The 54,585-nt window shown below is 71.8% G+C and carries 55 protein-coding genes, 5 tRNA genes and 1 other RNA gene (2 of these 61 running past the window's edge); 36 read left to right on the top strand and 25 right to left on the bottom strand.

Translation table 11 applies throughout. The features are described from left to right. Window positions 1–1,513, bottom strand: the 5' portion of a protein-coding gene (purF, locus tag ACIO9J_RS27995; protein ID WP_402005201.1) for an amidophosphoribosyltransferase. The gene continues 14 nt to the left of window position 1, outside the view; the window shows 1,513 of its 1,527 coding nt (coding positions 1–1,513); it begins with the start codon at window positions 1,511–1,513; the stop codon falls past the left edge of the window. Between the two features lie 196 nt (window positions 1,514–1,709). On the opposite strand from purF, the gene ACIO9J_RS27990 reads away from it, so the two are divergent. The 3 genes from ACIO9J_RS27990 (at window position 1,710) to ACIO9J_RS27980 (ending at window position 4,765) form a co-directional block, all read left to right on the top strand. Then, complete coding sequence (locus ACIO9J_RS27990) at window positions 1,710–1,808, top strand: putative leader peptide (protein ID WP_402005199.1); 99 nt, start codon at window positions 1,710–1,712, stop codon at window positions 1,806–1,808. A gap of 77 nt (window positions 1,809–1,885) precedes the next feature. Beyond that, complete coding sequence (locus tag ACIO9J_RS27985; RefSeq protein ID WP_402005196.1) at window positions 1,886–3,289, top strand: sulfatase; 1,404 nt, start codon at window positions 1,886–1,888, stop codon at window positions 3,287–3,289. A 132-nt stretch (window positions 3,290–3,421) separates the two neighbouring features. Then, complete coding sequence (locus tag ACIO9J_RS27980; RefSeq protein WP_402005193.1) at window positions 3,422–4,765, top strand: LPXTG cell wall anchor domain-containing protein; 1,344 nt, start codon at window positions 3,422–3,424, stop codon at window positions 4,763–4,765. On the opposite strand, the gene ACIO9J_RS27975 is transcribed toward ACIO9J_RS27980, so the two are convergent. The 8 genes from ACIO9J_RS27975 to purS all read right to left on the bottom strand — a co-directional run bounded on the left by ACIO9J_RS27975 (window position 4,692) and on the right by purS (window position 11,848). Next, on the bottom strand, window positions 4,692–5,576 hold the full coding sequence (locus ACIO9J_RS27975) for an META domain-containing protein (RefSeq protein ID WP_402005190.1): 885 nt from the start codon (window positions 5,574–5,576) through the stop codon (window positions 4,692–4,694). The genes ACIO9J_RS27980 and ACIO9J_RS27975 overlap by 74 nt on opposite strands. Before the next feature lie 58 nt (window positions 5,577–5,634). Beyond that, on the bottom strand, window positions 5,635–6,435 hold the full coding sequence (locus tag ACIO9J_RS27970; RefSeq protein ID WP_402005187.1) for a sterol carrier family protein: 801 nt from the start codon (window positions 6,433–6,435) through the stop codon (window positions 5,635–5,637). A 10-nt stretch (window positions 6,436–6,445) separates the two neighbouring features. Further along, window positions 6,446–7,087 (bottom strand): TetR/AcrR family transcriptional regulator, encoded by a 642-nt coding sequence (locus tag ACIO9J_RS27965; protein ID WP_402005185.1) that lies wholly within the window; start codon window positions 7,085–7,087, stop codon window positions 6,446–6,448. A gap of 35 nt (window positions 7,088–7,122) precedes the next feature. Then, window positions 7,123–7,968, bottom strand: a complete 846-nt coding sequence (locus ACIO9J_RS27960) for a M23 family metallopeptidase (RefSeq protein ID WP_402005182.1) — start codon at window positions 7,966–7,968, stop codon at window positions 7,123–7,125. Window positions 7,969–8,005: 37 nt separating this feature from the next. Further along, window positions 8,006–8,521 carry an ArsR/SmtB family transcription factor gene (locus tag ACIO9J_RS27955; RefSeq protein ID WP_402005179.1) on the bottom strand — a complete coding sequence of 172 codons (516 nt, stop codon included), beginning with the start codon at window positions 8,519–8,521 and terminating at the stop codon, window positions 8,006–8,008. A gap of 122 nt (window positions 8,522–8,643) precedes the next feature. Next, window positions 8,644–10,893 (bottom strand): phosphoribosylformylglycinamidine synthase subunit PurL, encoded by a 2,250-nt coding sequence (gene purL / locus ACIO9J_RS27950; protein WP_402005176.1) that lies wholly within the window; start codon window positions 10,891–10,893, stop codon window positions 8,644–8,646. Then, a complete protein-coding gene (gene purQ / locus ACIO9J_RS27945; RefSeq protein WP_402005173.1) occupies window positions 10,890–11,570 on the bottom strand; it encodes a phosphoribosylformylglycinamidine synthase subunit PurQ in 681 nt (226 codons plus the stop codon). The genes purL and purQ overlap by 4 nt, the downstream gene beginning before the upstream one ends. Beyond that, window positions 11,567–11,848: a phosphoribosylformylglycinamidine synthase subunit PurS gene (gene purS / locus ACIO9J_RS27940; RefSeq protein WP_402005170.1), complete on the bottom strand. Its 282-nt coding sequence runs from the start codon at window positions 11,846–11,848 to the stop codon at window positions 11,567–11,569. Before purS ends, purQ begins: the two co-directional genes overlap by 4 nt. 354 nt (window positions 11,849–12,202) lie before the next feature. On the opposite strand from purS, the gene ACIO9J_RS27935 reads away from it, so the two are divergent. The 8 genes from ACIO9J_RS27935 (at window position 12,203) to ACIO9J_RS27900 (ending at window position 16,745) form a co-directional block, all read left to right on the top strand. Next, window positions 12,203–12,520: an Lsr2 family protein gene (locus tag ACIO9J_RS27935; RefSeq protein WP_402005167.1), complete on the top strand. Its 318-nt coding sequence runs from the start codon at window positions 12,203–12,205 to the stop codon at window positions 12,518–12,520. 122 nt (window positions 12,521–12,642) lie between these two features. Further along, window positions 12,643–12,714 (top strand) — tRNA-Gly (locus tag ACIO9J_RS27930). A gap of 79 nt (window positions 12,715–12,793) precedes the next feature. After that, window positions 12,794–12,869 (top strand) — tRNA-Gly (locus tag ACIO9J_RS27925). Between the two features lie 124 nt (window positions 12,870–12,993). Further along, on the top strand, window positions 12,994–13,965 hold the full coding sequence (locus ACIO9J_RS27920) for an ABC transporter ATP-binding protein (RefSeq protein WP_402005164.1): 972 nt from the start codon (window positions 12,994–12,996) through the stop codon (window positions 13,963–13,965). Next, the gene (locus ACIO9J_RS27915) at window positions 13,962–14,744 is read left to right on the top strand and encodes an ABC transporter permease (protein ID WP_402005162.1); all 783 of its coding nucleotides are present in this window, start codon (window positions 13,962–13,964) and stop codon (window positions 14,742–14,744) included. The genes ACIO9J_RS27920 and ACIO9J_RS27915 overlap by 4 nt, the downstream gene beginning before the upstream one ends. 13 nt (window positions 14,745–14,757) lie before the next feature. Continuing rightward, on the top strand, window positions 14,758–16,041 hold the full coding sequence (locus ACIO9J_RS27910) for a sensor histidine kinase (RefSeq protein ID WP_402005159.1): 1,284 nt from the start codon (window positions 14,758–14,760) through the stop codon (window positions 16,039–16,041). After that, window positions 16,038–16,646 (top strand): response regulator, encoded by a 609-nt coding sequence (locus tag ACIO9J_RS27905; protein WP_402005156.1) that lies wholly within the window; start codon window positions 16,038–16,040, stop codon window positions 16,644–16,646. Before ACIO9J_RS27910 ends, ACIO9J_RS27905 begins: the two co-directional genes overlap by 4 nt. Before the next feature lie 23 nt (window positions 16,647–16,669). After that, window positions 16,670–16,745, top strand: a tRNA-Gly gene (locus ACIO9J_RS27900). Between the two features lie 48 nt (window positions 16,746–16,793). Here the strand turns inward: ACIO9J_RS27900 and ACIO9J_RS27895 are convergent. The 6 genes from ACIO9J_RS27895 to ffs all read right to left on the bottom strand — a co-directional run bounded on the left by ACIO9J_RS27895 (window position 16,794) and on the right by ffs (window position 25,922). Continuing rightward, on the bottom strand, window positions 16,794–17,690 hold the full coding sequence (locus tag ACIO9J_RS27895; protein ID WP_402005153.1) for a phosphoribosylaminoimidazolesuccinocarboxamide synthase: 897 nt from the start codon (window positions 17,688–17,690) through the stop codon (window positions 16,794–16,796). A gap of 131 nt (window positions 17,691–17,821) precedes the next feature. Then, entirely contained in the window at window positions 17,822–19,300 is a 1,479-nt protein-coding gene (locus ACIO9J_RS27890) for a N,N-dimethylformamidase beta subunit family domain-containing protein (protein WP_402005150.1), read from the bottom strand. A 418-nt stretch (window positions 19,301–19,718) separates the two neighbouring features. Next, window positions 19,719–21,566, bottom strand: coding sequence for a hypothetical protein (locus ACIO9J_RS27885; RefSeq protein WP_402005444.1), 1,848 nt, complete (start codon window positions 21,564–21,566; stop codon window positions 19,719–19,721). Between the two features lie 342 nt (window positions 21,567–21,908). Beyond that, window positions 21,909–23,165: a phosphoribosylamine--glycine ligase gene (gene purD, locus ACIO9J_RS27880; protein WP_402005146.1), complete on the bottom strand. Its 1,257-nt coding sequence runs from the start codon at window positions 23,163–23,165 to the stop codon at window positions 21,909–21,911. 357 nt (window positions 23,166–23,522) lie between these two features. Further along, window positions 23,523–25,778, bottom strand: coding sequence for a DNA polymerase III subunit gamma and tau (locus tag ACIO9J_RS27875; RefSeq protein WP_402005144.1), 2,256 nt, complete (start codon window positions 25,776–25,778; stop codon window positions 23,523–23,525). Between the two features lie 45 nt (window positions 25,779–25,823). Beyond that, window positions 25,824–25,922, bottom strand: an RNA gene (gene ffs / locus ACIO9J_RS27870) — signal recognition particle sRNA small type. A 131-nt stretch (window positions 25,923–26,053) separates the two neighbouring features. Here ffs and ACIO9J_RS27865 point away from each other — a divergent pair. The 5 genes from ACIO9J_RS27865 to ACIO9J_RS27845 all read left to right on the top strand — a co-directional run bounded on the left by ACIO9J_RS27865 (window position 26,054) and on the right by ACIO9J_RS27845 (window position 29,291). Further along, window positions 26,054–26,138, top strand: a tRNA-Ser gene (locus ACIO9J_RS27865). Window positions 26,139–26,240: 102 nt separating this feature from the next. Further along, on the top strand, window positions 26,241–27,086 hold the full coding sequence (locus ACIO9J_RS27860) for a hypothetical protein (RefSeq protein ID WP_402005141.1): 846 nt from the start codon (window positions 26,241–26,243) through the stop codon (window positions 27,084–27,086). Next, window positions 27,022–27,768 (top strand): ankyrin repeat domain-containing protein, encoded by a 747-nt coding sequence (locus ACIO9J_RS27855; RefSeq protein ID WP_402005138.1) that lies wholly within the window; start codon window positions 27,022–27,024, stop codon window positions 27,766–27,768. The genes ACIO9J_RS27860 and ACIO9J_RS27855 overlap by 65 nt, the downstream gene beginning before the upstream one ends. Further along, complete coding sequence (locus ACIO9J_RS27850; RefSeq protein ID WP_402005135.1) at window positions 27,765–28,433, top strand: GNAT family N-acetyltransferase; 669 nt, start codon at window positions 27,765–27,767, stop codon at window positions 28,431–28,433. The genes ACIO9J_RS27855 and ACIO9J_RS27850 overlap by 4 nt, the downstream gene beginning before the upstream one ends. 141 nt (window positions 28,434–28,574) lie before the next feature. Further along, window positions 28,575–29,291: a sensor domain-containing protein gene (locus ACIO9J_RS27845; RefSeq protein ID WP_402005132.1), complete on the top strand. Its 717-nt coding sequence runs from the start codon at window positions 28,575–28,577 to the stop codon at window positions 29,289–29,291. Window positions 29,292–29,318: 27 nt separating this feature from the next. Here ACIO9J_RS27845 and ACIO9J_RS27840 read toward each other — a convergent pair whose 3' ends face one another. Then, entirely contained in the window at window positions 29,319–30,260 is a 942-nt protein-coding gene (locus ACIO9J_RS27840) for a DMT family transporter (protein WP_402005442.1), read from the bottom strand. A 185-nt stretch (window positions 30,261–30,445) separates the two neighbouring features. On the opposite strand from ACIO9J_RS27840, the gene ACIO9J_RS27835 reads away from it, so the two are divergent. Further along, the gene (locus ACIO9J_RS27835; protein WP_402005129.1) at window positions 30,446–31,378 is read left to right on the top strand and encodes a LysR family transcriptional regulator; all 933 of its coding nucleotides are present in this window, start codon (window positions 30,446–30,448) and stop codon (window positions 31,376–31,378) included. Here the strand turns inward: ACIO9J_RS27835 and ACIO9J_RS27830 are convergent. Both ACIO9J_RS27830 and ACIO9J_RS27825 read right to left on the bottom strand, forming a co-directional pair. Beyond that, on the bottom strand, window positions 31,288–31,911 hold the full coding sequence (locus ACIO9J_RS27830) for a GNAT family N-acetyltransferase (protein WP_402005126.1): 624 nt from the start codon (window positions 31,909–31,911) through the stop codon (window positions 31,288–31,290). The genes ACIO9J_RS27835 and ACIO9J_RS27830 overlap by 91 nt on opposite strands. A gap of 384 nt (window positions 31,912–32,295) precedes the next feature. Next, window positions 32,296–32,940 carry a TetR/AcrR family transcriptional regulator gene (locus ACIO9J_RS27825; protein ID WP_402005123.1) on the bottom strand — a complete coding sequence of 215 codons (645 nt, stop codon included), beginning with the start codon at window positions 32,938–32,940 and terminating at the stop codon, window positions 32,296–32,298. Window positions 32,941–33,053: 113 nt separating this feature from the next. On the opposite strand from ACIO9J_RS27825, the gene ACIO9J_RS27820 reads away from it, so the two are divergent. From ACIO9J_RS27820 to ACIO9J_RS27810, 3 genes are read left to right on the top strand one after another with little or no spacing between them, the layout of a single operon-like run. Further along, the gene (locus ACIO9J_RS27820; protein ID WP_402005120.1) at window positions 33,054–33,473 is read left to right on the top strand and encodes a nuclear transport factor 2 family protein; all 420 of its coding nucleotides are present in this window, start codon (window positions 33,054–33,056) and stop codon (window positions 33,471–33,473) included. 40 nt (window positions 33,474–33,513) lie between these two features. Continuing rightward, entirely contained in the window at window positions 33,514–33,765 is a 252-nt protein-coding gene (locus ACIO9J_RS27815) for a hypothetical protein (RefSeq protein ID WP_402005117.1), read from the top strand. Window positions 33,766–33,780: 15 nt separating this feature from the next. Then, window positions 33,781–34,914 (top strand): flotillin family protein, encoded by a 1,134-nt coding sequence (locus ACIO9J_RS27810; protein ID WP_402005114.1) that lies wholly within the window; start codon window positions 33,781–33,783, stop codon window positions 34,912–34,914. Between the two features lie 217 nt (window positions 34,915–35,131). On the opposite strand, the gene ACIO9J_RS27805 is transcribed toward ACIO9J_RS27810, so the two are convergent. Then, complete coding sequence (locus tag ACIO9J_RS27805) at window positions 35,132–36,733, bottom strand: ABC-F family ATP-binding cassette domain-containing protein (protein ID WP_402005111.1); 1,602 nt, start codon at window positions 36,731–36,733, stop codon at window positions 35,132–35,134. A 187-nt stretch (window positions 36,734–36,920) separates the two neighbouring features. Beyond that, window positions 36,921–37,526, bottom strand: coding sequence for an HhH-GPD-type base excision DNA repair protein (locus ACIO9J_RS27800; RefSeq protein ID WP_402005108.1), 606 nt, complete (start codon window positions 37,524–37,526; stop codon window positions 36,921–36,923). A gap of 225 nt (window positions 37,527–37,751) precedes the next feature. Between ACIO9J_RS27800 and ACIO9J_RS27795 the strand changes: the two genes are divergently transcribed. Both ACIO9J_RS27795 and ACIO9J_RS27790 read left to right on the top strand, forming a co-directional pair. Then, window positions 37,752–38,090, top strand: a complete 339-nt coding sequence (locus tag ACIO9J_RS27795) for a hypothetical protein (RefSeq protein WP_402005105.1) — start codon at window positions 37,752–37,754, stop codon at window positions 38,088–38,090. A gap of 74 nt (window positions 38,091–38,164) precedes the next feature. After that, complete coding sequence (locus ACIO9J_RS27790) at window positions 38,165–38,356, top strand: hypothetical protein (RefSeq protein ID WP_402005102.1); 192 nt, start codon at window positions 38,165–38,167, stop codon at window positions 38,354–38,356. A 40-nt stretch (window positions 38,357–38,396) separates the two neighbouring features. Here the strand turns inward: ACIO9J_RS27790 and ACIO9J_RS27785 are convergent, their stop codons facing one another. Beyond that, the gene (locus ACIO9J_RS27785; protein WP_402005099.1) at window positions 38,397–39,935 is read right to left on the bottom strand and encodes a helicase HerA-like domain-containing protein; all 1,539 of its coding nucleotides are present in this window, start codon (window positions 39,933–39,935) and stop codon (window positions 38,397–38,399) included. A gap of 453 nt (window positions 39,936–40,388) precedes the next feature. Here ACIO9J_RS27785 and ACIO9J_RS27780 point away from each other — a divergent pair, with 453 nt between their 5' ends. Beyond that, complete coding sequence (locus ACIO9J_RS27780) at window positions 40,389–40,685, top strand: type II toxin-antitoxin system VapB family antitoxin (protein ID WP_003955420.1); 297 nt, start codon at window positions 40,389–40,391, stop codon at window positions 40,683–40,685. Window positions 40,686–40,804: 119 nt separating this feature from the next. Then, window positions 40,805–41,458: a LytR C-terminal domain-containing protein gene (locus ACIO9J_RS27775; RefSeq protein ID WP_402005096.1), complete on the top strand. Its 654-nt coding sequence runs from the start codon at window positions 40,805–40,807 to the stop codon at window positions 41,456–41,458. A 45-nt stretch (window positions 41,459–41,503) separates the two neighbouring features. On the opposite strand, the gene upp is transcribed toward ACIO9J_RS27775, so the two are convergent. Further along, window positions 41,504–42,139, bottom strand: coding sequence for a uracil phosphoribosyltransferase (gene upp, locus ACIO9J_RS27770; RefSeq protein WP_402005093.1), 636 nt, complete (start codon window positions 42,137–42,139; stop codon window positions 41,504–41,506). A 101-nt stretch (window positions 42,140–42,240) separates the two neighbouring features. Here upp and ACIO9J_RS27765 point away from each other — a divergent pair, with 101 nt between their 5' ends. The 9 genes from ACIO9J_RS27765 (at window position 42,241) to ACIO9J_RS27725 (ending at window position 47,899) form a co-directional block, all read left to right on the top strand. After that, window positions 42,241–42,411: a hypothetical protein gene (locus ACIO9J_RS27765; RefSeq protein ID WP_402005090.1), complete on the top strand. Its 171-nt coding sequence runs from the start codon at window positions 42,241–42,243 to the stop codon at window positions 42,409–42,411. A gap of 216 nt (window positions 42,412–42,627) precedes the next feature. Next, window positions 42,628–43,185, top strand: coding sequence for a hypothetical protein (locus ACIO9J_RS27760; protein ID WP_402005087.1), 558 nt, complete (start codon window positions 42,628–42,630; stop codon window positions 43,183–43,185). 78 nt (window positions 43,186–43,263) lie between these two features. Next, on the top strand, window positions 43,264–43,734 hold the full coding sequence (tadA, locus tag ACIO9J_RS27755) for a tRNA adenosine(34) deaminase TadA (RefSeq protein ID WP_402005439.1): 471 nt from the start codon (window positions 43,264–43,266) through the stop codon (window positions 43,732–43,734). A 31-nt stretch (window positions 43,735–43,765) separates the two neighbouring features. Then, window positions 43,766–43,850: transfer RNA gene (locus ACIO9J_RS27750), tRNA-Ser, on the top strand. A 475-nt stretch (window positions 43,851–44,325) separates the two neighbouring features. Continuing rightward, window positions 44,326–44,505: a hypothetical protein gene (locus tag ACIO9J_RS27745; protein ID WP_402005085.1), complete on the top strand. Its 180-nt coding sequence runs from the start codon at window positions 44,326–44,328 to the stop codon at window positions 44,503–44,505. Window positions 44,506–44,560: 55 nt separating this feature from the next. Beyond that, window positions 44,561–44,854, top strand: coding sequence for a Dabb family protein (locus ACIO9J_RS27740; protein WP_402005083.1), 294 nt, complete (start codon window positions 44,561–44,563; stop codon window positions 44,852–44,854). Window positions 44,855–45,043: 189 nt separating this feature from the next. Then, a complete protein-coding gene (locus ACIO9J_RS27735; protein ID WP_402005081.1) occupies window positions 45,044–45,880 on the top strand; it encodes an RNA polymerase sigma factor SigF in 837 nt (278 codons plus the stop codon). A 244-nt stretch (window positions 45,881–46,124) separates the two neighbouring features. Next, window positions 46,125–46,988: an RNA polymerase sigma factor SigF gene (locus ACIO9J_RS27730; RefSeq protein WP_402005078.1), complete on the top strand. Its 864-nt coding sequence runs from the start codon at window positions 46,125–46,127 to the stop codon at window positions 46,986–46,988. Window positions 46,989–47,101: 113 nt separating this feature from the next. Further along, window positions 47,102–47,899 (top strand): hypothetical protein, encoded by a 798-nt coding sequence (locus ACIO9J_RS27725; RefSeq protein ID WP_402005076.1) that lies wholly within the window; start codon window positions 47,102–47,104, stop codon window positions 47,897–47,899. A gap of 75 nt (window positions 47,900–47,974) precedes the next feature. Here ACIO9J_RS27725 and ACIO9J_RS27720 read toward each other — a convergent pair whose 3' ends face one another. Further along, window positions 47,975–48,178, bottom strand: a complete 204-nt coding sequence (locus ACIO9J_RS27720) for a hypothetical protein (protein ID WP_402005074.1) — start codon at window positions 48,176–48,178, stop codon at window positions 47,975–47,977. Window positions 48,179–48,357: 179 nt separating this feature from the next. Between ACIO9J_RS27720 and ACIO9J_RS27715 the strand changes: the two genes are divergently transcribed. From ACIO9J_RS27715 to ACIO9J_RS27705, 3 genes are all read left to right on the top strand, one after another. Further along, a complete protein-coding gene (locus ACIO9J_RS27715) occupies window positions 48,358–48,861 on the top strand; it encodes a MarR family winged helix-turn-helix transcriptional regulator (protein WP_402005071.1) in 504 nt (167 codons plus the stop codon). A 13-nt stretch (window positions 48,862–48,874) separates the two neighbouring features. Next, window positions 48,875–51,448 (top strand): MFS transporter, encoded by a 2,574-nt coding sequence (locus ACIO9J_RS27710; RefSeq protein WP_402005068.1) that lies wholly within the window; start codon window positions 48,875–48,877, stop codon window positions 51,446–51,448. 176 nt (window positions 51,449–51,624) lie between these two features. After that, window positions 51,625–52,443: a YceI family protein gene (locus ACIO9J_RS27705; RefSeq protein ID WP_402005065.1), complete on the top strand. Its 819-nt coding sequence runs from the start codon at window positions 51,625–51,627 to the stop codon at window positions 52,441–52,443. Window positions 52,444–53,008: 565 nt separating this feature from the next. Here the strand turns inward: ACIO9J_RS27705 and ACIO9J_RS27700 are convergent. Together ACIO9J_RS27700 and ACIO9J_RS27695 are read right to left on the bottom strand one after the other, a co-directional pair. Beyond that, window positions 53,009–53,794 carry a TetR/AcrR family transcriptional regulator gene (locus ACIO9J_RS27700; protein ID WP_402005062.1) on the bottom strand — a complete coding sequence of 262 codons (786 nt, stop codon included), beginning with the start codon at window positions 53,792–53,794 and terminating at the stop codon, window positions 53,009–53,011. 89 nt (window positions 53,795–53,883) lie between these two features. Next, window positions 53,884–54,585, bottom strand: partial view of an MFS transporter gene (locus ACIO9J_RS27695; protein ID WP_402005059.1) — the end only. The gene runs 801 nt beyond the window's last position; 702 of the gene's 1,503 nt are visible here — the last part of the coding sequence; the start codon falls outside the window, past its right edge; it ends in the stop codon at window positions 53,884–53,886.

The raw sequence follows: 54,585 nt of genomic DNA, 5'->3' as shown, positions 1-54,585 counted from the left end.
TCGCGTCGGCCGCTGCCGTGGATGCCGGGCCCGCTGCCAGCTCCGTCTCCAGGAGCTGCTTGCCGAGCAGCTCGGGGTCGGGCAGATCCATCGGGTACTCGCCGTCGAAGCAGGCGCGGCAGAGATTCGGCTTGTCGATGGTCGTGGCCTCGATCATGCCGTCGATGGAGATGTAGGAGAGCGAGTCGGCGCCCATGGAAGTGGCGATCTCGTCGATCGTCATGCCGTTGGCGATGAGCTCCGCGCGGGTCGCGAAGTCGATGCCGAAGAAGCAGGGCCACTTCACGGGCGGCGAGGAGATCCGGATGTGGATCTCGGCGGCACCGGCCTCGCGGAGCATCTTGACCAGGGCGCGCTGGGTGTTGCCGCGCACGATCGAGTCGTCGACGACGACCAGGCGCTTGCCCTTGATGACTTCCTTGAGGGGGTTCAGCTTGAGGCGGATGCCCAGCTGACGGATGGTCTGCGAGGGCTGGATGAAGGTCCGGCCCACGTACGCGTTCTTGACCAGTCCCGCGCCGAAGGGGATGCCGGACGCCTCCGCGTACCCGATCGCGGCGGGGGTGCCGGATTCGGGAGTCGCTATGACGAGGTCGGCGTCCACGGGGGCTTCCTTGGCCAGTTTCCGGCCCATCTCGACGCGCGAGAGGTAGACGTTCCGGCCGGCGATGTCCGTGTCGGGGCGCGCCAGGTAGACGTACTCGAAGACACAGCCCTTGGGCTTCGCTTCCGCGAATCGAGACGTTCGCAGTCCGTTCTCGTCGATCGCGACGAACTCGCCGGGCTCGATCTCGCGGACGAAGCTGGCGCCGCAGATGTCGAGCGCAGCGGACTCCGATGCGACGACCCAGCCGCGCTCCAGGCGGCCGAGGACCAGCGGGCGGATGCCCTGCGGATCACGGGCCGCGTACAGCGTGTGCTCGTCCATGAAGACGAGGGAGAAGGCGCCCTGCACGTCGGGCAGGACCTTGGCGGCCGCTTCCTCGATCGTCAGCGGCTTGCCGTCGTCGTCGGTCTGGCCCGCCAGGAGAGCCGTCACCAGGTCGGTGTCGTTGGTCGCGGCGACCTGCGTCGCGCGGCCGTTCTCCTTCGGCAGTGCGGCGACCAGCTCGGCGAGCTGGGCCGTGTTGACGAGGTTTCCGTTGTGCCCGAGCGCGATGGAGCCGTGCGCGGTGGCACGGAACGTCGGCTGGGCGTTCTCCCATACGGAGGCCCCGGTGGTCGAGTAGCGGGCGTGACCGACCGCGATATGACCCTGGAGCGAGCTGAGAGAGGTTTCGTCGAAGACCTGGGAAACGAGGCCCATGTCCTTGAAGACGAGGATCTGGGAGCCGTTGCTGACCGCGATTCCCGCGGATTCCTGGCCCCGATGCTGGAGGGCGTAGAGCCCGAAGTACGTGAGCTTTGCGACCTCTTCGCCCGGAGCCCAGACACCGAAGACGCCACAAGCGTCCTGGGGGCCTTTCTCGCCGGGGAGCAGATCGTGATTGAGTCGACCGTCACCACGTGGCACGGCACCGAGTGTAGGCGAGATCGACCACTGGTCCGAATTGGGGATACGGAACCTGTACGGACCGTGATCGCGGTGCGGCTCCTCCCGTGCGGCGCCCGGGGCCCCCGCCGTCCGGCGCCGCGGAGTACGAAGCCCTTGTGAACAGGCGGCCCCGTTCGTTGACAGGTACACGGGCGTCCGGCCAGGCTCCTGGGCCATGCAGCCCCTCCGTGACCCGCTGACGGTCACGCTCGTGGAGCGCCGCCACGTCGACCTGGTCCGTGTCGCGAGCGCCATCTGTCGCAGCGCTGCCTGAACCCACCCCCGTAGAACCCCTTCTTCCGACTCCGGGCCGCGCCGCCGTGCCGCGCCCCGTTCAGGAGCGCAGCAGCCATGTCCTCAGCCTCGTACGAAAAGTCCAGCTTGTCCCGGCGTGCCTTCGGCGGTGCCGTGGGCGCGGGTGCCGCCGCCGCGGTCGGGCTGCCCGCCGCGGCCGAGGCCCGGGAGCGGCCCTTCCGCGCGGCCCCGCGGCGCGGCGCCAAGCGGCCCAACATCCTCTTCATCCTCGGCGACGACCTCGGCTGGGCCGACCTCTCGTCCTACGGATCGCCGCACATCAAGACCCCGAACCTGGACCGCCTGGCCCGCGAAGGCGTGCGCTTCACCGACGCCTACTCCGGCTCCGCGACCTGCTCGCCCACCCGGTTCAGCCTCTACACGGGACGCCTTCCCGGGCGTACGAAGGGCGGGCTCGCGGAGCCGATCGCCGACAAGTCCGTGGGCCTCGACCCGACCCACCCCACGCTCGCCTCGCTGCTCCGCGACGCCGGGTACGCGACCGCGCTGATCGGCAAGTGGCACTGCGGCTACCTGCCGGACTACTCCCCCACCAGGTCCGGCTGGGACGAGTTCTTCGGGAACTTCGGCGGCGCCCTGGAGTACTACTCGAAGCTGGGCCTCGGCGGCGAGTACGACCTCTACGAAGGCGACGCCGAGTACAAGGACCTGCGGTACTACACGCGCATCCTCACCGAGCGCGCCAGCGCGTACGTGCGGCGCGACCACGGCGACCAGCCGTGGCTGCTCAACCTCAACTTCACCACCCCGCACTGGCCTTGGATAGCCGACGGGGACGAGGAGCGCAGCGCCGAGATCGTCCGGCGGATCAAGGCGGGCCAGCAGGGGGCGCTCTGGGACCAGGACGGCGGGTCCGTCGAGAAGTACACGGAGATGGTGCAGGACCTGGACCGGTCGATCGGTGACGTGCTGCGCGCGCTGCGCAGGTCCGGGCAGGAGCGGGACACGCTGGTGTTCTTCGCGTCGGACAACGGCGGCGAGCGCTTCTCGTACAACTGGCCGCTGTCCGGCAACAAGGGCTCGCTCAAGGAGGGCGGCATCCGGGTGCCGACCCTCGTGCGCTGGCCCGCGCGGATCGACGGCGGGCAGGTCAGCCACGAGCCCGTGTTCACCCCGGACTGGACGGCGACGCTCCTGGAGATCGGCGGCGCACGGCCCGCCCCCGGCCATCCGCTGGACGGCACCAGCCTCGCGCCGTACCTCCTCAAGGGCGAGGAGCTCGCCGAGCGGGAGCTGTTCTGGCGGGTGCGGGGCGAGCGGGCGCTGCGGCGCGGCGACTGGAAGTACTACCGGGGCAAGGGCGGCCCCGACCAGCTCTTCAACCTCGCGGACGACCGGCGCGAGCAGGCCGACCGCGCGGCCGACGAACCCCGGCTGCTCGCCGGGCTGAAGGCGGCGTGGGAGCGGACCGACCGGGGGCTGCTGCCCTATCCCGCCTGAACAGAGCCTTAAGCGCGGCCTAAGGGTCGCCTGGAGGGGGTTCGCGTGGACCGGAGTGATCGCTAGCGTGCGTCGCGCGCGGCCGGTCCCGCCCCGCGTACGCCGCGCGAACCCCACCCCGGAAGGCCCGACATGAAGCTGTACCCGCACGCCCGTCTGATACCGGCGGTCATCGCCGCCGCCACCGCCGTGGGTGTCTCCCCGGCCCCGGCGTCGGCCGCCGACCAGCCCGAGCGGCGCGTCCAAGTGGCCATGGTGAACTTCACGGACAGCTCCGTGCCGGACCCCGGCAAGCTCGAAAGCGCCCTGAAGAAGAGCTACTTCGGCGCCACCGGCTCACTCACCTCGTACTACAACGAGGTCACCGGCGGCGCGACCACGTTCGCGGCCGCCGAGGGTGACGGCGTCACCGGGCCCGTCGACATCGACCTCGCGGCCGCGGGCTGCGACACCGGAAAGATCAACGAACTGACGCGGAAGGCACTGGCCCAGCGGGGCATCGCGGAGAGCGACTACGACCACCTCTCCCTCGTCTACCCGGCGGAGAAGGCCGGCTGCGACTGGCTCGCGCTCGGCACGGTCGGCGGCGGCACCACCTGGATGCCGGTCGGGTCCGACGGCGAGATGTCGATGACCGCCCTGGTCCACGAGTTCGGGCACAACTTCGGCTACAGCCACCACATGCGCCTGCGCTGCCCCGAAGGCGATCTCGGCGCCGGGTGCGAGGAGGACGGCACCAGCCACAAGACCCCGATGGGCGGCGGCGGTTGGGAGGCCGGGCTCACCTCGCCGGAGCTGCTCCACAACAAGTGGCTGACCGGGGACGAGGTCGTCGAGGTCGCCAAGTCCGGTACGTACGACCTGCGTCCGCTGTACGGCTCCGGCGACGGCGCCCGCGCCCGCGCCCTGGACATTCCGCTCGGCGACGACCGGCTCGTCGTCGAACTGCGCCACGAGTCCGGGACGCTCGACGGCGAGATCCAGGGCGTCCACGCCTACCGCGTACCGAAGGGCGACTACGCCAAGTCGGCCCTCGTCGACCCGACGCCGGACGCCGACGAGTCGACGGGCGGGGACGCGGCGGCCGACGCGGACGCCCTGAAGACGGGCGCGAAGCTGACGGACTCGGCGCGGGACGTGGAGGTGAAGGTCGTGCGGGCGGGGGCGGGTTCGGCGCGGGTGGCGGTGAGTCTGGCGGGGGTCGCGGCGCCGGACGCCCGGCCCGCGAAGCCCGCCGGATCAAGCGCCCCGCGGAGCGCCAACGACGCCCGTCCCGAAGGCGGTTCCGCCGAACTGGCCGAGACCGGTGCCGACTCCGGCACCTCGGTCCCGGCCGCGCTCGGCGGCGGACTGCTGCTCGCGGTGGGGGCGGCGTTCCTGCTCAAGTCCCGCCGCCGTACCGCTACTTCTTCTGGTCGTCCTTCTTCTGGTCGTCCGTCTTCCGGTCGGCGTTCTTCTGGTCGGCGTTCGCGCTGATCACCGTGCCGTCGGAGGCGGTGAGCGTCAGCGCGTCCCGCTTCACCTCGTAGCGCGCCTTGCCGTCGAACAGCTTGAGCAGCGCGCGCTCCGTCTTCATCGCGTCACCCGGGCAGAGCTTCCGGGTGGTCGCGGGGGCGCCGAAGGTGATGCTGCCGTCCTTGGCCTCCGCCTTGGCCGTGACGTCGTTGCAGCCGAGGTTGCCGCGGACCTTGCCGTCGTCGCCGAAGGTGAGATGGACCTTGTCGGACAGCGCCTTCGGCAGGGCGGCGGCCGACTTGCCCTCGCCGATGGTGCGCACGGTCCACTTGGTGCCGGTGAGCGGGGCTTCGGGTTCGGCGGGTCCCGAGGTGAAGTCCACGTGGTCTCCCTTGGCGGTGGTGAGGGTCATCCGGTCGCCCTCGACCTTCGCGGTGAACTTCTCGTCGCCGAGGGCGCGCGTGAGGTGCTTCTCGAACGTCATGCGGTCCTCGTCCGCACAGGCCCGCTTCGTCAGCAGGGGCTCCCCGAAGTCCAGGGTGTCGCCCTTGACCGACACATCGGCCCCGGCGTGGTTGCAGCCGTAGCTGCCGCCCGCCCGGCCGTCCTTGCCGATCTTGAGATAGGCGTCGTCCGGCGCGTCGTACTTCTTGCCCCCCAGGGTGAGGCTCTCGACGTTCCATCGGACGCCGGTGACGGGCTGCCCGGCGTCCCCGGCACGGGCGCCGGAGCCGCCTTCTGAGCCGGCCCCGGACTCGGTGCCGCATGCGGAGAGCAGCAGCCCGGCGGAGGCCAGCGCGGTCAGGGTGAGGGTCAGACGCTGCGTGTGCATGGCAATGTGACGGGACAAGTGGGGGTGTCGGTTCCATCGGCCCCGCGCGGCCCGCGGCTCAGCCCATGATCGGCAGCAGCCCCGACAGATCGGCCCGCTCGCCGCTCGCGCTGACCTTCGCCTCGTCGAGCGCCGTCTCCCAGTCCGTACGCCCGGTCGCGAGGCGGATCCAGGTGAGCGGGTCGGTCTCGACGACGTTCGGCGGGGTGCCGCGCGTGTGCCGGGGGCCCTCCACGCACTGCACCACCGCGTACGGCGGCACGCGCACCTCGGTCGAGGCGCCGGGGGCCTTCACCGCGAGCGCGTCGGCGAGCAGCCGGGTGCAGGCGGCCACGCACTGACGGTCGTACGGCACGTCCAGGCCCGGCACCGCGTCGTTCAAGTCGTCGGTGTGGACGGTGAGTTCGACGGTGCGGGTGACCAGGAAGTCGCCGAGGGTCATCGCGCCGAAGCGGGACGGGACCAGGCGCTCGTCCGGTGCCGCCGCCAGCGACTCCTCGATGCCGGTGAACGTGCGCGTGAAGAGCTCGTCGAGCTCCGTGCCCGCCGTCTCGGCGATCTCCCGGGTGTCCGTGTCGACCTGCGCGGCCGCCGTGACCGTGGCGAACGGCCAGTCCATGAGCGGGACTTCGTGCTTCGCCGGTTCCGGCATGCCGAGGTAGCGGTCGACGGTGACGAGCACCATCGCGAGGTGGGCGGCGAGTTCGCGTACGGTCCAGTCTCCGAGCCGCGTCGGCCGGGCGAGCTGCTCCGGGGTGAGCGTGGCGACCGCTTCCCTTACGGCGCCGAACTGCGCGAGCACGGCGGTGCGGATCTTGGCGGAGTCGTACGAGCGCGTGCGCTTCTTGGCCGGTGGCATGGGGCCGAGCCTAAGCGTTCGCCGGATAGCCCTGCAGACCCTTTTCCACCAGGTCGAAGGCGCGTCCCGCGAGGGCCGCGCAGTCCTCGGCCATCTCCTCCGCCGAGTCGCCCGCGACCAGACGGCGGTGGTTCTCCAGGATCACCGCGTGCCGCGCCGCGACGAGCTGGTGGGCCGCTATGCCCGCCATCAGCCGGTCGCCGGTCTCCTCGGCGAGCACGTCGGCGAGCAGCTCGATGCCGCGCAGCTGGAAGAACATCGCGCGGCGCGCCAACGCGGGCGTGTCGCTGACGAGTTGGCGCAGCTGGAGCAGGCGCGGGTCGTCGGAGAGGCCGACCGAGGGGTCGCGCTCGGCGACCTTGGCCAGGAACTGGCGGCGGATCGCGTCGACCGCGGACTCGCCGGGCGCCCGGTGGCGCACGGCGTCGGCGGCGTCCCCGACGTGTTCCTCCATGGGGCCGAGGAGCACGTCCTCCTTGGTGCCGAAGTAGTTGAAGACGGTCATCTTGGAGACCTCGGCGGCCGCGGCGATCTCCGCGACGGATACCTTGTCGAAGCCGCGCGCCACGAAGAGGTCGAGCGCGGTCCGCCAGATCCGCGTCGCGGTCTGGAGCTTCTTGCGCTCGCGCAGCCCCATGGGTTCCTCAGCCATGGCCGCACTGTACCAGGATGAATTTTCATCCAGGTCTAAAGATTGACCGGCTCATCCTGGGCGGCCGTGAAGACCTCGCCGTTCGCGGGCACGCCGACGCCGCGCCAGATGAAGGGCACACCCCGCGCCGTGTCCAGGTCGGGGCCGTCCATCAGCTGGAAGTGGACGTGCGGCTCGGTGGAGTTGCCGGAGTTGCCACAGCCGCCGAGCTCCTGACCGGCGACGACCTTGTCCCCGGCGCGGACCTTCAGGGAGCCACGCCGGACGTGCGCGTACGCGGCGTACGTGCCCTCGCCGAGGTCGAGGATGACGTGGTTGCCGACGATGCGGCGGGCGCCGCCGAGCGACCTGCCGAAGCCCTCGACGACGAACAAGTACAGGAATCCGGCGAGGGAGTTGCGGCTGAGGTGATCGCGCTGGCCGTCCTCCGCGTGCACGACGGTCGCGTCGGCGACGGCCAGCAGCGGGGCCCCGAAGGCCGGGAAGTCCCGGTTGCCGCGCATCACGGGCCAGAGCCAGGCGAAGGCGGGCCTGCGGGGCTCCTCGTCCGGCTCGGCCACGACGTCGATCGCGTACGCCTGTCCGTAGCCGCGCGTGCCGTGGCTCGGCACCTTGTCGGCGGGGCTGTTCAGGGCGGACCAGCGGCCGGTGACCGGCGGCGCGACCTCGACGGGCGCCGGTGGCTCCGACGTCTTGGCCTCGCGGCGCGCGTCGGCACTGAGCAGATAGCTGATCAGGAACACCCCGACGGCGGCGGCGAAGCCGAGCCAGCCCGGATAGGACGGCGGGTCCACGGTGAAGACGACGGCCAGGTGGGCGGCGACGAACAGCAGCAGCAGGCGCTGGATCAGGACGGCGGTCTTGCGCAGACGTACGGACACAACTTCCCCCTCGTACGGAAACGTGCGTGGAAAACGGTCAGGTGACGGGCCGCGCGGCCGTGAGCACCACGAGCAGCGGCACCACCCGCCCGACGGGCACCTCGTACTGGCCGCGGCCCACGGTGTGCAGCCAGCCCGCGCCGGTCAGCTGGCGCAGGTGGTGGTAGATCTGGCCGGTCGTGCCGACGTCGTCGAGCGCGGCGAGTTCGGCCGCGGTGCGCAGGCCGCCGAGGATCTCCCGCAGCAGCCGGAGCCGCACGGGATTGCCGAGCGCGGCGAACGACTCGGCCGTCTCGGCCCAGTCGCCCTCGAACAGCGCCTCGGTCAGCTGCCCGTACTGCCACTCGTACCGGTGCCCGGTCGGCACCCGCACCGACCCGGTGAACAGGACGGCACCGTCCTTGTCCTCGGTCACCGGATGCCGCGCCTTCAGCGCGTCGAGGGCCCAGAAGTCACCCTCCCCGGCAGCGGGCGCGGGCGCGGGCGCCGCCTGCCCGCTCTCCAGCTCCGCCATGCGCCGTTCGAGCTCGGCGACGCGCTCCTCCAGATCCATGCCGTCGACATTACGTAATTACGTAACTTCAATCAAGTGGCATTCCCCGTGGAGTACCCCGTGGCAGACGACGAAGCCCCCGCCGGGACCAGGTCCTGGCGGGGGCTCTCGGAGCGGGACGATCAGGCGAAGAGGCCCGGGATCGTCTCCTCGTGCGCCGTGCGCAGCTCGCTCAGCGGCAGCGTGAACTCGCCCTGCACGTCGACGGCGTCACCGTCGACCACACCGATGCGCGTGGCGGGCAGACCGCGCGCCCCGCACATGTCGGTGAAGCGCAGCTCCTCGCTGCGCGGCACGGCGACGACCGCGCGCCCCGCCGACTCGCTGAACAGGAAGGTGAACGCGTCCAGGCCGTCCGGCACGACGAGCCGCGCACCGCGCCCGCCCCGCAGGCAGGACTCGGTGACGGCCTGCACGAGACCGCCGTCCGACAGGTCGTGCGCCGCGTCGATCATGCCGTCGCGCGAGGCCGAGATGAGGATCTCGGCGAGCAGCTTCTCGCGCCCGAGGTCGACCTTGGGCGGCAGTCCGCCGAGGTGCCCGTGGACCACCTGCGACCAGGCCGAGCCGCCGAACTCCTCGCGGGTGTCGCCGAGCAGGTAGAGGAGCTGGCCCTCTTCCTTGAAGGCGATCGGCGTACGGCGTGCCACGTCGTCGATCACACCGAGGACGGCGACGACCGGCGTCGGGTGGATCGCGGCCTCGCCCGTCTGGTTGTAGAGCGAGACGTTGCCGCCGGTGACCGGGGTGCCCAGCTCCAGGCAGCCGTCCGCGAGGCCGCGGATGGCCTCGGCGAACTGCCACATGACGTCCGGGTCCTCGGGCGAACCGAAGTTCAGGCAGTCCGAGATCGCGAGGGGCTTCGCGCCGGAGGCGGCGACGTTGCGGTACGACTCGGCGAGCGCGAGCTGCGCGCCCGTGTACGGGTCGAGCTTCGCGAACCGGCCGTTGCCGTCGGTGGCGATGGCGACGCCGAGCCCCGTCTCCTCGTTGACCCGGATCATCCCGGAGTCCTCGGGCTGCGCGAGCACGGTGTTGCCCTGCACGAAACGGTCGTACTGGTCGGTGACCCAGGACTTGGCGGCCTGGTTCGGCGCGCCGACCAGCTTGAGGACCTGCGCGCGCAGGTCGTCCGCGTTCGCCGGACGGGCCAGCTTGTTCGCGTCGTCCGCCTGGAGCGCGTCCTGCCAGGACGGCCGGGCGTACGGGCGCTCGTAGACCGGGCCGTCGTGCGCGACCGTGCGCGGGTCGACGTCGACGATCTTCTCGCCGTGCCAGAAGATCTCCAGGCGGTCGCCGTCCGTCACTTCACCGACGACGGTGGCGATGACGTCCCACTTCTCGCAGATCTCCAGGAAGCGGTCGACCTTCGAGGGCTCGACGACCGCGCACATGCGTTCCTGCGACTCACTCATGAGGATCTCCTCAGGGGTGAGCGTGGAGTCGCGCAGCGGCACGTCGTCCAGCTCGACGCGCATGCCGCCGGAGCCGTTGGACGCCAACTCGCTGGTCGCGCAGGAGAGCCCGGCCGCACCCAGGTCCTGGATGCCGACCACGAGCTTCTCGGCGAAGGCCTCCAGGGTGCACTCGATGAGGAGCTTCTCCTGGAAGGGGTCGCCGACCTGGACGGCGGGGCGCTTCGACGGCTTCGTGTCGTCGAAGGTCTCACTCGCCAGGATCGAGGCGCCGCCGATGCCGTCGCCGCCCGTGCGGGCGCCGTACAGGATGACCTTGTTGCCGGGCCCCGACGCCTTCGCCAGGTGGATGTCCTCGTGCCGCATCACGCCGATGGCACCGGCGTTGACCAGCGGGTTGCCCTGGTAGCAGGCGTCGAAGACGAGCTCGCCGCCGATGTTGGGCAGGCCCAGGCAGTTGCCGTAGCCACCGATGCCCGCGACGACTCCGGGGAGCACGCGCTTGGTGTCGGGGTGATCGGCGGCGCCCATCCGCAGCGGGTCCACGACCGCGACCGGGCGGGCGCCCATCGCGATGATGTCGCGGACGATGCCGCCGACACCGGTGGCCGCGCCCTGGTAGGGCTCGACGTAGGAGGGGTGGTTGTGCGACTCGACCTTGAAGGTGACCGCGTAGCCCTGGCCGACGTCGACCACACCCGCGTTCTCGCCGATGCCGACGAGCATCGCGTCGTTCTCGGGGACCTTCTCGCCGAACTGCTTCAGGTGGATCTTGCTGCTCTTGTACGAGCAGTGCTCGGACCACATGACGGAGTACATGGCGAGCTCGGCGCCGGTCGGGCGGCGGCCGAGGATCTCGCGGACGCGCTCGTACTCGTCTTCCTTCAGGCCCAGTTCGGCCCAGGGCAGCTTGACGTCGGGCGTCTCGGCCGCGTGCTTGACGGTGTCCAGAGTCATGCGTTGACCAGCTTCTTCAGGATCGAGGTGAAGAATCCGAGGCCGTCGGTGCGGCCGGTCCCGACCAGCGGCTCGACCGCGTGCTCGGGGTGCGGCATGAGGCCGACGACGTTGCCCGCCTCGTTGGTGACGCCGGCGATGTCACGGAGCGAGCCGTTGGGGTTCATGTCCAGGTAGCGGAAGGCGACGCGGCCCTCGGCCTCCAGCATGTCCAGGGTGCGCTCGTCGGCGACGTACCGTCCGTCGATGTTCTTGAGCGGGACGGAGATCTCCTGGCCGACGGAGTAGTCCGCGGTCCAGGCCGTCCGGTCCGACTCCACGCGCAGCTTCTGGTCGCGGCAGATGAAGTGCAGATGGTTGTTGCGCAGCATCGCGCCGGGCAGGAGGTGCGTCTCGGTGAGCACCTGGAAGCCGTTGCAGATGCCGAGGACCGGCATTCCGGCCTTCGCCTGCTCGACGACGGACTCCATCACCGGGGAGAAACGCGAGATGGCGCCGGCCCGCAGATAGTCGCCGTAGGAGAAACCACCGGGCAGCACCACGGCGTCGACCTGCTTGAGGTCCTTGTCCTTGTGCCAGAGCGGCACGGCTTCGGCGCCCGCCACGCGGACGGCACGCTGGGTGTCGCGGTCGTCGAGGGTTCCCGGGAAAGTGACGACTCCAATTCGAGCAGTCACTTCGCGACCCCCGCCACCTTCTCCGAGCCTTCGGTGTCTTCGACCTTTACGACGAAGTCCTCGATCACGGTGTTGGCGAGGAAGGTTTCCGCCAACTCGTGGATACGGGCGAGGGCGGCGTCGTCGACGGGCCCGTCCACCTCGAGTTCGAAGCGCTTTCCCTGACGTACGTCGGAGATGCCCTGGAAACCGAGGCGCGGCAGTGCCCGCTGCACCGCCTGGCCCTGGGGGTCGAGGATCTCCGGCTTGAGCATGACGTCGACTACGACGCGTGCCACTGGCACTCCCGGTGTGTGGTGCTGGCGTGTGCTGCTTGCATGGTGCTGAGCAGGTTCCTTCAGACTACCGGCACAAAATTTCTACTCGCGTAGATTCGTAGCAACCTACGTGATGACGGTCACGTTCGCACGCCCCGGCAGGTTTCGAACAGGACACCTTCACCAAGAATCCAGGAAAAGATCACGGATCGACATTGCCATCTGACACGCGGAGATATTCGGCCGGACTTCACAATGCATTGCCGGGCACTGTACAAAGGAAAAGGTAATAGTCGATACTTTGCCTCAAAACAGCCGGACAGTCGGCATCACCGCACGTCAACGCGGTCGAGCCGCGCGAAGGGACCGATATTCGTGGCGCAGCGTGTCGTAGTCACTGTCTTTGACGACATCGACGGCGGGGAAGCGGCGGAAACGGTCGCCTTCGGTCTTGACGGCAAGTCGTACGAGATCGACCTCAATCAAACCAATGCCAAGAAACTGCGCACGGCACTTGCCCCGTACCTGGAGGCGGCCCGCAAGCAGTCGAAGTCCGGGAAGGTGTTCCGGCACACAGCGGTGAGCCCCGACCCCTCCGCGGTCCGCGCCTGGGCCCGCTCGCACCAGATGGACGTGCCGCCCCGCGGCCGCATCCCGAAGAAGGTCTACGAGGCCTTCGAGGCCGCCAACTGACCTCCCGCTCCACGCGGTCCCCGGCCCCTCGCGGCAACCGACTTGCGCTGCACCCCTCCTGGTCAGCTAAAGTCTGGAGCACGCCGAGGGGCAAGGCCGAAAGGCCGGACCCACGGAGTCGTGCGGGTGTAGTTCAGTAGTAGAACATCCCCCTTCCAGGGGGAAGGCGCAGTGTGCAATCCCTGTCACCCGCTCTGCATCGCTTACGGACCAGTCCTCTGGTTGCGGTAGGCTGGTGCCCGCGCCGATCAGTGAGAGCTGGTCGGAGGCAATGCGAACGTAGCTCAGTTGGTAGAGCGCAACCTTGCCAAGGTTGAGGTCGCGAGTTCGAACCTCGTCGTTCGCTCCAGATGAGAGGCCCCGGTCCAGTGGACCGGGGCCTTCTCCGTTCCCTCACCCCTTCTGACATTTGTCATACGGGCCGATGACAGCGCGCACTGCTCGGGCCCACCGGGCCGGGGGACGCTGAAGTCATGACTGACCAAGTGATCGACGTGACCGATCTACGGCGCGTGTACGGGGGCGGTTTCGAGGCGGTACGAGGGATTTCCTTCTCCGTGGGACAGGGTGAGCTCTTCGCACTGCTCGGCACCAACGGCGCCGGGAAGACATCCACCGTCGAACTCCTCGAAGGGCTCGCGGCACCGGCCGCCGGGCGGGTGCGGGTGCTCGGACACGACCCCTACACCGAACGCGCCGCCGTACGCCCGCGCATCGGCGTCATGCTCCAGGAGGGCGGCTTCCCCGCCGAGTTGACGGTCGCCGAGACCGCGCGGATGTGGGCGGGCTGCACCAGCGGCGCCCGGCCCGTCACCGAGGCCCTGGAGATCGTCGGGATCGCCAAGCGCGCGGACGTCCGCGTGAAGCAGCTCTCCGGCGGCGAGAAGCGCCGGCTCGACCTCGCCATGGCGCTCCTGGGCCGGCCCGAGGTGCTCTTCCTCGACGAACCCACCACCGGACTCGACGCCGAAGGGCGCCGCGAGACCTGGGAGTTGGTCCGCCAGTTGCGCGACAACGGCACGACGGTCCTGCTCACCACCCACTACCTCGAAGAGGCCGAGGCGCTCGCCGAGCGGCTCGCGATCCTGCACGAGGGCCGCATCGCCGCCGAGGGCCGCGTCGCCGACGTGGTCGCCTCGCAGCCCTCGCACATCTCCTTCGAACTGCCCGACGGGTACTTCGTCGGCGACCTGCCGCCGCTCGCCGAACTCGGCGTGACCGGGCACGAGACGACCGGGCGCCGGATCAAGCTGCGCACGGACGAACTGCAACGGGCCGCCACGGGGCTGCTGTTGTGGGCCCGCGACGCACGGGTCGAACTGGGCTCCCTCGACGTACGGGCGGCCACGCTGGAGGAGGCGTTCCTGCGGATCGCCAAGAACGCGCAGAGCGGAACGGCCGAAGGCTCCCAGGGGCGCCTCGCCGAGAAGGAGATGGCGGTATGAGCGCGGTGGCCATGACCACGACGCCGGTGGGGCGGATGCGGGCGCTCGCCCGTGCGGAACTGACCCTGCTCGGGCGGAGCAAGGGAACCCTGTTCGCGGCGCTGTTCGTGCCGTTCATCATCCCGGTCAGCATGAAGCAGGCCGCCGAAGGCATGGACCTCAAGGGGACCGGGCTCTCCGTCGGCACCGTCGTGCTGCCGAGCGCCCTCGGCTTCTCCCTGCTCTTCGCCGTGTACTCCGCGCTGACCGCCGTCTACGTGGCCCGGCGCGAGGAGCTCGTACTCAAGCGGCTGCGCACCGGCGAACTGCGCGACCACGAGATCCTGGTGGGCGCCGCGCTGCCGTCCGTCGTCATCGGGCTCGTGCAGTCCGTGATCCTCATCGCGGGCTGCCTGGTCCTCCTGGACGCGGGGGCACCGAGCGCGCCGCACCTCGTCGTCCTCGGCATCGCGGCGGGCGTGGTGATGTTCGCCGCGCTGGCGGCCGTCACCGGAAGCTTCGCCAGGTCCATCGAGTCGGCGCAGGTCCTGAGCATGCCGATGATCTTCATCTCGATGCTCGGCTCCGGACTCTTCATCCCGTTCGAGGTCATGCCCGACAAGGTCGCGGCGGTCGCCGAGCTGCTCCCGCTCTCGTCCGTCATCGAGCTGATCCGCGGCGGCTGGGCCGGTCACCTGTCCAACGGCGACGTGCTGACCGCCGTGGCCACGACGGTGGCCTGGACCCTGCTCTCGGTGTTTGCTGTACGACGGTGGTTCCGCTGGGAACCCCGGCACTGAGGGAGGCGGCAGGGTGCTACTCGGCCGGATGCGGGGCTGGCAGCGCGGCTGGCACGACCGCACCAAGATCGAGAAGGTCGAACTCCAGAGCATGGCCATGTGGCACGCCATGCCGTGGATCTTCTTCTTCAGCTGGAACTCGGTGCCGCTCGCGCTGGGCCTGCGGGACGACACCGTCGCACACGTGCTCGGCTGGACGCTGATCGCGGCGGCCTTCGCGCAGTGCGTGCACGCCAACCGTTCGGTGCGGCGGTCGGTCGACCACTATCTGAACCGGGCCGGGATGCCCCGCCGCGACCTCACCGTGACGTGCGCCCTGCTGGCCGTCACGCTGGGGCTCGCGCTCGGCCTCCAGGCGGTCGACGGCGTCAAGGACGGCATGATGGGCCTCACCGTCCTGTTCCTGGTGATCCCCCTCGGCCAGTCGCTCGCCTTCGCCGTGCCCGTCAGGACCTTCCTCGCCCGCTTCGCGCTGCTCGACGCGGCGATCGTGGGCGCCTTCGCCGCCGTCGGAGCGCGCGGCGGTCAGCTCGTCGCGTTCGCCTCGCTCATCGGTCTGGCCGGCCTCATGACGCTGCTCTCCTCGCGGTGCAGCGCCTGGACGCTCTCCGTGATGTGGGAGGCCGACCGGGCCCGCGAGGTCGAGGCGCGGCTCGCGGTCGCCGAGGAGCGGCTGCGGTTCGGGCGCGACATGCACGACGTGATGGGCCGCAATCTCGCGGTCATCGCGCTCAAGAGCGAACTGGCGGTGCAGCTCGCGCGGCGCGGGCGGCCCGAGGCCGTCGATCAGATGGTCGAGGTCCAGCGGATCGCGCAGGAGTCGCAGCGGGAGGTACGGGAACTGGTGCGGGGCTACCGGGAGGTGGAACTCGGGGTGGAACTCCTCGGCGCGCAGGGCGTTCTGGAGGCGGCCGGGATCAGCTGCCGGGTGACGGGATCCGCGGCGGGACTGCCCGCCCCCGTGCAGTCGGCCCTCGGCTGGGTCGTGCGGGAGGCCGCGACGAACGTGCTGCGGCACGGCGACGCGGGCACCTGCGACATCACGCTCGCGGTGACGGGGGAGCGTACGACGTTGGTCGTCGAGAACGACGGGGTGCCGGAGGACGCGGCACCCGGCACGGGATCCGGTACGGGAACCCGCACGGGATCCGGGCTCGCCGGGCTCAGGGAGCGGCTCGCCGCGGTGGACGGGACCCTGGACTTCACGTCCGAGGGAGGGCGGTTCCGGCTCCGCGCCGAAGTACCGCTGCCCCGCGCCGACGCCGCGAGACCCGACAAGGAAGAGGTGCTGCTGTGAGCCTGCGCGTCCTGCTCGCCGACGACGAGCATCTGATCCGGGGCGCGCTCGCCGCCCTGCTCGCCCTGGAGGACGACCTCGTGGTCGTCGCGGAGGCGGCGACCGGGCCCGAGGCGCTCGCCATGGCACGGGCGCACCGGCCCGACGTCGCGGTGCTCGATCTGGAGATGCCGGGCGCCGACGGTGTGAGTGTCGCCACATCCCTGCGCGCCGAACTCCCCGAGTGCCGGACCATGATCGTGACGAGCCATGGCAGACCCGGACATCTCAAGCGGGCCCTCGCGGTGGGCGTGCGCGGCTTCGTGCCGAAGACCGTGAGCGCGCAGAAACTCGCCGAGATCATCCGTGCCGTACACGCGGGAAACCGTTACGTGGACCCGGAGTTGGCGGCCGACGCGATCTCCGCGGGGGACTCGCCGCTGACCGCCAGGGAGGCCGAGGTTCTCGAACTCGCCGCCGACGGCGCACCCGTCGCGGAGATCGCCGAACGGGCCGCGCTCTCGCAGGGAACCGTCCGCAACTACCTCTCGTCGGCGGCCACCAAGATCGGCGCCGAGAACCGTCATGCGGCAGTGCGTCTCGCACGCGAGCGAGGTTGGGTATAGTTGGGCTCGCGCTTCGGCGCACTGCGGACGTAGCTCAGTTGGTAGAGCGCAACCTTGCCAAGGTTGAGGTCGCCAGTTCGAACCTGGTCGTCCGCTCCAGTTGAAAGGCCCCGGTCCAGTGGACCGGGGCCTTCTTCGTGTGCGGCGTTACCAGGCGGTGCCGGTCAGGCGCTCGTACGCCTCGACGTACTTGGCGCGGGTGGCGTCCACCACGTCCTGCGGCAGCGCGGGCGGCGGCTGCTCGCTCTTGCGGTCCCAGCCCGAGGCGGGCGAGGTCAGCCAGTCGCGCACGAACTGCTTGTCGTAGGACGGCTGGGCGTGGCCCGGCTCCCACTGGTCCGCGGGCCAGAAGCGGGAGGAGTCCGGGGTCAGCACCTCGTCGGCGAGGATGAGGTCCTCGCCCTCGAAGCCGAACTCGAACTTCGTGTCCGCGAGGATCAGGCCCCGCTCGCGCGCGACGTCCAGCGCCCTGCCGTAGACCGCGAGGGTCGTCTGGCGCAGCTGGGCGGCGGTCTCCGCGCCGACCTCGCGGGCGACCTCCTCGTACGACACGTTCTCGTCGTGCTCGCCGACGGCGGCCTTCGCGGCGGGCGTGAAGATCGGCGCGGGCAGCTCGGAGCCGTCGACCAGGCCCTCGGGCAGGGCGAGGCCGCAGACGGTGCGCGACTCGTCGTACTCCAGGAGCCCCGACCCGGTGAGGTAGCCGCGGGCCACGCACTCGACGGGGACCATCTCCAAGGACTTGCAGACCAGGGTGCGGCCGGCCCAGTCGGCGGGGGCGCCCGCGGGCAGCTCCGTGGAGATCACATGGTTCGGGACGAGGTCCGCGAGCTGGTCGAACCACCACAGGGAGAGCTGGGTGAGGACGCGGCCCTTGTCGGGGATCTCCGAGGGCAGCACCCAGTCATAGGCGGACATGCGGTCGCTGGCGACCATGACGAGCTCGCCCGCCTCGTTCTGGTACAGCTCGCGCACCTTGCCGGTGTGGAGGTGGACCAGGCCCGGAACCTCAAGAGGCTCGGGCTTTTCTACGAATCCGGACACGGTTCCTCCCCGTGGTTCTGGCCAAGTGCTCTCGATTCTCCCGTATCGGGAACGCGGTCCTGGCCAGGGGTCGAGCGGAGCGGAGTGGGGCGGGCGCGGGGCAGCCGTGGGACGTGGCGCGGGCGGAAGGATCAGTCCCGCTTGCAGATGCGGTCGAGGAGGTTGGCCGTGGCCCGCTGGACGCGGGTGTCCACGTGGCCGGGGCGGTCCAGCGCCGGTGACCAGGCGAAGGTGCCCGAGGCGAAGACCAGGGCGCCGGACGGGGCGCGGTAGAGCGACGACTCCTGGTGGCGCGTCGCCCCCTCCGTGTCCGTGTACGGGGAGTGGGAGAGCAGCATGCGGCCCTGGTGCTCCGGGAGCGGCGTACGCGGGAAGTAGCGGTCGGCCTCGCCCGCGACCAGGCCCTCGATCTCGTCGCCCTCGTGCGCGCCGGTCGCCTCCCACAGCCAGTGGTCGGCGTTGCGGACGACGAGGGGCTGCGGCTCGGGGACGCGGCCCGCGTACTGGATGCCGAGCAGCTGCTGCTCCGCCCTGTCCTGCTCGCGCCAGAGGGCGGGCCTGCCGGGGCCCCGGCGCTTGCGGCAGGTCAGCAGGCGGTCCGCGACGCCGGACGGCGAGGGGCCCAACTCCACCTGCCAGTACATGGTGTTGGCGGAGAGGAAGACCAGGGACGTGCCGTGCTCGCGGGCCAGCTCCGTGGTGCGGCGCATGCTCGACGACCAGTACTCGTCGTGGCCGGGGAAGACCAGGCCGCGGTAGCGCGTGGGGTCGATGCGGCCCGCGTGCAGGTCGCGGGCGTCGGCGTACGCCAGGTCGTATCCGTACCGCTCGGCCCAGCGGATGAAGTCGTAGGCGTGGCCCACGTGCAGGGGCAGTCCCGCGCCCGCGTACGGCCGGTCGAAGGAGACCGTGACGGCCGCCTCGCTCTCGCCGAGGAGCCCGCCCCGCTCGTCCCACGCGTGGTAGAGGCTGGCGCCCGTGCGGCCGTCCTCGGGGTAGAGGTTGTACGCCTGCCAGGTCACGTCGGGCAGGAGCAGCAGGAGGTCGGCGGGGTGGCTGTCGCGGACCGTGAAGGGGACGTGCGAGCGGTACCCGTCGGCGGTCGTGAGCACGGCCACGTACGCCCCGATGCTCCAGTAGCTCGGGATCTGCAGGCGCCAGGAGAGCCACCAGTGGTGGCAGGAGACCGTGCGGTCCGCGGTGAGCGGGGCCGGCTGGACGATGCCGGAGAGCCGGGGGCTGGTGGTGATCTTGCTGGCGCCGTCCCCTCCGTAGTGCCCGATCCGGTAGATGTCGACGCTGAACTGCTGGGGCGGGTCCACGGTGACGTGGAAGTCGATCGCCTCACCGGGGGCGGCGGCGCCGGTGGAGGTGAAGCCCTTGATCTGGCAGTGCACGTCGTCCGCGTTGCGCGGGCCGCCGGTGCGGGGTGCCGGGATGTTCGCGCCCGGGGCCGGGGCGTGGTCGATGTACCAGGGGACGACCTTGCCCGTGTCGTCGAAGTAGTGCTCGGGTCCGCGCAGCCAGGGCAGCGGGCCCTGGCCGAAAGGGTCCGACACGGCATGCGCGAGTGCGCCCGATTCCCAGCGGCGGATCGGCTCCGACCCCATGCGTTGTCCCCTCCCTCGCTCCCCCGAGACGGTGCCGCCACTGCCGCGCACGGCCCGGCGACCGGTCCCAGCACATCACATTACGCACGCACCCCGTCACCGTTCGTCGCGAATTGACGTGAACGGAACATGGGCTTCCGGGTGGGGTGGCGCGAGGGGTGGCGTTCGCCTGCGGTTTCTTCCCCGGAGGGGGTGGGGGCGGCGCGAAATTGGGGTGGGGGCGGAGTGGGGTCCGGAGGAGCTCGGGGGCGGATCGGGGCGGATCGGGGCGACACCGGGCGGCTCGGCGAGAGGGGTTCGGGGGCGTGGCCGGATCGGTTCGGTCCAGGGACGGATCAAGGTCGAATTTCGGCTCGCCCGGGGGCGGGCCGGGTCCGCGCGGGGCGGCGGGGGCCGTGGGTGCGGGTGAGGGCAGGACTCAGACCAGCCGGACCGGCTTCTCCGGACGCACACCGAGACGCGCCAGCCAGTCCCGCAGGGGCACCGGGTCACCATCCTCGACGAGGCTCAGGACACGCGGCGCGAGATCCGCCGCACGCTCGCCGTCGACCAGCAGGGACGGGCCGTCCAGCCAGTCGAGGCCGGGCGCGGCGCCCGCGGTGTCGACCGCGGCGCAGCACACCATCGCCGTGACGTGGTCGGCCAGCAACTCACGTCCCGTACGCGGCGGTTGCAGCGGGAAGAGCGGGAGCGCGCCGTCGTCCCAGAGCGCCTCGTCGGGGCCCTGGCCCGCCGGGGCGGAGCGGGGCGGCGCCGCGGCCTCCTCGCGGGCGAGCTCGGCGGTGAGGCCGGCGGCCAGCATCCCGCCGCGGCTGTCCTCGTCGGCCTCGTCGTCCGACTCGGCGGGGAAGAACGATCCGGCGTGCTCGGGGGCCGTGCCGTACGGGACGGTCGACGGGTCCGGGGCGTGGGAGAGGTCCGGAGCGTCCACGGCGTCCGGGATGCCCAGGACGCCCGCGTCGGCCGTCGTCAGGTGGTCCAGGACCCGGCCGAGGGTCGGGCCGTCGGGGTCGGGGGCCGTCGGGTCGGCGGAGTGGCGGACGCCGAGGGAGTCCAGGACGCGGTGCAGCCGGGCGGCGTCCATGCGCCACTTGCGGTCCACGACCTCGTCCGGATACTCCTGCCAGGCCACCGGGGCCCAGTCCGGCCCGTTCTCCGCGGGGCCGCCGTGGAAGAGCCTGGCGGCGAGCAGCGAGGCGGCCTCGTCCACCGAACCCGGCTCCTCCAGGAGGTCGCAGGCGGGCCGCTCCCCCAGGCGCGAGGCGAAGCCCTCGGCGAGGCGGTCCCTGCGGGAGAGCTCGGTGAGCGCGGAGACCACGCCCGCGTCGAGCCGGGACGGCCAGCGGCCCATGCGCCAGGCGGGCAGCGCGACGCGGGTGAGCAGCCGGTCCCATCCCGCGTACGCCAGGCCGACCTGCTCCTGGGCGACGATCCGCACTCCGTAGTCCACGGTCTGGGCGCGCTCGGCGGCGGCCGCGGCGACGCCCCGCTCCATCTCGGCGGCGTGCCCGCGGCAGCTGCGCAGGAGCAGCCGGGCGACCCAGCCGATGCCGCCGAGCACCACGCGCGCGAGGGGCCCGCGGCCCGGTGCGGAGGTGACCGCGACGGCCGCGTCGAGGCCCCGCACGAAGCGCCTGGCCGCCGCTATGTCGGGGTGCGCGGAGGGTCCCGTGCCCGCCACGACGGGTGCGAGCACCGCGCGCAGCTCGCCGACCCGCATCCACCACAGGAACGGGGAGCCGATGACGAGCACGGGCGCGGCGGTGGCCCCGCGCTGCGGTGCGCGACCGCCCCGTACGCCGTCGGTGGGCTCGTCGGCGCCGGACGCGGGCGCGGCGGTGTCCCGGCCCGCGGGCGGGCCGTGCGCCGGGTGGGTGCGGTCCTCAAGCCAGCTGTCGCAGTCCGGGGTGAGCGCTATGGCCGAGGGCGCGGGCACGTCGAGGCGGTCGGCGAGGTCACGGACCAGGCGGTACAGATCGGGGGCCGACTCCTCGGCGATCGGGACCGTGGGGCTCAGGGCGGGTCTGGCCCTGGCCACGACCAGCGCGACGGCCGCCGCCGCGAGCAGCACGACGACCGCCACGGCCGACACGACCCAGCGCACGACGTCCCAACTCCCGCCGCCGACATGGCCCGTGACCCCACCCGCGATGAGCACGACGGCGACGGCCGCGGGCAGCAGGGCGACGGCCAGCGCCCTGCTGCGCAGACGCAGCACGGCGAGAGCCCGCGAGCGCGCGGCCTGCGCACCCACCTCCACACCCATACCTGACACGACCGATGGCACCCCCTGCTGCCTACTCCTCGGCCGCCGGCCGGGGCCGGCAGCGCACATCAATGGCGTTGGTGTTGCTCACTCCCCCACTGTGGCACCCGCCACCGACATCGCAATGCCGGTGGTCTGTTTGGCTCTGGGCGCCCTGAACCGCTTGCGCCGCACCCTAGTTGGGGTGCGGGGACCCGTCAGCCGGATGGGCCAGCGGTCACCCGATGGAATGGCTTTGGCTAAAGGTGGCTGCTGAAAAAGCCCCGGATCCAGTGTCAGATCCGGGGCTTCGCCGAGCGTGAGAATGGCCGGAAGTTACTCCCGGGTCACGTACGCGGCGGCCTACTCGGCCTCGGCGGCCGCCTTCGCGGCGATGTCGGTGCGGTGCTGCGAGCCGTCCAGGCGGATGCGGGAGAGCGCCGCGTAGGCGCGCTCACGGGCCTCGCCTAGCCCGGCGCCGACCGCCGTCACGGAGAGCACGCGGCCGCCCGCGCTGACGACCGCGTCGCCGTCGAGCTTCGTCCCGGCGTGCAGGACGTACGCGTCCGGTGCATCCTGCGCCGCGACGTCGCCGAGCCCCTCGATGGGATCGCCCGTGCGAGGCGTACCGGGGTAGTTGTGCGAGGCGACGACCACGGTCACCGCGGCGTCGTCGCTCCAGCGCAGCGGGGGCAGATCGGCGAGCGTGCCGTCCGCCGCCGCCAGCAGGACACCGGCGAGCGGGGTCCGCAGACGGGCGAGGACGACCTGGGTCTCGGGGTCGCCGAAGCGGGCGTTGAACTCGATGACCCGTACGCCGCGGCTCGTGATCGCCAGACCGGCGTAGAGCAACCCGGAGAACGGGGTGCCGCGCCGCCGCAGCTCGTCCACGGTGGGCTGCAGGACCGTCCGCTGCACCTCGTCGACCAGCTTCGGGTCGGCCCAGGGCAGCGGCGAGTACGCGCCCATGCCGCCGGTGTTGGGGCCCTCGTCGCCATCGAGCGCGCGCTTGAAGTCCTGGGCGGGCTGCAGCGGTACGACGGTCTCGCCGTCGGTGATCGCGAACAGGGAGACCTCGGGGCCGTCGAGGAACTCCTCGATGACCACGCGATCGCAGGCCAGCGCGTGCTTCCTGGCGGCCTCCACGTCGTCGGTGACGACGACGCCCTTGCCCGCGGCGAGCCCGTCGTCCTTGACGACGTACGGCGCTCCGAAGGCGTCGAGGGCCGCGTCGATCTCTTCCGGGGTCGTGCAGACGTAGGACCGGGCGGTCGGCACGCTCGCGCCGGCCATCACGTCCTTCGCGAACGCCTTGGAGCCCTCCAGCTGGGCGGCCTCCTCCGAGGGCCCGAAGCAGGGGATGCCCTCGGCGCGCACGGCGTCGGCGACGCCCGCGACGAGCGGGGCCTCCGGGCCCACGACGACGAGCCCGGCACCGATCTTTCTGGCGAGCGCGGCCACCGCGGCGCCGTCGAGGGCGTCGACCCGGTGCGTCCGTGCCACCTCTGCGGTGCCGGCGTTGCCGGGGGCGCAGTGCAGCTCGGAGACGGCGGGGTCGAGGGACAGAGAGCGGCACAGGGCGTGTTCGCGGGCACCACTGCCGATGACGAGGACCTTCACGGTGGTCAGCCTAGCCGGGGTCGGTGCCTTGCTTTGTACGGGCTGCCAGGTCTGGCCCCTGGGCCTCTTGTACGTTCCTCCAGGCCGGTCTGCGCGTTGGCCCCCGTCCGCTGTGGTCCCCGCCGTGCGGGAGGGGGGGCATCCGTCGTGCCCGTCCCGCCGCTTCGCGACGGATCCGTGCCCACCGTTGCTCTGCACCGGGCGGTGGGCGTAGGGGCCCGTCTGCTGTGGTTCCTCGCCGTTCGGCCGCTCGCGTCCGCCGTGCCCGTCCCGCCGCTCCGCGGCGGATCCGCGCCCACCCGCCCACCCGTGACTCCGCACCGGGCGGTGGGCGTAGGGGCGGGGGTGGGGCCCGGGTTATTCGTTCGGGTATTCGTCGACCACCGTCGCGCCCAGTTCTCTCATGATCAGGTCGTGGCCGGAGAGGGCCGATTCGACCAGGTCCGGGTCGTCGTCCTCAGGGGTGTCGTCCTCGGGGGACACGTGCTCCGGGGCGGGCGCCGAGCGGGGGGCCGGTGTGGGCTCCGGGGCCGGGGCCTGCGGCGGGGCCGAGGGCTGCGGGGCGGCGGCCGGTGGCGGGGTCGGCTGCGGCGGGGCCGAGGGGCGCGCCACGGGGGCGCCGCCGAAGTTGACCGCGGCGGGCGGCGGCGCGGAGCCGCCCGACGGGTCGACGATCGCCTCGACCTTCCACTGCACGCCGAACTGCTCGGAGAGCGCCTGCCGGAGCACGTCCTCGCTGCCGCTGCTCGCGAAGTTGTCGCGCGCTCCCGCGTTCACGAAGCCGATCTGGAGGGTCGTGCCGTCGAACCCCGCCACCTGCGCGTTCTGGCTGAGCAGGATCCAGGTGAAGCGGCGGCGGTTCTTCACCGCCTCCAGGATGTTCGGCCAGAGGGTGCGCGGGTCGGGCCCGCCCGCGGGGGCCGCCGCCATGGGGGCGGGGGCGGCGGGCTGGGCCGCGGGCGCCTGGTGGACCGGGGCGGACGGCTGCTGCTGCGGTGCGGCCTGCGGGGCCGGGGCGCCGGAACCCGCGGACGCGGCGGTGGGCCAGCCACCCGGACGCGGCGTCTCCGGAGCGGCGGGGCCACTGCCGGGCGCGGACGCCGTGGGCCAGCCACCGGGCCGACGCTCGGCGGGAGGCGCGGCGGCAGCGGGCGGGGCTTGGGGTGCCGCGGGAGCGGGGGCAGGTGCGGGAGCGGGCGTAGGGGCGGGGGCGGCAGGGGCGGGCGGCGCGGCGGCCTCCGGGGCCTGCGGCGCCGGGGAACCGGGGCCCGCGCCACGGACCGCGGCCCGCGCGGCCGCGGGGCCTCCGCCGGGCGGCACCGGCGGCCCCTGCGGAACCGGCTCGGTCCCACCCTGGGGCATGGCGACGGCGGGCTGCGGCACGCCCGCGTGGGCCTCGGGCCCGGGGACGTACCCCATCGCGGGGGCCGCGCCCTGGCCACCGGGGACGAAGTTCCCGCCGCGCTCCAGGCGGTCGAGGCGGGCCATCACGGAACGCTCGTCGTCGTACGCCGCGGGGAGCAGCACGCGCGCGCAGATCAGCTCCAGCTGGAGCCTCGGCGAGGTGGCGCCGCGCATCTCGGTCAGGCCGTCGTTCACGAGGTCGGCGGCGCGGCTGAGCTCGGCGCCGCCGAAGACACCGGCCTGCGCCTGCATCCGCTCGACGACGTCGACGGGGGCGTCGATGAGGCCCTTCTCGGCGGCGTCCGGCACGGCCGCGAGGATCACCAGGTCGCGCAGCCGCTCCAGGAGGTCGGCGACGAAGCGCCGCGGGTCGTTGCCCCCCTCGATGACGCGGTCCACGACCTCGAAGGCGGCGGCCCCGTCCCCGGAGGCGAAGGCCTCCACCACGGAGTCGAGCAGTGAACCGTCCGTGTACCCGAGCAGGGACGTCGCCATGGCGTACGTCACACCCGTCTCGGTCGCACCGGCGAGCAGCTGGTCCATGACGGACATGGAGTCACGCACCGAACCCGCGCCCGCGCGCACGACCAGCGGGAACACCCCGTCCTCGACGGTCATCTCCTCGCGGCCGCAGACCTCTGCCAGGTACTCACGGAGGGTGCCGGGCGGGACGAGCCGGAAGGGGTAGTGGTGCGTACGCGAACGGATCGTGCCGATGACCTTCTCGGGCTCGGTCGTCGCGAAGATGAACTTGAGGTGCTCCGGGGGCTCCTCGACCACCTTCAGGAGGGCGTTGAAGCCCGCCGAGGTGACCATGTGGGCCTCGTCGATGATGTAGATCTTGTAGCGACTGCTCGCCGGGCCGAAGAAGGCCTTCTCGCGCAGGTCGCGGGCGTCGTCCACGCCACCGTGCGACGCGGCGTCGATCTCGATGACGTCGATCGAGCCCGGTCCGTTGCGCGCGAGGTCGCGGCAGGACTGGCACTCGCCGCAGGGCGTGGGAGTGGGACCTTGCTCACAGTTGAGACAACGGGCCAGGATGCGCGCGCTCGTCGTCTTGCCGCAGCCGCGGGGGCCACTGAACAGGTAGGCGTGATTGACCCGGTTGTTGCGCAGCGCCTGCTGCAGCGGGTCGGTTACATGCTCCTGCCCGATGACCTCGGCGAACGACTCCGGGCGATAGCGGCGGTACAGCGCGAGAGACGACACGCATACGAGGTTAATGGGGACCACTGACAACCTGGACCGCCCCGAACGCAAAGCGCCCCCCACGCACCCGCCAGAGCCGACCTACCCTTGCTGCCTTCCGGCCCTGGGGGAGTTCAGTCAGATAGCGCCACGTGAGGGGCTGGCCCCCACAGTAGCGGATCCCCCGGGCCGGAAGCGACGCCGGTCCCGGCCGGGGAGGGCGCCGGAGACGATCACGACGGCGACCTCGGGATCGTGTTCGCGAGCACTCCCCAACGTCTTGTATTGTTTGCGGCGGAGGATTCGCCTAGTGGCCTAGGGCGCACGCTTGGAAAGCGTGTTGGGGGCAACCCCTCACGAGTTCGAATCTCGTATCCTCCGCACCCGCCCGTCAGGGCAGCCGAAGGCCCCAACCGTTCACGGTTGGGGCCTTCGGCGTTCTCCGGTCCTGTTGCGCAGCACCCCGAAGAGGATGGACATCTGGTGACGCACGATGCCGCCCGGTTCCTGTCCCGGTCGTGCCGGGTGCTGGCCGACGTGCTGCTCCGTGAGTGGCGCGGGGTGATCGCCGGGCCTTTCCGCGCTCTTCGTGGGCGCGGTCCGCTGGGGGTCTCGCTGGGGCTGTTCGCCACCGTCGCGGTGGTCGGGCTGCACGCCTATCAGCAGACGGAGACCGGGGCCGCGGTGCTCCGTGTGGTCAGTGAGGTGCGGGCGGACCAGCCGCTCGCGCTGTCTCTGCTGCGTACGCCCGTCTCGCTGTTCGTGCCCGCGCAGGATCTGCCGGCCTGGGGCGGGCTGCCGCGGCTGTTCCTCGCGTTCGCGCTGGCCGAGCTCGCCTTCGGGCGCATACGCACGCTGGTGGTGGCCTACGCCGCCACGCTCTCGGGCACCCTCGGCGCGCGCGTGATGGTCGCCGTCGGTCCCGGTGAGCCCGGCCTGCCCGCCGATGCCGCGCACGCGGTCGACACGGGGGCGTCCGCCGCGATCGTGGGGCTCTTCGCCTTCGCCGCGGTGACGCTGCGGGCGCCGCTGCTCTTCCTCGCCGCCGTCGTCCCGACGGTCACGGGCTCGATCGCCGAACCCAATCTCGCGGGCCGCGAACACCTAGTGGCGGTCGCCTTCGCGATGGTTTTCGCCCTCCTTCTTGAGAAGAGCCGCTTCCGGGCCCCGGAGCCGCTCGCGCCCTCGCCCGCCCCGGCTCCTGCCGCCGCGCGATGTCAGTGGGCACTGCCAGAATCGGCAGAAGTCGATCAGGAGGTCGGGCATGGCGATTCTCGACGTGCGGGATCCGGTGGCCGTGGCGGTCACCGAGGCGATCCGCGGGGGTGACGTGGCCGCCCTGCGCGAGCTGCTCGCCGCGCGGCCCGGCCTCGCCACATCGGCGATCGGACAGGACGGCGCCGCGGCGGGGACGCGCAGCCTGCTGCACATCGCCACGGACTGGCCGGGGCACCTCCCCCACGGCCCCGAGACCATCGCCGCGCTGATCGCGGCGGGCGCCGACCCCGACGCCCGCTTCGTCGGCGCCCACGCCGAGACACCGCTGCACTGGGCCGCGAGCAACGACGACGTGCCCGCGCTGGACGCCCTCGTCGCGGCCGGTGCCGACATCGAGGCGGGCGGCGCCGTCATCGCGGACGGCACGCCGCTGACCGACGCGTGCGCCTTCAGTCAGTGGCGGGCGGCGCGGCGGCTGATCGAGCACGGGGCGCGGACGACGCTGCACGAGGCGGCGTCGCTCGGTCTGCTCGATCGCGTGAAGGAGCTCGTCGAAGGCGGTGATCCCGAGGCCGGTGCCCCGGACCGCTCCGACCTCACCAGCGCCTTCTGGGGCGCCTGCCACGGCGACCACCCTGCCACCGCGCGCTACCTGCTCGCGCGGGGCGCCGACCGCGACTGGATCGGTTACGACGACAAAACGCCCCTGGACATCGCCGTGGAGGCGGGCGCGGACGAGGCCGCCACGTGGCTGCGCGGCATCGGGGCGCGGACCCGGGCGGAGCTGACATGAGCCGCCCCGGCGTCACGCGCATCTCCGGCGTCACCAGCATCACCGGCGTCGCCAGCGCCCCCGGCGGCCCCGACTCCCCCGGCCGCCCGCGCGCGTTCACCACCGCCCGGCTCACCCTGCGGCCCATCGAGCGGGCGGACGTCCCCGCGGTGTCCCGGCTCTGGACCGACCCCGACGTGCGCCGCCATCTCGGCGGCCCGGTGGCCGACGACGTGGTGCGCGAGCGCGAACGGGCCTGCGTGGGCGCGCCGGGCGCCCTCAGCGTCGTACGGACGCGGGACTCCGTCGTGCTCGGCCTGGTCTCGGTCGAGCCGGGTGCGCGGCAGGGCCGCACGGAAGTGTCGTACCAACTGCTCCCGGAGCACTGGGGTCATGGCTACGCGCGCGAGGCGGTCGGCGCGGTCGTCGGCCGCCTCATGGCACCGCCCGAGGGCGCTGAGGTGCCCGGGATCGTCGCCGTGACCCAGGAGGCCAACTCCCGCTCGCGCCGCCTGCTCGAAGCGCTCGGCGCGCGGGTCGAGGAGCGGTTCGTGGAGTGGGACGAGCGGCAGGTGCTGTACGCCTTCGCCGCGCTCATACCCGGGGCGGGACCGGCGACCGGGGGCGGGTCGGCCGGTAACCCCGAGGGCCCGCACGGTAACCCCGAGGGCCCGCAGGGGGGTTAGCACCACCCCCGAGACACCATGTCGCCGTATGCCGCGTGGCCCGCGGATCCGCGAAGGTTGAGGACGTCACCAGGCGCGCACCTCCCGCCTGGTGAACAGCACCGCTCGTCCCCTCCCCGCCCCGCAGATCCGAGGTCCGCCATGAGCACCAGCACCCTGTCGTACGCCGCGTCGGCCGCCGCTCCGCTCCGGTCGCCGGATCCTTCCCGGCCGGAGCGCGTCGGCTTCTGGCGGGCGCCGTTCGCCGCCGTCACCTACCGGGAGATCGGCCATGTGCTGGTCTCGCTGCCCGTCGCGATCGCCGGGTTCACCTTCGCCGTGGCGGCGGTCTCGCTCGGCGCCGGGCTGCTGGTGACCGTGCTCGGGCTGCCCGTCCTGGCCGCGGCGCTCGCCGCGGCCAGGGGGCTCGGGGCCGCCGAGCGACGTCGGGCCCGCACGGGGCTCGGGCTCGACGTCGCCGGCCCGGCCCCGCTGGAGGCGCGGCGGGACGATGGCCGGTGGGCCGGGATGCGGGCGCGGCTCGGGGACGGCGCGGGCTGGCAGGCGCTGCTCTTCCAGCTGGTCATGTTCCCGTGGCGGGTCCTGAGCTTCACCCTGTCGGTGACGTTCCTGGTCACCGGCTGGGTGGTCGCGCTCTTCCCGACGTACTCCTGGGTCTTCCACCGCTACGTGGGCTGGCCCGGCTACCGCCTCTACGACTTCACGTCCGGCGGCGAGCGGCACCAGTACTACATCACCTCGCCCGTGCAGGTCGTCGCGGTCGGCCTCGTCGGTGCGGTGCTGGTCCTGCTCACCCCGAAGCTGGTCCGCGCCCTGACCAACGTCGACCGCGCGGCGGTGCGTTCGCTGCTCGGCTGAGGCCGGGCGGCCCGACGCAGCGGGTGGCTAGCAGCGCACGGCCCCGTCCGGCTCCACGGACGGGGCCTTCGCCGTCGCGCCCGCGTCCCCCGTACGCAGCCGGGGCCGCGTTTGGGTCCGCGTCCGGGTTTGTGTCCGGGTGAGCCCGACGCCCGCCAGCACCACCACCATGCCCAGCACGATCCGCACGCCGATCTCCTCGCCGAGCACGACCGCGCCGAGGGCGACCGAGACGACCGGCAGGAGGTAGCCGACGGTGGCGGCCGCGGTGGGGCCTTCCTCGGCGATGAGGCGGGAGTTGAGGTGGAAGGTGATGCCCGTGCCGAGCGTGCCGAGGACGAGGAGCGCGAGGATGCCGGTGAGGGTCGGGGACGAGGTGCCCGAGGGGGCGGCGGGCAGGGCGAGCGTGGTCAGGCCCGTCGCGGTGAGCAGCTGCGCGGCGGAGAGCGCGAGCGGCGCGGTCTCACGGCCGATCAGATGGCGGGCCATGTACGCGAAGGCGACGGCGTAGCTGACGGCGGCGGCGAGCAGGGCGAGCGCGCCCCAACTGGTCAGCCCCGACTGCTGCCAGGGCGCGAAGATCAGCAGGGTGCCCGCGAAGCCGAGCAGCAGGCCGGTGAGCCGGAGCGGGCCGAGGCGGCGCTCGGTGCGCAGCGTCAGGCCGATGGCGACGGACCACAGGGGCGTCGTGGCGTTCAGTACGCCCGCCACGCCCGAGTCGACCGTCTGCTGGCCGAGGCTGAAGAGGAAGAACGGCAGGGCGTTGCAGAAGAAGGCGGCGACCAGGAGGTGCGCCCATGTCCTGCGGTCCCGCGGCATCCGCTGCCCGGCCGAGCGGGCGAGGACGAGCAGGACGGCGGCGCCGAGCGCGCACCGCACGATGGTGAGGTGCAGGGGCGCGATGCCGCCGCTCAGGGCGAGCTTGATCCAGAGGAAGCCGGATCCCCAGAGCAGGGCGAGGACGGCCATGCGGACGTGGGTGGCGCGGGAGCCGCTGGGCACGGTCGGCCTCCTGATCTCTCGGTCGTACGGGACGTGTTCGTACGCGGCGGGGTGCGTCGGCGCCTGCCTCGTCGGCGCCTTCTCCGTACGGTCCCCCAAGAGCTGATGTAAGACAAGCGACCAGATATGCACTCTGAATTAAGCTGTGCTGCATGCTTGATATGCGGCGCATGCAGATCCTGCGGGCGGTGGTCACCAGCGGCTCGGTGACCGCGGCCGCCAGGAACCTCGGCTACACACCGTCGGCCGTCAGCCAGCAGATGACGGCCCTGGAGAAGGAGGCGGGCATCGCCCTCCTGGAGCGGACCGGGCGCGGCGTGCGCCCGACGGACGCGGGCCGGCTGCTCAGCGACTGCGCGACGGCCATCGGCAAGCACGTCGCCGAGGCCGAGACGGCGCTCGCCGAACTGCGGGCCGGGCACAGGGGGCGCGTCTCGATGCGGTACTTCGCCACGGCAGGGGCGTCCCTGGTAGCCCCCGCGCTCGCGGCACTGCGACGCGAACACCCGGGCGTACTGGTCGACTTGAAGCTCTTCGACGTCGACGACCCGGTGCTCGACGTGAAGGCGCGCAGGTCCGATCTGGCGCTGGTGGTCAGGCCGGGCGACGGTTTCGCGGCGGACGGCGTCCGCTTCCTGCATCTGCTCGACGACCGCTACCGCGTGGTGCTGCCGACGGGCCACCGGCTGACCGCCGAGCCGGTGGTCGAACTCGCCGACCTGGCAGGCGATTCATGGGTCGGCAGCGAGTCGCCGGGGCCCTGCCAGGACGCGGTGCTCGACGCGTGCGCGGCCGCGGGGTTCACCCCGGACTTCGTGGTGGAGAGCGGCGACTACGCGACGGCACAGGGTTTCGTCGCGGCCGGACTCGGCATCACCCTGCTCCCCGAACTGGCGCTCGCGGGCGGCCACCGCCCCGACGTCGTCGTACGACGGGTCGCCGGGCCCGAACCGGTCAGGTCGATCCACGCGGCGGTACGGAACGCGGCGCCGGCTCAGCCGGCGCTGAGCGGGCTGCTCGACGCGCTGCGGGAGGTGGCGAGGGTGCCCCGCGCGGAGGGTGCGTCCGGCGAGGGCGCCGCGTAGCACCGCAGGGCGACCCGGTTGCCCGGCCCCCACTCCCGCTCGACGACGTCGAGGAGCTCCCAGCCGAGGCGTTCGTAGAGCACGACGGCCGGGGAGTCGGTCGAGACGACGTCCAGGACCGGGTGCAGGCCGCGGCCCAGCGCCTCCCGCCCGATCCGCGCCATCAGGAGCGCGCCGATGCCGTGGCCGCGGGCGCCGGGCGAGACGAACAGCCGGGACACCACGGCGCTCGCGTCCACGGCCACGCCCGCGCGCTCGCTCCACAACACGGGCGCCACGTCGTCCGCGCCGACCCGGGAGAGCCGTACGTGCCCGACGATCCGCCCGTCGAGCTCGGCCACCCAGGCACCGAGCGGGGCCCTGCCGGCGAGCCAATCCGCGGGATCGGCGGGCCAGTTGACGGGATACCCGTCGCCCTCATGGACCTCGGCGAGGAGCTCCACGCACGCGTCCATGTCGCGGGCTTCGTCCCGCTCCCGTATCCGGAGAACGGGGTGGGCCTCGGCTGATCCTGCGGAACGATCTCGTCTCATCGGAGCATGGAAGCACAGCGGCTCCGCCGAGGTGGGCGGATTGAGGGGCCCGGCCACTCGACGCGCCCCCTCCCGAGGAGACCGGGCCGACCGGCAGCGCGAACGGCCGACGCCCGGATGCGGGGGAAGGCCCCGGCCGACCGGCAGCCCGAACGCATATGGAAGCGCGGCAGCCCCGCCGAGGGAGACGGACGAAGAGAGCCCGGCCACCCGACAGCCCAACCCCGAGGAGACCCAGCCAACCGGCAGCGCGAGCAACCGGCACCCGGATGCAGGTGAGGGCCCGGTCAACCGGCGGGCCGACCACAACAAGGCCCCGGCCGGCCAGCGGGCCCGACCCCGAGAAAGCCCGGCCGACCAGCGGCCCGACCACAAGCGGCCCCCTCAACCGGCGCCCCCGCCCGCACCCTCACCCACCCCCCACCCCACCACCCGCAACACACTCACCCGCAACACCTCCGCCGCCCGTTCCACCGGCATGCGGCCCGATGTGACCTCCTCGCCCGCCGCGTGGCCCAGGGCGACCGTGGTCGCCACCAGCCAGGGCACCGGGAGCCTCGCGTCGAACTCGCCCGACTCCATGCCGCGCCGGATCAGGCGTGCGTAGCGCTCGGCGACCGGTTCGTGGCGGGCCCTGTCCTCCGTGCGGGCCGCCGGGTTCGAGCCCAGGTCCAGCAGGAAGGGGTGTTCCGCGAAGGTCCGCCAGCCCGCGTCGAGGAGACGTAGCAGCGCGTCCGCCGCGGGGCCCTCGTCGATCGCCGCCGCGTCCATCTCGGCCATGGTCCGGTCCGTGAGCCGGTCGACCACCGCCGACAGGAGCGCGTCCCGCGAGGCGAAGTGGGCGTACACGGTCTGCCGGGTGACACCGGCCGCCGCGCCGATCGCGGCCATGCCGATGTCGCGGCGCTCACCGAGGAGCTGGATCGCCGCTTCGAGGATCGCGGCGCGGCTGCGCTCGGCGTCGGCACGGCGCACGGGCCGTACCGCCCGGGAGGCCGAACCGGTGGTCGTGCTGCGTGCGTCCGGCATCTCTTACACCCTTGTCAGAGTTGATGAGGCGTCATAGCTTACACCGCTGTAAGAGATCGTAGATCGTACGCACCCGCTGCCGAGCAGGCCGCGCGACGAGAACAGGACCCGCCATGACGCCACTGAGGACCACCGCCCCCGAACAGTTCATCGGCGACTTCTTCACCACGTTCACCGACGAGTTGACCCGACACGGCGTGGACGACGACTTCACGCCCCTGATGGAGCGCTACTACACGCGCGACGTCGTGCAGATCGCCGACGGCGTACGCCTCGAATGGGACCGGCTCCTCGCGCATCTGCGCCCGGTGCGCAAGAACCTCGAAGGCGGCTCGTACCGCTTCGACGTGCAGGAGGCGCTGGCGGACGGCGACCGGATCGCCGCGCGGCTCACCCTTCACGTGCGTGACCGCAGGGAACGGCTCATCGACATGGAGATCCAGATGATCGCCCGGTTCACGGCGGACGGCCGGATGCGGGCCGCGCACCAGATCTCACGGACGCTCAGGTCCGAGAAGTCCGCCGAGGGATAAGGTCGGCAGCGAGACCGAAGTGGCAAGGGGGCGGCCGCCGATGGGGCCGGACGAAGCGGTGATCGGCTGTACGGGGGAGCTGGTGCTCGGCACGCGCGGCGACGCGGGACCCGGTGAGGTCCTCGTGCGGGTGCGCGGCGGCACGGAGACCTTCCTCGCGTGGTCCGACGTTCCTCTCCCCCGCGGGGCGACCGTGCTCGTGACCGAGTCCCGCGGCTCCCGCCAGGTCGACGTCATCAAGTGGGCCGATCCGTTGGAGGCGTTGACCGACTCCGGTGTCGGCGACGCCTGAGTCGAGGAGAACAAGATGTTCGGTTACCGCGTTCCAGCCCCCGACGAGGCGATGCTGATCTCGGGCGGCAGGCGCGGGCTCGGGGGCGCGCCGTTCCGTGTGGTGACAGGCCACGGCAAGTTCGTGCTCCCCGTGTTCCGCAAGACCCGCTTCCTCACGCTCGCCATGTGCGAGTCGGAGGTCGTGGAGACCTGCGTGACCCGTCAGGGCATCGCCCTGACGGTGCGCGCGGTGATCGCCTTCAAGGTCGGCAACGACACCGAGAGCATCGTCAACGCGGGCCAGCGCTTCCTGTCCGACCAGGACCAGATGTCGATCCTGACCGGCCGGATCTTCGCGGGCCATCTCCGGTCCATCATCGGCTCGATGACGGTCGAGGAGATCGTCACCGAGCGCCAGAAGCTCGCCACGGAGGTCCTCGACACCTCCAAGTCGGAGATGGCGAAGATCGGCCTGCACGTGGACTCGCTGCAGATCCAGTCGATCGACGACGGCGACACCGGCTACATCGAGGCCATGTCCGCCCCGCACAAGGCCGCCATCCAGCGCCAGGCCCAGATCGCCCAGGCGCGGGCCACCCAGGCCGCCTCCGAGGCGGAGCAGGAGGCCACGCGGAACCAGGCGGAGTACGCGCGGCGCACCGCGATCGTGCAGGCCGAGTACTCCGCCGAGGTCGACCGCGCCCAGGCCAAGGCGGCCCAGGCCGGCCCGCTCGCCGAGGCGCACGCGCAGCAGGAAGTCCTGGACGCGAAGACCGAACTGGCCCAGCGCGCGGCCGAGTTGCGCCAGCAGCAGCTGGTCGCCGAGGTCGTGAAGCCCGCGGAGGCGGACGCCCAACGCATCCGCGTCCTCGCCCTCGCCGAGGCGGAGCGGATGAAGATCCAGGCCGAGGCGGCCGCGTCGTACGACCGCGTCGCCCTGGACCGGATGCTGATCGACCAGCTCCCGCAGATCGTCAAGGAGGCCGCGACGGGCCTCTCGGGCGCCAACGTGAACGTGCTCAACGGCGCGGACGGCCTGGGCGAGATCGCGGCGGGCCTGGTCGGCCAGGGCCTGACGATCCTCGACTCGGTCAGGACGAACCTGACCCCCGGCCAGCACGAGCAGCAGCCCACGGTGGCCAAGCAGCGAGGCATCGAGATCGAGTAGGCAGGCCCACGGCAGCCGGACGCCCCACCGTCCCGCAGCCGCGAGCGCTCCCGAGGGGCCGCGGCGGTATGTCTGCCCGGAGCACAGAGAGCCACGAGCCGAGGTGCATGACGACGACGGCTCACCGGGATAGCGAGGACAGACATACCGCCGCGGCCCCGCCCCCGAGACGCACCCGAGGCGGGCCCCGAGCCCAACCCGGGGCTCGGACTCAGCCTCAGGCCAACCCCACCAGCCCCCGGTAGTCAGGACTCCACAGATCCTCGACGCCGTCCGGCAGGACGAGCACCCGGTCGGGCCGCAGCGCGTCGATCGCGCCCTCGTCGTGCGTGACCATCACGATCGCCCCGGGGTACGTCCCCACGGCGCCGAGCACCTCGCCCCGGGACGCGGGGTCGAGGTTGTTCGTGGGCTCGTCGAGGAGCAGCACGTTCGCGCCCGAGTGGACGAGCCCGGCCAGCGCGAGGCGGGTCTTCTCGCCGCCGGAGAGGACGGCGGCGGGCTTGTCCGCGTCGTCCCCGCCGAACAGGAAGGACCCGAGCACGCGCCGCACCTCGCCGTCGGTCAGATGGGGCGCCGCACCGGCCAGGTTCTCCCGGACGCTCTTCGCGCCCTCCAGGGTGTCGTGCTCCTGCGCGAAGTACCCGAGCCGCAGCCCGGACCCGGCCACCACCCGCCCCGCGTCGGGCCGTTCGTGCCCGGCGAGGATCCGCAGCAGCGTGGTCTTGCCGGCCCCGTTGAGCCCGAGGACGACGAGCCGGCTGCCCCGGTCGACGGCGAGGTCGACGCCGGTGAGCACGCGATGGGAGCCGTACGACTTGGTGAGCGAGACCGCGCCGAGCGGCATCCGGCCGCACGGGGCGGGCTCGGGCAGCCGGATCCGCGCGACCTTCTCGCCGCGCCGCACCGGCTCCGTCGATGCGAGCATCCGCTCGGCACGCCGGTCCATGTTCTTCGCGGCGGTCGCGGTGGCGACGTGGGAGCGCATCTTGTCGGCCTGGGCGCGCAGCGAAGCGGCCTTGCGCTCGGCGTTGGCGCGCTCGCGGACGCGCCGCCGCTCGTCCGCGGCGCGCTGGGCGAGGTAGGCGGCCCAGCCGGTGTTGTGCACGTCGACGGCGGCACGCCGCGGATCGAGGTGGAACACCCGGTTCACGGTGTCGGCGAGGAGCCCGGTGTCGTGGCTGATGAGCACGAGGCCGCCCGGGTAGGTGGCCAGATAGCCGCGCAGCCACGCCACCGAGTCGGCGTCGAGGTGGTTGGTGGGCTCGTCGAGCAGCAGGGTGTCGTGCCGCGAGAAGAGGATCCTGGCGAGCTCGACGCGGCGCCGCTGCCCGCCGGAGAGCTCGCCGACGGGCCGGCCGAGGGCCCGCTCGGGCAGCCCGAGCCCCGCGGCGACCCGCGCGGCCTCCGCCTCCGCGGCATAGCCGCCGCGGGCCTGGAAGAGGTCGTCGGCGCGGGCGTAGGCGGCCATGGCCCGCTCCTGGGCGCCGGGGCCCGCGGCCCCGGCCATGGCGGACTCGGCCGTACGCAGCGCGGCCGTCGCCTCGTCCAGGCCGCGGGCGGAGAGGATGCGGTCGGTGACGGTGCCCGCGGGGTCGGCGGCGCCGGGGTCCTGGGCGAGGTGGCCGAGGGTGCCGGCGCGGGTGACGGCACCGGCGGCGGGCGCGGACAGCTCCGCGAGGATCTTCAGGAGGGTGGTCTTGCCCGCGCCGTTACGGCCGACGAGGCCGATGCGGTCGCCGGGGGCGATGTGGAAACTGACGTCGGACAGCAGGAGCCGGGCTCCGACGCGCACGTCGATGCCTCGAACGGTGATCATGAGGTAACGCTCCGCAGTAGCGAATGGACACACGGGTGACGTGAAGGCGTGTGTCCTGGCTAGGAGATGCGGGGCGTAGACATGGGGCCGAGGCTAGCGCGGGGGCCGGGGGCGACGCATCCGAATTCTCGGGCGGCGCCGCCCGCTTCCCCTCCCTGTCATCCCTCTCATCCCTCTCGTCCCTCGCTCAACCGGCCTTCGCGGCCTTCGCGGCCTTCTCCGCCTTCGCCGCGGCCTTCATCTCCTGCTTGTGCGCGCGGACCTTGTGCAGGGAGTCGGGTCCCGTGATGTCCGCGACCGAGCGGTACGACTTGGCCGCGCCGTAGTCGCCCGCGGCCTCGCGCCAGCCCTTGGGGCGTACGCCGAGCTGCTTGCCGAGCAGGGCCAGGAAGATCTGCGCCTTCTGCTTGCCGAAGCCGGGCAGGTCGTTCAGGCGCTGGAGGAGTTCCTTGCCGGTGGGGACGCCCTCCCATACGGCGGCGGGGTCGCCGTCGTAGTGGTCCACCAGGTACTGGCAGAGCTGCTGGATGCGTTTGGCCATCGAGCCCGGGTAGCGGTGGACCGCCGGCTTGGCGGAGAGCAGCGCGGCGAACTCGTCGGGGTCGTACGCGGCGATGTCGTGTGCGTCGAGGTCTTCGGCGTTCATCCGTTGGGCGATCGTGTACGGGCCCGCGAACGCCCACTCCATGGGGACCTGCTGGTCCAGCAGCATGCCCACGAGGGCGGCGAGTGGGCTGCGGCCCAGCAGTTCGTCCGCGTCCGGCTGCTGCGCCAGTCGAAGGGTGACATCCATGCCCTGATGATCCCCCTGCCACATCTCCCGCACCACTCCAGGTGCTCGGCGCGGGCCCTGTCTGCAGGAGCACCGAGACCGCCGCTTCGCGGCGGATGATTTCCACCCGCCCACCCACATATCCGTACCGGGCGTGTCAAGTAGGGGCGTATCACCCGTAGCCCATGAGGGGCCGATCTCGGTGTCCTGTGATCGAGGTGGGGTCCGGGCGGGGAGATGGCCCCCATGAGCCGCACGGCCCCGTCCGCCCCCGCCCGCCGCCACGCCCCGTGGCCCCGCGCGCTGCTCATCCTCGTCCTCCCCCTCCTCGTCCTCCTGGCCCCCGCCCACGCCTCCCCCGCCCCGCCCCCACCGGCGGTCACCCTCACCACCGAGTCCGGGCCGGAGAACCAGCAGGACGCCACCGTCACCGCCCTGCGTCTGCCGACCCACCACGCGACGCGGCTCCCCACCCCGCCGTCGCGTCCCCACCGCGGCCCGCTCAGCCCGGAAACCGCACCCGCGCCGCCCCGGCAGCCACACCCCCACGTCCCGGCCCCCCGCTCGGTGATCCTGCGCTGCTGACAGGAGAGAGGCCCGCGAAAGCGCCTCACGACTCCCCGTCAGCGAAAGCAAAAGCGCAGATCAAGGACACCCCCATGCCCATTGACCCCTACGCGGCCCTGCAGGCACTCCTGCGCGCGGAAGCGACCCGCAACACCCACCCCACCCCGACACCCTCCGAGAAGACCGAGACGGCCGAGACCCACCAGAACCCCGGCCCCGACCCCACCCCCGAGCCCGGGTCCGGGTCCGAGTACAAGTCCAAGTCCAAGTCCAGGCAGGGCTGACCCCCCGGCGCAGACGCCGACCGAGGCGCCCCCGCCAGACTCAGCGTCTGCGCCGAGCCGTTCCGAACACCGAACGGGAGATCTCCCGCCCGATCTGCGTCCCCATGGACCGCAGCAGCGACTTGAACATCCCACTCCCCACCACCTGCTCCACCACGGACCCGTCCCCCTGCGGCTTGGCCCGCGCCGCCGCACGTGCCTCCTTCTCCGCCGCCACCGCGTCCGCCTCGGCCTGCTTGCGGGCCTGCGTCTCCGCCTCCTGGGCGGTGAGCTTCTCGTACGCGGACTCCCGGTCGACCGCCTCCGCGTACCGCGAGTAGAGCAGCGACGACTTCACGGCCTGTTCGAGCGCGCCGGGCTCCACGGGGCCCATCAGGGACTCGGGCGCCCGCAGCCGCGTCGCGGCGACCGGTGTCGGCGCGCCCTTCTCGCTCAGCACGGTGATCACGGCCTCGCCGGTGCCGATCCCGGTGAGGATCTCCTCCAGGTCGTACGGGGAGTCGGGAAAGGTCCGCACCGTGGCCTTGAGGGCCTTCTGGTCCTCGGGCGTGAAGGCGCGCAGCGCGTGCTGCACGCGGTTGCCCAGCTGGGCGAGGACGTCCGCCGGCACGTCCTTCGGTGTCTGGGTCACGAAGAAGACGCCGACGCCCTTGGACCGGATGAGCCGCACGGTCTGCGTGATGGCCTCCAGGAACGCCTTCGACGCCCCGTTGAAGAGCAGATGCGCCTCGTCGAAGAAGAAGACGAGCTTCGGCTTCTCGACGTCACCCACCTCGGGGAGGTCGTTGTAGAGGTCGGCGAGGAGCCACATCAGGAACGTGGAGAAGAGCTGCGGTTTGTCCTGCACGGCGGGCAGTTCGAGCACGGACACCAGGCCGCGCCCGTCCTGCGCGGTCCGCAGGAACTCGCTCGTGTCGAACTCGGGCTCCCCGAAGAAGTCCGCCATGCCCTGCGCCTCGAACGCGGTGAGCGCCCGCAGGATCACCCCGGCCGTCACCGTCGACAGCCCGCCGATGCCCTTGAGCTCCGACTTGCCCTCGTCGGAGGTCAGGAAGGTGACGACCGCCCGCAGATCCTTCAGGTCGACCAGTTCGAGGCCCTTCTGGTCGGCGTAGTGGAAGATCAGCCCGAGCGACTGCTCCTGGGTCTGGTTGAGCTGGAGCACCTTCGACAGGAGTACGGGCCCGAAGCTGGTGATCGTGGCGCGTACGGGGATCCCGGTGCCGATGCCGCCCAGCGCGTAGAACTCGCAGGGGAACCCGGTGGCCTCCCACCGCTGCCCCACGTCCGCCGCGCGCTCGGCGACCTTGGCGCCCGCCTCGCCGGGGGCGGAGATGCCGGAGACGTCGCCCTTGATGTCGGCGAGGAAGACGGGGACGCCCTGCGCGGCCAGCTGCTCGGCGACGAGCTGAAGGGTCTTGGTCTTGCCGGTGCCGGTGGCCCCCGCGACGAGCCCGTGCCGGTTGAGCATGGGCAGCGGGATGCGGATCTGCGCGTCGGCGAGGCACTGGCCGTCCCAGAGCAGCGCGCCCAGATCGAGGGCGGGCCCGGTGAAGGCGTACCCGGCGGCGATCTCCACGGCCTCCTGGGGCAGCGCGGCGCCCCCGGAAACGGCCTCGGGCGCGACACCGGTCCCGGCGGCGGCCCCTTCCGAGCCACCCTCCGAAGAACCCGCAGCCGTCCCCGTACCGGTACCCGTATCCGAACCCGCAGAAGCCCCCTCAGCCACAGGCGGCACAAATCTCCCCCGCCCACCTCCACCCGCTCCAGACCCCGAAGCGCCCGCAGACCCCACCACTCCCACCGATCCCACGGAACCGGCGCCTCCGCCCGTCACCCCCGCACCCGCGTCGGACTCGTTCGGGCGATTTCCGCCGTCGGACGTGGACGGCATCGGCTGGCTGTCGCTCACTTCGGCCCCTGTTCCCGGCTTGAGTGTTCCCGGTTTGCCCCGATTTCTGGCGTCATTTCCCAGAGTCGCACTCCGTCGCCATGGCTGCGCCCGGAGAGCCTTGCCCGGTAGGCTTTCCGTGTGATCTTCAAGCGCATCGGAAACGGCCGGCCGTACCCCGACCACGGCCGGGAAAGCACCCGGCAGTGGGCGGACGTCGCGCCGCGCCCGGTCCGCCTCGATCAGCTCGTCACCACCAAGGGCCAGCTGGATCTGGAGACCCTCCTCGCCGAGGACTCCACCTTCTACGGCGACCTCTTCGCACACGTCGTGAAGTGGCAGGGCGACCTCTACCTGGAGGACGGGCTGCACCGCGCGGTCCGCGCCGCGCTCCAGCAGCGCCAGGTGCTGCACGCGCGCGTGCTCGAACTGGGCTGAGGCACCCGCCCCGCCCGCGGGGCCGGCCTCAAGTCCGCATTGGCCCTTTCGGGTTGGAGTCGGCGCGGGGCAATGATCATTTAGTAGGCATCGCCGCCGCACGGCACTACGCTGCGCCCATGAGCATGCTCACTCCCCCCGGCATGGGCGGCAAGTACCGCATCACGGGGGACAAATACCCACGCATGCGCCGGCCCAGCGGGCGCCGCAGGATCGTGCTCGCGGTCATCGCGTCCGCCGCGGCACTGGGTCTGATCGGCTGGGGCACGCTGCAACTCATCCAGGTCTTCACGGGCGGCGACAAGGCGTCCGCCGCGGGCCCTGCGGCCGGGGACTGCGAACCCGGCCAGGCCGCCGCGGCCCGGTCGTCCCAGGAGAAGCCGAAACCGCTGCCCAAGCCGGGCCAGATCACGGTGAACGTCTTCAACGCGACGCCCCGCGGCGGACTCGCCAAGGACACCGCGGACGAGCTGAAGAAGCGCGGCTTCGCCATCGGCAAGGTCGGCAACGCCACCAAGGCGTTCGACAAGAAGGTCAAGGGCACCGGGATACTGCTCGGCGCCCGGTCGGCGACCGGCACCGCGATCCCGGTCCTCGGCACCCAGCTCGCCGAGGCCGAGCCGAGGACCGACGACCGCAAGGGCGGCGAGGTCGACCTGATCCTCGGTGCGAAGTTCAAGGACCTGGCAAAGAAAGAGGACGCCGACAAGGCCCTGGCGAAACTCGCCAAGCCCGAGCCGACGTCCACGAAGTCAGACAAGAAGAACTGCTGAACCGCCGGGAGCGGTGACTGCTCCGCGGTGGCCGCTCCGCGGTGACTACTCCGCGGTCCCGTACATCCGGTCACCCGCGTCACCGAGTCCGGGCACGATGTAACCCTGCTCGTTGAGCCGCTCGTCGACCGAGGCCGTCACGACGGTCACCGGGGTGCCCGCGAGCTCGCGCTCCATGATCTCGACGCCCTCGGGGGCGGCGAGCAGCACCACGGCGGTCACGTCGTCGGCGCCGCGCTTGATGAGTTCCTTGATGGCCGCGACGAGCGTGCCGCCCGTGGCGAGCATCGGGTCCAGGACGTACACCTGGCGCCCGGAGAGGTCCTCGGGCATGCGCGTCGCGTACGTGGAGGCCTCCAGGGTCTCCTCGTTGCGGATCATGCCCAGGAAGCCGACCTCGGCGGTCGGGAGCAGGCGCACCATGCCGTCGAGCATGCCGAGCCCGGCCCGCAGGATCGGCACGACCAGCGGGCGGGGGTACGACAGCTTCACGCCGGTCGTGCCCGTCACGGGGGTCTCGATGTCGACCTGCTCGGTGCGCACGTCCCTGGTGGCCTCGTACGCGAGCAGGGTGACCAGCTCGTCGGCGAGGCGCCGGAAGGTCGGGGAGTCGGTGCGCTTGTCGCGCAGCGTGGTGAGTTTGTGCGCCACCAGCGGGTGGTCGACGACGTGGATCCGCATGACATCAACAGTAACCGGGCCCCGCACCCTTGCCCCGCGCTGGCATCAACCCGTCCGGTGGGGGGAAGGTGGGGACGTACGGACTGAGGTGGTGTTGGCCCATGGCCGAGCGCGAGCGGGAAGACGAGACCGATGCCGAGCGCCGCAGGCGCCGGGCCCAGTTCCTGCGCGAGCGCACCGAGGCCATCGAGCTGCGCGAGCGCGTGAAGCCGCGGCGCGCCCGGGCGGCACGGGCGCGTCGGGCGATGCGTATGCGCACGTTCCGCTGGTAGCCGGACCCCTCTCCGACGGGTCCCGGGAAGCGTCCGCGGGGCCCCGGGAAAAACGCGACGCGGACACAGCGGGCGGAAGACCTCTCCTGACGGCGCTGTTTCTGCCACGATTCCGAATGGGCGGGGCTTGGCACAGCAACTCCCCGCTCCCCGACCTCGCCGGGGGGAGCCCGAAACCGCCAACCGGCACTGCCTATGACCAGTGGGAGAGTCACGGTGTACTTCGCCGCACTGCTCGCGCGCACCGAAGACGGGTGGGAAGCGAGCGACACGGAGCTCGACGATGTGGAGACCCTGGCGGATCTGGCCGACCTGGCCCGAGAAGCCACGGCTGACTACGACGACGACACAGTGCTCGTCTTCATCGAACAGGAAGACGCGTGGTTCGGCGTCGTCCGCGTGGACGGCGAGGAAGACCCTCGCATCTACGTATCGGACGCCGCCGCGGCCGCCCGCAGCTCGTACGGGGAGATCCTGCTCACCGACGAGATGCTCGGCAGGGACCCGGGGGCCGACGACCCGGCCGCCGACCTGGACGCCCTCGACCTCGACGGCACGGAGGACGGGGAACCGGCGGACGCCGGCCCCGCCGACGATCCGGACGCGGACGCCGGCACCGGTGACGCGGTGCCCGCGGGTCCGCTCGGCGACACGGAGATCCTCGCGGACCTCGGTGTGCCGGAGAAGGACCTCATCGGCCTGGAGAGCGGTGACGCGCTCAACGAGATCGCCGAGATCCTCGGCGCCGCGGAGGTGCTCGAGACCGTCCGCTAGCCCGGCTTGCCGTAGGTTCCCGGTGTGACCGACCGACCTCGGACGACCGATCCCGTACGCGACCCGTGGCGCGCGCCCATGCGGCGCGCCCTGGCCGAGGCCGCGCTCGCGGTCCGGGGCGGCGACGTCCCGGTCGGTGCCGTCGTGCTGTCCCCGGACGGCACGACGGTGCTCGCCACGGGGCACAACGAACGCGAGGCGACCGGCGACCCGACCGCGCACGCGGAGGTGCTCGCGCTGCGCAGGGCCGCCGCCGAGCTCGGTGAGTGGCGGCTGACCGGCTGCACGCTCGTGGTGACCCTGGAGCCCTGCACGATGTGCGCGGGCGCGCTCGTGCAGTCCCGGGTCGACCGGGTCGTCTACGGGGCCAGGGACGACAAGGCGGGCGCGGCGGGCTCGCTCTGGGACGTCGTACGCGACAGAAGGCTCAACCACCGCCCCGAGGTCGTCCACGGCGTCCTGGAGGAAGAGGCTTCGGAGCTTTTGAAGCGCTTCTTCAGGGAGGGCCGCAGGGGCTCTCCCGAAGCGCTCGGCCAAACGGATTTCTGACCACGGCCCACCTTGGGCTAGAGTTCCTCTCGGTAGCGTGTCCGAGCGGCCGAAGGAGCTCGCCTCGAAAGCGAGTGTGGGGAAACTCACCGTGGGTTCAAATCCCACCGCTACCGCTCTCGATACGAAGGGCCCGTCCATGCGGACGGGCCCTTCGTCGTGTTCAGCCGCGTTCAGTCGCGTTCGCCGTATTCGTCGTGTTCAAGAGAAGTGCGCGGAAACCGCTGCGGACATGCGGGAGCCCCGGTGCCTGCACGGGGCACCGGGGCTCGTTCTCCGCTTGGACGGGGGAAGCGGCATCGGGGGGACAAGCCGCTTCCCCCGACGAGGACTGACCCTTAAGCCAGCGCCGCCGTCAGGGGGGAAGCAGACGGCGCGGACCCCGCAGTAGGGGCAGTCCCTTCGCCCGCGGATTCCTGCCAGATCCGCTGGGCTCACCACCCATCCTGCGCCGCGGGCCATCAGGAAAGGTCGGGCAAAGGGCCTCTGCTGCCGGGCCGTTGGTCCTTAAAAGCCCCGTGAGGGCCCTCCGGGTTAGACTCACCGCCGTCACAGGGGTCACACGGGGCGCAGGCAAGGGGAGGCCAGATCGTGGCAGTGCAGTGGAAGAAGCTCGGTCTCTTCGTGCTGGTCGTCTTCATCCTCTATGTGATCATCACCGACCCCGCCAAGGCGGCGGACTACGTGCAGATAGGCTTCGAAGGCGTCTCGAGCGCCGCTCAGAGCATCGGCGACTTCATGACGTGGGTCGCCAACGGAGGCAAGGACTGAGCGGCCGCCCGAGCCGCCGACGCCGTACCGCCCCCGTCCTCTCCAAGGAGTGCCCGTGATCCGCCATCTGGTCCTCTTCAAGCTCAACGACGGCGTCACGCGCGACGAGCCGCGTGTGGTCGAGGGCGTACGGGCCTTCCGCGCCCTCGGCGAGCAGATCCCGGAGCTCACGTTCTGGGAGTGCGACTGGAACATCACCGACCGCCCCATCGCGTACGACTTCGCCATCAACTCGGCGGTCGAGGACACCGATGCGCTGAAGCGGTACATCGAGCACCCGGCCCACCAGGCGGGCGTCGCGCAGTGGCGCGAGTTCGCCACGTGGGTGATCGCGGACTACGAGTTCTGATCCCTCCGACGCGTCAGCCCCTCACCAGAACGGTGAGGGGCTTTTCTGCGTCTTGTGCCCCAACTCCTCCCTCAACACGTAGTTATCGGGTGCTTGCACACAGTGCACATGTCTTGTGATGCTATGACCGCTTTTGATGGATGAGTTGACCAGGGTCGACCGAGCTTGACCGTGCTTGTTTGAGAAGGGGTGGCGTTGACCGTGCCGGCCAGTACTGCGCCTGAAGCTCCACCCGTGAAGGCACCACCGAGCACCGGGAGCACCCGCGGTGCCGACACCCGGGCCCTGACACAGGTCCTCTTCGGCCAGCTCAAGGAGCTGGAGCCGGGCAGCCACGAGCACGGCCGCGTGCGCGGCGCGCTCATCGAGGCCAACCTCCCCCTCGTGCGGTACGCCGCCGCGCGCTTCAGGAGCCGCAACGAGCCGATGGAGGACGTCGTCCAGGTCGGCACCATCGGTCTCATCAACGCCATCGACCGGTTCGACCCGGACCGGGGCGTGCAGTTCCCCACCTTCGCGATGCCGACCGTCGTCGGCGAGATCAAGCGCTACTTCCGCGACAACGTCCGCACCGTCCACGTGCCGCGCCGCCTGCACGAGCTGTGGGTGCAGGTGACCGGGGCGACCGAGGACCTCACCACCGCGTTCGGACGCTCCCCGACGACCGCGGAGATCGCCGAGCGCCTGCGGATCACCGAGGACGAGGTGCTCGCCTGCATCGAGGCGGGCCGCTCGTACCACGCGACGTCGCTGGAGGCCGCCCAGGAGGGCGACGGACTGCCGGGGCTCCTGGACCGGCTCGGCTACGAGGACCCGGCGCTCGACGGCGTCGAACACCGCGACCTCGTGCGCCATCTCCTCGTCCAACTGCCCGAGCGCGAACAGCGGATCCTGCTGCTCCGTTACTACAGCAATCTGACGCAGTCCCAGATCAGCGCCGAATTGGGCGTTTCCCAGATGCATGTGTCGAGACTGCTCGCCAGGAGCTTCGCGCGACTGCGGTCCGCAAATCGGATCGAGGCGTAACCGTAACGAGTGGAGTGCCGTCGGGGATCTTTCCGACGGCACTCTTCGCTGAAATCCCCCAGACCCCCTCTTTCCTGCACGGATGTCACCCTTGTTTGTCGACAAGTAACTACAGCGTGTTGCCGACATGTGACATTCTGCTGGAACCGCGTTTGCCGTAGCCCCACCTCCGGTATTCAGGTGGAGGCTGCGTTCCTCCGACGGGAGCGCTCGCCGCGACCGTCCGCGACCTCAAGGGGGTGGCATGTCCGCAGACCAGGGCAGCTCGAAGGTGCTCACGCTCACGCTCACCAAGAGCGCAAGCGAATCCGCGCCCGACGCGCTTCACAGCTCAACGGCCCCGGAAGCCATCGACACCAGGACCCTGTCCCGCTCCCTGTTCCTGCGGCTCGCCGCACTCGACCAGGACAGCCCGGAGCGCGTGTACGTACGTGACACGCTCATCGAGCTCAACCTCCCGCTCGTGCGGTACGCGGCGGCCCGCTTCCGCAGTCGCAACGAACCGATGGAGGACATCGTCCAGGTCGGCACGATCGGCCTGATCAAGGCGATCGACCGTTTCGACTGCGAACGCGGCGTGGAGTTCCCGACGTTCGCGATGCCGACGGTCGTCGGCGAGATCAAGCGCTTCTTCCGGGACACCAGTTGGTCGGTGCGCGTCCCGCGCCGTCTCCAGGAGCTGCGGCTCGCGCTGACGAAGACCAGCGACGAGCTCGCCCAGCGGCTCGACCGCTCGCCGACCGTCCCCGAACTCGCCGCGGCGCTCGGCGTGTCGGAGGAGGACGTCGTCGACGGGCTCGCGGTGGGCAACGCCTACACCGCCTCCTCGCTCGACTCGCCGGCCCCCGAGGACGACGGCGGCGAGGGCTCCCTCGCGGACCGCCTGGGGTACGAGGACACGGCCCTGGAGGGCGTGGAGTACCGCGAGTCCCTCAAGCCGCTGCTCGCCAAGCTGCCGCCGCGCGAGCGCCGCATCATCATGCTGCGCTTCTTCGCCAACATGACGCAGTCGCAGATCGGCGAGGAGGTCGGCATCTCGCAGATGCACGTCTCGCGCCTGCTCACGCGGACGCTCTCGCAGCTGCGCGAGGGCCTGATCGCGGACTGATCGCGGACCGGTCCGGGCGCTCGCCGCGTGCGGTTTCCGCTTCAACTGCCGCGTACGTGACCGGTGTTGCTGACGGGGTTCCTAATTGACGGACCGTCAGCCACACTGGCGCGATGCGACGTGCTGTGCGAAACGTGCTCGGTGCCGGTGCCGCCGTGCTCTGCCTCGGCGGCCTGCTGTCCGCCTGTGGCGGCGACGGCAAGGACGGCTACGTGGCGACGGGACCGGCCGGGGCCTCCCCCGAGCGGGCGCCGGGGAAGACCGTGGCGCCGAGCGGCGACGTGAAGCTGGTGCCGCTCGACGAGGGCGGCGACGGCGCGAAGGACGGCAAGCGGGGCGCGGGCTCCGGCGCGTCCGCCGGCAAGGGCTCGGCCCACCCGGATACGGACCGCGGGGCGGGCGGCGCGGAGGGGAAGTCGTCCGGCGGTCCGGGGAGTTCGGGGAGCAAGGGGTCCGGAGTGGCCTCGTCCGGCCCCGGGAGTGCTTCCGGCGGCCCGGCGTCGGGCGGTTCCTCGCCGGGCCGTGGACCGGGCCCTGGCGGCACCGGAGGGGGCTCGGGCAGCCCGTCGGCCCCCGGCACGGGCAGCCCTTCGACACCGGCGGGACCCGCGAAGCTGAGCGTCGGCGACCCGGAGCGCAAGGCCGCGGACAAGCGCTGGTGCGACAAGGTGACCGTCACCTTCCACAACACCGGTGGCTCACCGGTGCGTTCGGGCACGGTCACCTTCGGTACGCACATCATCGGCGCGCTCGGCGTCGACTGGGCGACGGTCGAGTCGACCGTGGCGCTCCCCGCGCCGATCGGACCGGGCAGCAAGAAGGAGAAAACCTGGCCGGTATGCGTCGACGCGTGGCGCGTTCCGCTCGGTATGCATGTGGAGACGCAGGACGTCTCGGTGGACTGGAAGTAGGGCAGCGCCCCGTCAGGGGCACGGGGAACCGCGCGCCCGGCCACGAAGCACCCGCACGGGACGGGCGGCGAGCCCCTACTTAAGCGCGAGCCACGCGACGCCCGCCACGACGACGATCGCGAGAACGATGCCGACGATCAGACCGATGCGCGGCCCGCTCGAAGCGGCGGCGGCCGTCTGCTGACGACCCTGCGGCGTCTCGTCGACGAAGGCGCGGAACATCTGCGTGCTGCCGGCGGGGTCGGGGTTGCCCTGGGGACCCTGGGGGTTGTGTGCCATGGAGCAGGACCCTAGCGAATCCAGCGCCCCCGGCCCAACCCCCTCTGGCCAGGGACTTTACGAACGGGGCCCCAGAGCTTTGCCGACTCTTTAGGACCTTGGTCCCGTTTTAGTTTGCCTGCGGCAACCAACTGCTTCTATCGTTGCCCTAAGCAACAAACAAGTACACAGGAGGTGCCGTGGCCGCGCAGCGTCAGTACGAGGAGCTGGCCCGACAGCTCAGCGCCATCGGTGCCGTGAAACGCGGCCTCGGCCGGGGCCTGCCGCACGACTGTCCCGGCGGCTCCGCCGCCGTGCTCATCCTGCTCGACCGGCACGGTGCGATGCGGATGAGCAGGCTCGCGGAACTCCTCGCCGTCGACATGTCGGTGACCAGCAGGCACGTCGCCCACGTCGCGGAGAAGGAGTGGATCCACCGGGATCCCGACCCCGCGGACAAGCGCTCCCGGATCCTGCGCCTCACACCCGACGGCAAGGCCAAGGTGGACGAGCTCTCCGAGCTCTCCATCCGGACGCTCACCCACTACTTGCACGACTGGACCGACGACGAAGTGGTTCAGCTCAGCACGCTGCTCGCGCGCCTGCGCGACAGCTTCGGGGACTGCCGCGCGGCTTCGGCCCGGCTGCCCCCGTCCCCCCACGACACACAGACCACCCCAGAGACCACCCGTACACCCGCGTAGGAAAAGGAAGTCCATGGCAACAACCACACCAGCCGGTGTGCGGGGCAGCCACGCCAAGCACGGAGCACCTCACGACGAGAACGCTCCGATGACGCACCGGCAGATCATGGAAGCGCTGTCCGGGCTGCTGCTCGGCATGTTCGTGGCGATCCTGTCGTCGACGATCGTCTCCAACGCCCTGCCCGAGATCATCGGCGACCTCGGCGGCGGCCAGTCCGCCTACACCTGGGTCGTCACCGCGTCGCTGCTCGCGATGACGGCGACCACCCCCCTGTGGGGCAAGCTGTCCGACCTCTTCAGCAAGAAGGCGCTCGTACAGATAGCCCTGATCATCTACGTCGGCGGATCGGTCGTCGCCGGGCTCTCGCAGAGCGCCGGGATGCTGATCGCCTGTCGTGTCGTCCAGGGCATCGGCGTCGGCGGTCTCTCCGCCCTCGCGCAGATCGTCATGGCCGCGATGATCTCCCCGCGTGAGCGCGGGCGTTACTCCGGTTACCTCGGTGCGACCTTCGCCGTCGCCACCGTCGGCGGCCCGCTGCTCGGCGGCGTCATCACCGACACCTCGTGGCTCGGCTGGCGCTGGTGCTTCTACGTCGGCGTGCCCTTCGCGATCATCGCGCTCATCGTCCTCCAGAAGACCCTGAAGCTCCCCGTCGTGAAGCGGGACGTCAAGGTCGACTGGGCCGGCGCCTTCTTCATCAGCGCCGCCGTCTGCCTGCTGCTCGTCTGGGTCACCTTCGCCGGTGACAAGTACGACTGGATGTCCTGGCAGACCGGCGCCATGGTCGGCGGTTCCGTACTGCTCGCGCTGATCTTCGTCTTCGTCGAGTCCAGGGCGAGCGAGCCGATCATCCCGCTGCGCCTCTTCCGCAACCGCACCATCACGCTCGCCTCGCTCGCCTCGCTCTTCGTGGGTGTCGCGATGTTCGCGGGCACGGTCTTCTTCAGCCAGTACTTCCAGCTGGCGCGGGGCGAGTCCCCGACGATGTCCGGCGTCATGACCATCCCGATGATCGGCGGACTCTTCGTCTCGTCGACCGTCTCGGGACAGGTCATCACCAAGACAGGCAAGTGGAAGGCCTGGCTGGTCAGCGGCGGTCTGCTGGTCACGGCCGGGCTCGGACTGCTCGGCACCATCCGGTACGACACCGAGTACTGGCACATCGCGATCTTCATGGCCCTGATGGGTCTCGGCATCGGCATGATGATGCAGAACCTGGTGCTCTGCACGCAGAACCAGGTCGCTCCCGAGGACCTCGGCTCCGCCAGCTCCACCGTCACGTTCTTCCGCTCGCTCGGCGGCGCGATGGGCGTCTCGGCGCTCGGCGCCATCATGGCCACGCGGATCACCGACTACGTCAAGGACGGCATCACCGACCTCGGTCCCAAGGCGGCCGCGCAGTTCGGCCACGGCGGCACCGGTGGCGGCGGCATCCCCGACCTGGACAAGATCCCCGAGCCGTTCCGCACGGTCATGGAGAGCGCGTACGGGCACGGCATCGCCGATGTCTTCCTGATCGCCGCGCCGATGGCGTTCGTCGCCTTCCTGATCACGCTGTTCATCAAGGAGGTGCCGCTGCGCACCTCCGGCGCCCTGGCCCAGGCCACCGAGGGCGACACGGCGCAGGGCCCCGGCCCGGCCGCCGTGCAGGCCGCGTCGGCCGCCGCGGCTCCCGCCGTGGTCGCCGACGAGCAGGTGCTCGCCTCGGTCGGTTCGGGTGCCTCCGGCGCCGGGAGCGGGCCCGAGGGCACGCAGCGGCTCGGTGCCGTGGCCAGTGCCGCGACCGGGGCCGTCACCGGGTCCGGGGACGGCCCCGGCCAACTCGGCGGCATCCCCGTCCACGGCTTCGTGCGCGGCGCCGAGAGCGCGCCCGTGCCGCAGGCCGCCGTCACGCTGATCTCCCTCGGGGGACGGCAGCTGGGCCGTGCGGTCGCGCAGGGCGACGGTGCGTACGCCGTGGACGCCCCCGGCGCCGGGTCGTACGTCCTGATCGCCTCCGCCGACGGGTTCCAGCCGCAGGCGTCCACCGTCGTGGTGGGCGCGGAGCCGCTCGCCTACGACCTCCTCCTGAGCGGCACCAGCGGGCTCAGCGGTGTGGTGCGCAACGCGGACAGCAAGCTGGCCGTGCACGGCGCGATGGTCATCGTCACCGATGTGCGCGGCGACGTGCTGGCCACCGGAGTCTCCGGCGAGCAGGGCGAGTTCACCTTCGCCGAGCTGGTCCCCGGCACGGTCACCGTCGCGGTGAACGCCGCGGGGCACCGGCCGATCGCGCTGCCCGTCGAGGTCGGCGGCGCCGGGGTCACCCGGGTCGAGGTCGAGCTCAACTCCGGTTCGCAGGTGCTCGGCACGGTGCGCGCCGGTGACGGGCCGCTGAACGACGCGCGGGTCACGCTCGTCGACGCGGCGGGCAACGTCGTCGCCACCGCGACCACCGGGGCGGACGGGGCGTACGCCTTCACCGACCTGGACAGTGGTGAGTACACGGTCATCGCGACCGGATACCCGCCGGTGGCCACCGGTCTCACGGTGACCGGCAGCGGTGTCGACAACCACGACATCGAACTCGCCCACCCGGGCGAGTGACCGACCCCGGCCCGTGGCCGCGCCCCGAGCGGAGGCGTGGCCACGGGCCGGTTGCTAAAAGGCCCCCGGGCCGGCGGTGGCGTTCACGGCAGGGGACGGCCGGTCATCGCCGCCGGGGGTCGTTCTTTTTTCTTTCTTGAGCTTGATTGAGCTTGGTATGGCAAGGAGTAAACGGGATGGGACTGAACGCTCGGATCCGCACGCGCGACGGCTGGGCCGTGCCGCACGCCGTCGTCACGGTGACGGACATGACGGGGACGCAGGTGCTGCGCGTGGACGCGGACGACGAGGGCGTCGTACGTGACGCCACGGTCCTCCCCTCCGGGCCGTACACCGTGATCGTCACCGCCGTCGGCTACGCCCCCGTCGCCTCGACCGCGCTCGTCACCGCGAGCGGACGCGCCGAGGTCGGCAACGTCGTCCTCGCCCGCCAGGGCGGCACGGAGCTGCCGCCGCCGGGACCGTGGACCATCGACCCCGCGCACTCCACGGTGGGCGCCGTCGCGCAGCACCTGGGGATCACCAGCGTGCACGGGCGCTTCACGGAGTTCGGCGGGCGGGTGGAGATCGCCGAGGACGTCGAGAAGTCGCGCGTCGAGGCGGTCATCCGGTCGGCGTCGATCGACACGGGCAACGGGATGCGGGACGGTCACCTGAAGTCGCCCGACTTCCTGGACGTCGACCAGTACCCGGAGATCACCTACCGCTCCAGCGGGCTCACTCCCTCCGGGACGGACCGGTGGACGGTGCACGGGGAACTGGGCATGCACGGAGTCGTGCGCCCGGTCGACCTCGACCTCAGCTACCTCGGGACCGGGGCGGACCCCTGGGGCGGCACGCGAGCCGCGTTCCGCGCCACGGCCGAGCTGCGGCGGGAGGACTTCGCGATGAACTACAACCAGGTGGTCCAGGCGGGGATCTCGGCGATCGGCACGACGCTGAAGGTGGAACTGGACATCCAGACCGTGCAGGGGGACGCGCTGCCTCAGGCGTGAGGTCGCTGGGCGCGGGCCGGGGCGGGGATTGTCTGCGGGTCCGGGTGGGCTGGTGCGCTCTGTTCGTCTGTGGGGCGGGGCCGCGGGGGTATGTACGTACTCGCTATCCCGGGGCGGGGGCCAATGGACTTGCTTCCTTGCCTCGGTGGCCGCTTGTGCTCCGTGCGCACATACCCCCACGTCCCCTCAGGCCGGCTGCGCGACTGCGCCCCGGCGGGGGTGGCCCCACATACACCCCGGACCGCGCCGCTGCCCCAGTCCACTCGGCGCCCCGGTGGGGGCGGCTTTCCATACACCCCGGACTGCGCCGATGCCCCTAGTCCACCCCATGGCCCCACCGTCCCGCACCCGCGAGCGCGACCCGAGGGGACGCGGCGGTATGTCTGCCCGGAGCACAAGTGGCCACGAGCCGAGGTGCATGAATGTGGCCGCTCACCGGGATAGCGAGGACGGACATACCGCCGCGGCCCCGCCCCCGAGACGCACCCGAGGCGGGACAGGAGCCACCGGCCCCTACTGGCCACCCAGAGGCGCGGAGAAACGGGTGGGCGGGTGGGAAACGCCCCTACCGGGGCCCCTCCTCACCGAGGAGCGACTCGATGCCCGCCACCAAGAGATCCAGCGCCGTGGCGAAGTCGCGGTCCCACATCTCCGCGACGGTGTCCCCGCCCCGCGCCGCCGTCAGCCGATCCGCGCTCTCCAGGATCTCGTGCGAGCCGAGGCCCTCCCGGACCGTCTTGATCGCGTCCTGGTAGTACTCGTCCTGCGTCATCCCCGCCTCCCGGCTCCGCGCCGTGACGAGCCCCTCGATGGTTCCGAAGCCGTAGACGAACTGGAAGACCGCCGAGATCGCCCCGTTGTGCCGGTGCGCGGGCAGGCCCGTGTTCCGTACCGACCGCTGCACCGCGAGCGCGAACGCCAGCCAGTTGGGGCCGATGTTGAGGAACTGGCCGACCAGCGGCGACACCCACGGATGCCGGAACAGGAGCGCGCGGTACTCGGCCGCGAGTTCCCGCAGCTGCTCGCGCCAGGCCTCCGGCGCCGACTCCGTGTCCGGCAGCGCCATTTCGCCGCAGGCCGAGTCGAGGGCGAGTTCGAGCAGGTCGTCCTTGGTGTCGACGTACCAGTAGACGGACATCGCCGTGACGTTGAGTTCGCCGGCGAGCCTGCGCATGGAGAACTTGGCGAGCCCCTCCGCGTCCAGGAGCCGGATCGTGGTCTCGGTGATGCGGTCCCTGTCCAGGCCGTTCGGCTGGTCGCCCTTGCGGCCGCGGCCGCGTGGTGCCTTCTCCTGGAGCCAGACGCTCGTCCGCGCCTGCCCCTTCGTGCGCGCGGCTGCCGCCTTCGCCATGGCGCGCCTTCCTCGTAGTTCCTCGGTGGATGAGCGGACGGGCGGGCGGCGGAGTCGTCTGGAACACGCCCCTCCGCCCGCCTCCGATGCTATGCCGCCTGCTCCCGCAGGGAGTCTGCCCTCTCCGCACGGCGCAGCAACGCCGCCGCGAGGATGCCTCCGAGGAACACCGCCACCGCGGCCACGAGCTGGCTCGTCTCCAGGCCCGAGGCGAACGCGTCGGCGATCCGGTCGCGTTCGCCCGTGCTCTTCGCGGCCGCCATGGCCGCGGGGAACGACACGGCGGAGACCGTGACGAGCGAGGCGAAGCGGGAGTTGAGGACCGCGCCGAGGACGGCGACGCCCAGGCCGTTGCCGAACTCCGCGAGTGTGCCGTTGATCCCGGCGCCCACGCCCGCCTTCTCCGGCGGAATGGCGCTCATGATCGCGTTGGCCATGGCGGGCATCGCCAACGCGATGCCCGCACCCATGATGACGAGCCCCGCCAGCATGCCGTTGTAGTCGTCCCCGCCGAGCGTCGCGATCACCGCGAGGCCCGCCGCGGTCAGGCTCATGCCCGCCAGGATCGTCGCGGGCGTGCCCAGCTTGGCGTGCACCTTAGCGCCGATGCCCGCCAGGTTGAGTGCCACGATGGTCACCGCGAGCGGCGCCGTGCGCAGCCCCGCCTCCAACGGCTCGTATCCGAGGACGAACTGGAGGTGCTGGGTCAGGAGGAAGAGCGAGCCCGAGAGACCGAACGCGACGAGGATCGCTCCCGACAGCGCGCCGATGAACCGCTGGTTGCGGAAGAA

Origin of the sequence: Streptomyces sp. NPDC087300 (assembly GCF_044744425.1) — a bacterium.
GTDB lineage: Bacteria > Actinomycetota > Actinomycetes > Streptomycetales > Streptomycetaceae > Streptomyces.
The sequence above is the reverse complement of the archived record's forward strand: the minus strand, read 5'-3'. Positions and strand labels throughout refer to the sequence as shown.

What these genes read in the sequence shown, in the direction of transcription:
- ACIO9J_RS27990 (WP_402005199.1), top strand. Translation starts at nt 1,710, where the DNA reads ATGCAGCCCCTCCGTGACCCGCTGACGGTCACGCTCGTGGAGCGCCGC.
- ACIO9J_RS27985 (WP_402005196.1), top strand. Translation starts at nt 1,886, where the DNA reads ATGTCCTCAGCCTCGTACGAAAAGTCCAGCTTGTCCCGGCGTGCCTTC.
- ACIO9J_RS27980 (WP_402005193.1), top strand. Translation starts at nt 3,422, where the DNA reads ATGAAGCTGTACCCGCACGCCCGTCTGATACCGGCGGTCATCGCCGCC.
- ACIO9J_RS27975 (WP_402005190.1), bottom strand. Translation starts at nt 5,576, where the DNA reads ATGCACACGCAGCGTCTGACCCTCACCCTGACCGCGCTGGCCTCCGCC.
- ACIO9J_RS27970 (WP_402005187.1), bottom strand. Translation starts at nt 6,435, where the DNA reads ATGCCACCGGCCAAGAAGCGCACGCGCTCGTACGACTCCGCCAAGATC.
- ACIO9J_RS27965 (WP_402005185.1), bottom strand. Translation starts at nt 7,087, where the DNA reads ATGGCTGAGGAACCCATGGGGCTGCGCGAGCGCAAGAAGCTCCAGACC.
- ACIO9J_RS27955 (WP_402005179.1), bottom strand. Translation starts at nt 8,521, where the DNA reads ATGGATCTGGAGGAGCGCGTCGCCGAGCTCGAACGGCGCATGGCGGAG.
- purL (WP_402005176.1), bottom strand. Translation starts at nt 10,893, where the DNA reads ATGACTCTGGACACCGTCAAGCACGCGGCCGAGACGCCCGACGTCAAG.
- ACIO9J_RS27920 (WP_402005164.1), top strand. Translation starts at nt 12,994, where the DNA reads ATGACTGACCAAGTGATCGACGTGACCGATCTACGGCGCGTGTACGGG.
- ACIO9J_RS27915 (WP_402005162.1), top strand. Translation starts at nt 13,962, where the DNA reads ATGAGCGCGGTGGCCATGACCACGACGCCGGTGGGGCGGATGCGGGCG.
- ACIO9J_RS27890 (WP_402005150.1), bottom strand. Translation starts at nt 19,300, where the DNA reads ATGGGGTCGGAGCCGATCCGCCGCTGGGAATCGGGCGCACTCGCGCAT.
- ACIO9J_RS27885 (WP_402005444.1), bottom strand. Translation starts at nt 21,566, where the DNA reads ATGGGTGTGGAGGTGGGTGCGCAGGCCGCGCGCTCGCGGGCTCTCGCC.
- ACIO9J_RS27855 (WP_402005138.1), top strand. Translation starts at nt 27,022, where the DNA reads ATGGCGATTCTCGACGTGCGGGATCCGGTGGCCGTGGCGGTCACCGAG.
- ACIO9J_RS27850 (WP_402005135.1), top strand. Translation starts at nt 27,765, where the DNA reads ATGAGCCGCCCCGGCGTCACGCGCATCTCCGGCGTCACCAGCATCACC.
- ACIO9J_RS27845 (WP_402005132.1), top strand. Translation starts at nt 28,575, where the DNA reads ATGAGCACCAGCACCCTGTCGTACGCCGCGTCGGCCGCCGCTCCGCTC.
- ACIO9J_RS27840 (WP_402005442.1), bottom strand. Translation starts at nt 30,260, where the DNA reads ATGGCCGTCCTCGCCCTGCTCTGGGGATCCGGCTTCCTCTGGATCAAG.
- ACIO9J_RS27835 (WP_402005129.1), top strand. Translation starts at nt 30,446, where the DNA reads ATGCTTGATATGCGGCGCATGCAGATCCTGCGGGCGGTGGTCACCAGC.
- ACIO9J_RS27830 (WP_402005126.1), bottom strand. Translation starts at nt 31,911, where the DNA reads ATGAGACGAGATCGTTCCGCAGGATCAGCCGAGGCCCACCCCGTTCTC.
- ACIO9J_RS27825 (WP_402005123.1), bottom strand. Translation starts at nt 32,940, where the DNA reads ATGCCGGACGCACGCAGCACGACCACCGGTTCGGCCTCCCGGGCGGTA.
- ACIO9J_RS27820 (WP_402005120.1), top strand. Translation starts at nt 33,054, where the DNA reads ATGACGCCACTGAGGACCACCGCCCCCGAACAGTTCATCGGCGACTTC.
- ACIO9J_RS27815 (WP_402005117.1), top strand. Translation starts at nt 33,514, where the DNA reads ATGGGGCCGGACGAAGCGGTGATCGGCTGTACGGGGGAGCTGGTGCTC.
- ACIO9J_RS27810 (WP_402005114.1), top strand. Translation starts at nt 33,781, where the DNA reads ATGTTCGGTTACCGCGTTCCAGCCCCCGACGAGGCGATGCTGATCTCG.
- ACIO9J_RS27805 (WP_402005111.1), bottom strand. Translation starts at nt 36,733, where the DNA reads ATGATCACCGTTCGAGGCATCGACGTGCGCGTCGGAGCCCGGCTCCTG.
- ACIO9J_RS27800 (WP_402005108.1), bottom strand. Translation starts at nt 37,526, where the DNA reads ATGGATGTCACCCTTCGACTGGCGCAGCAGCCGGACGCGGACGAACTG.
- ACIO9J_RS27795 (WP_402005105.1), top strand. Translation starts at nt 37,752, where the DNA reads ATGAGCCGCACGGCCCCGTCCGCCCCCGCCCGCCGCCACGCCCCGTGG.
- ACIO9J_RS27790 (WP_402005102.1), top strand. Translation starts at nt 38,165, where the DNA reads ATGCCCATTGACCCCTACGCGGCCCTGCAGGCACTCCTGCGCGCGGAA.
- ACIO9J_RS27775 (WP_402005096.1), top strand. Translation starts at nt 40,805, where the DNA reads ATGAGCATGCTCACTCCCCCCGGCATGGGCGGCAAGTACCGCATCACG.
- upp (WP_402005093.1), bottom strand. Translation starts at nt 42,139, where the DNA reads ATGCGGATCCACGTCGTCGACCACCCGCTGGTGGCGCACAAACTCACC.
- ACIO9J_RS27765 (WP_402005090.1), top strand. Translation starts at nt 42,241, where the DNA reads ATGGCCGAGCGCGAGCGGGAAGACGAGACCGATGCCGAGCGCCGCAGG.
- tadA (WP_402005439.1), top strand. Translation starts at nt 43,264, where the DNA reads ATGCGGCGCGCCCTGGCCGAGGCCGCGCTCGCGGTCCGGGGCGGCGAC.
- ACIO9J_RS27730 (WP_402005078.1), top strand. Translation starts at nt 46,125, where the DNA reads ATGTCCGCAGACCAGGGCAGCTCGAAGGTGCTCACGCTCACGCTCACC.
- ACIO9J_RS27725 (WP_402005076.1), top strand. Translation starts at nt 47,102, where the DNA reads ATGCGACGTGCTGTGCGAAACGTGCTCGGTGCCGGTGCCGCCGTGCTC.
- ACIO9J_RS27720 (WP_402005074.1), bottom strand. Translation starts at nt 48,178, where the DNA reads ATGGCACACAACCCCCAGGGTCCCCAGGGCAACCCCGACCCCGCCGGC.
- ACIO9J_RS27710 (WP_402005068.1), top strand. Translation starts at nt 48,875, where the DNA reads ATGGCAACAACCACACCAGCCGGTGTGCGGGGCAGCCACGCCAAGCAC.
- ACIO9J_RS27705 (WP_402005065.1), top strand. Translation starts at nt 51,625, where the DNA reads ATGGGACTGAACGCTCGGATCCGCACGCGCGACGGCTGGGCCGTGCCG.
- ACIO9J_RS27700 (WP_402005062.1), bottom strand. Translation starts at nt 53,794, where the DNA reads ATGGCGAAGGCGGCAGCCGCGCGCACGAAGGGGCAGGCGCGGACGAGC.